Origin of the sequence: Dyadobacter sp. LHD-138, assembly GCF_030929615.1 — a bacterium.
Classification (GTDB): Bacteria; Bacteroidota; Bacteroidia; order Cytophagales; family Spirosomataceae; genus Dyadobacter.
This window is the reverse complement of record NZ_JAVFVU010000019.1, coordinates 1-57671: the sequence shown is the minus strand read 5'-3', so window position 1 is coordinate 57671 and position 57671 is coordinate 1. Positions and strand designations below refer to the sequence as shown.

At 44.4% G+C, this 57671-nt stretch carries 46 protein-coding genes, 1 tRNA gene and 1 riboswitch (1 of these 48 running past the window's edge); of the genes, 27 read left to right on the top strand and 20 right to left on the bottom strand.

Features of this window, described 5'->3' with window-relative positions:
- From RB622_RS15480 to RB622_RS15415, 14 genes are all read left to right on the top strand, one after another.
- Positions 1–348 carry the final stretch of a DUF6712 family protein gene (locus RB622_RS15480; protein WP_308047477.1) on the top strand. The gene continues 642 nt to the left of window position 1, outside the view, so only the last 348 of its 990 coding nucleotides appear in the window; its start codon lies beyond the left edge, outside the window; its stop codon occupies positions 346–348.
- Positions 348–2345 (top strand): DUF5977 domain-containing protein, encoded by a 1998-nt coding sequence (locus RB622_RS15475; RefSeq protein WP_308047476.1) that lies wholly within the window; start codon positions 348–350, stop codon positions 2343–2345. Before RB622_RS15480 ends, RB622_RS15475 begins: the two co-directional genes overlap by 1 nt.
- Complete coding sequence (locus RB622_RS15470) at positions 2345–3166, top strand: hypothetical protein (protein ID WP_308047475.1); 822 nt, start codon at positions 2345–2347, stop codon at positions 3164–3166. Before RB622_RS15475 ends, RB622_RS15470 begins: the two co-directional genes overlap by 1 nt.
- On the top strand, positions 3156–3698 hold the full coding sequence (locus tag RB622_RS15465; protein WP_308047474.1) for a hypothetical protein: 543 nt from the start codon (positions 3156–3158) through the stop codon (positions 3696–3698). Before RB622_RS15470 ends, RB622_RS15465 begins: the two co-directional genes overlap by 11 nt.
- Positions 3691–4308 carry a hypothetical protein gene (locus RB622_RS15460; RefSeq protein ID WP_308047473.1) on the top strand — a complete coding sequence of 206 codons (618 nt, stop codon included), beginning with the start codon at positions 3691–3693 and terminating at the stop codon, positions 4306–4308. Before RB622_RS15465 ends, RB622_RS15460 begins: the two co-directional genes overlap by 8 nt.
- A 62-nt stretch (positions 4309–4370) precedes the next feature.
- Positions 4371–5174 (top strand): hypothetical protein, encoded by an 804-nt coding sequence (locus RB622_RS15455; RefSeq protein ID WP_308047472.1) that lies wholly within the window; start codon positions 4371–4373, stop codon positions 5172–5174.
- Positions 5175–5259: 85 nt separating this feature from the next.
- Entirely contained in the window at positions 5260–9144 is a 3885-nt protein-coding gene (locus RB622_RS15450; RefSeq protein WP_308047471.1) for a phage tail tape measure protein, read from the top strand.
- Positions 9145–9220: 76 nt separating this feature from the next.
- The gene (locus tag RB622_RS15445; RefSeq protein ID WP_308047470.1) at positions 9221–10666 is read left to right on the top strand and encodes a hypothetical protein; all 1446 of its coding nucleotides are present in this window, start codon (positions 9221–9223) and stop codon (positions 10664–10666) included.
- Between the two features lie 70 nt (positions 10667–10736).
- Positions 10737–13298, top strand: a complete 2562-nt coding sequence (locus RB622_RS15440) for a hypothetical protein (protein ID WP_308047469.1) — start codon at positions 10737–10739, stop codon at positions 13296–13298.
- A gap of 135 nt (positions 13299–13433) precedes the next feature.
- Positions 13434–13847 (top strand): hypothetical protein, encoded by a 414-nt coding sequence (locus RB622_RS15435; RefSeq protein WP_308047468.1) that lies wholly within the window; start codon positions 13434–13436, stop codon positions 13845–13847.
- Positions 13844–14311 carry a bacteriophage holin gene (locus RB622_RS15430; RefSeq protein ID WP_308047467.1) on the top strand — a complete coding sequence of 156 codons (468 nt, stop codon included), beginning with the start codon at positions 13844–13846 and terminating at the stop codon, positions 14309–14311. The genes RB622_RS15435 and RB622_RS15430 overlap by 4 nt, the downstream gene beginning before the upstream one ends.
- Positions 14311–14766, top strand: coding sequence for a DUF5675 family protein (locus RB622_RS15425; RefSeq protein ID WP_308047466.1), 456 nt, complete (start codon positions 14311–14313; stop codon positions 14764–14766). Before RB622_RS15430 ends, RB622_RS15425 begins: the two co-directional genes overlap by 1 nt.
- 4 nt (positions 14767–14770) lie before the next feature.
- Complete coding sequence (locus tag RB622_RS15420) at positions 14771–15157, top strand: hypothetical protein (protein ID WP_308047465.1); 387 nt, start codon at positions 14771–14773, stop codon at positions 15155–15157.
- Positions 15158–15231: 74 nt separating this feature from the next.
- Complete coding sequence (locus RB622_RS15415; protein WP_308047464.1) at positions 15232–15447, top strand: hypothetical protein; 216 nt, start codon at positions 15232–15234, stop codon at positions 15445–15447.
- A gap of 42 nt (positions 15448–15489) precedes the next feature.
- Here RB622_RS15415 and RB622_RS15410 read toward each other — a convergent pair whose 3' ends face one another.
- Both RB622_RS15410 and RB622_RS15405 read right to left on the bottom strand, forming a co-directional pair.
- Entirely contained in the window at positions 15490–16785 is a 1296-nt protein-coding gene (locus RB622_RS15410) for a phage integrase SAM-like domain-containing protein (protein WP_308047463.1), read from the bottom strand.
- A 185-nt stretch (positions 16786–16970) separates the two neighbouring features.
- A tRNA-Glu gene (locus RB622_RS15405) sits at positions 16971–17042 on the bottom strand.
- A gap of 260 nt (positions 17043–17302) precedes the next feature.
- On the opposite strand from RB622_RS15405, the gene RB622_RS15400 reads away from it, so the two are divergent.
- Positions 17303–19792 (top strand): M14 family metallopeptidase, encoded by a 2490-nt coding sequence (locus tag RB622_RS15400; protein ID WP_308047462.1) that lies wholly within the window; start codon positions 17303–17305, stop codon positions 19790–19792.
- A gap of 3 nt (positions 19793–19795) precedes the next feature.
- On the opposite strand, the gene aroQ is transcribed toward RB622_RS15400, so the two are convergent.
- Entirely contained in the window at positions 19796–20212 is a 417-nt protein-coding gene (gene aroQ / locus RB622_RS15395) for a type II 3-dehydroquinate dehydratase (RefSeq protein ID WP_308047461.1), read from the bottom strand.
- Between the two features lie 80 nt (positions 20213–20292).
- On the opposite strand from aroQ, the gene xerD reads away from it, so the two are divergent.
- Positions 20293–21189, top strand: a complete 897-nt coding sequence (gene xerD / locus RB622_RS15390) for a site-specific tyrosine recombinase XerD (protein ID WP_308047460.1) — start codon at positions 20293–20295, stop codon at positions 21187–21189.
- Here xerD and RB622_RS15385 read toward each other — a convergent pair whose 3' ends face one another.
- Together RB622_RS15385 and RB622_RS15380 are read right to left on the bottom strand one after the other, a co-directional pair.
- A complete protein-coding gene (locus tag RB622_RS15385) occupies positions 21190–21393 on the bottom strand; it encodes a hypothetical protein (RefSeq protein ID WP_308047459.1) in 204 nt (67 codons plus the stop codon).
- A gap of 5 nt (positions 21394–21398) precedes the next feature.
- Positions 21399–21902: a histidine phosphatase family protein gene (locus RB622_RS15380; protein WP_308047458.1), complete on the bottom strand. Its 504-nt coding sequence runs from the start codon at positions 21900–21902 to the stop codon at positions 21399–21401.
- Between the two features lie 210 nt (positions 21903–22112).
- Between RB622_RS15380 and sppA the strand changes: the two genes are divergently transcribed.
- Positions 22113–23879 carry a signal peptide peptidase SppA gene (gene sppA / locus RB622_RS15375; protein ID WP_308047457.1) on the top strand — a complete coding sequence of 589 codons (1767 nt, stop codon included), beginning with the start codon at positions 22113–22115 and terminating at the stop codon, positions 23877–23879.
- Positions 23880–23964: 85 nt separating this feature from the next.
- Here sppA and RB622_RS15370 read toward each other — a convergent pair whose 3' ends face one another.
- The 8 genes from RB622_RS15370 to metH form a co-directional block, all read right to left on the bottom strand.
- Positions 23965–24882, bottom strand: coding sequence for a YihY/virulence factor BrkB family protein (locus RB622_RS15370; protein ID WP_308047456.1), 918 nt, complete (start codon positions 24880–24882; stop codon positions 23965–23967).
- 142 nt (positions 24883–25024) lie between these two features.
- A complete protein-coding gene (locus tag RB622_RS15365; protein ID WP_308047455.1) occupies positions 25025–26299 on the bottom strand; it encodes an amidohydrolase family protein in 1275 nt (424 codons plus the stop codon).
- 11 nt (positions 26300–26310) lie between these two features.
- On the bottom strand, positions 26311–27453 hold the full coding sequence (locus RB622_RS15360) for a hypothetical protein (RefSeq protein WP_308047454.1): 1143 nt from the start codon (positions 27451–27453) through the stop codon (positions 26311–26313).
- A gap of 124 nt (positions 27454–27577) precedes the next feature.
- Entirely contained in the window at positions 27578–28027 is a 450-nt protein-coding gene (locus RB622_RS15355) for a D-Ala-D-Ala carboxypeptidase family metallohydrolase (protein WP_308047453.1), read from the bottom strand.
- 258 nt (positions 28028–28285) lie between these two features.
- Positions 28286–28684: a hypothetical protein gene (locus tag RB622_RS15350; RefSeq protein WP_308047452.1), complete on the bottom strand. Its 399-nt coding sequence runs from the start codon at positions 28682–28684 to the stop codon at positions 28286–28288.
- Between the two features lie 877 nt (positions 28685–29561).
- Positions 29562–30800, bottom strand: a complete 1239-nt coding sequence (locus RB622_RS15345) for a nucleoside transporter C-terminal domain-containing protein (RefSeq protein WP_308047451.1) — start codon at positions 30798–30800, stop codon at positions 29562–29564.
- 188 nt (positions 30801–30988) lie between these two features.
- Entirely contained in the window at positions 30989–31516 is a 528-nt protein-coding gene (locus tag RB622_RS15340) for a nuclear transport factor 2 family protein (RefSeq protein WP_308047450.1), read from the bottom strand.
- Positions 31517–31732: 216 nt separating this feature from the next.
- Positions 31733–35551, bottom strand: a complete 3819-nt coding sequence (metH, locus tag RB622_RS15335; RefSeq protein WP_308047449.1) for a methionine synthase — start codon at positions 35549–35551, stop codon at positions 31733–31735.
- Between the two features lie 221 nt (positions 35552–35772).
- Between metH and RB622_RS15330 the strand changes: the two genes are divergently transcribed.
- On the top strand, positions 35773–36252 hold the full coding sequence (locus RB622_RS15330; RefSeq protein WP_254411737.1) for an Lrp/AsnC family transcriptional regulator: 480 nt from the start codon (positions 35773–35775) through the stop codon (positions 36250–36252).
- Between the two features lie 194 nt (positions 36253–36446).
- Here RB622_RS15330 and RB622_RS15325 read toward each other — a convergent pair whose 3' ends face one another.
- A complete protein-coding gene (locus tag RB622_RS15325; protein ID WP_308047448.1) occupies positions 36447–37070 on the bottom strand; it encodes a hypothetical protein in 624 nt (207 codons plus the stop codon).
- A 370-nt stretch (positions 37071–37440) separates the two neighbouring features.
- Here RB622_RS15325 and RB622_RS15320 point away from each other — a divergent pair, with 370 nt between their 5' ends.
- The 3 genes from RB622_RS15320 (at position 37441) to RB622_RS15310 (ending at position 40650) form a co-directional block, all read left to right on the top strand.
- Entirely contained in the window at positions 37441–38055 is a 615-nt protein-coding gene (locus RB622_RS15320; protein WP_308047447.1) for a sigma-70 family RNA polymerase sigma factor, read from the top strand.
- Positions 38045–39673, top strand: a complete 1629-nt coding sequence (locus RB622_RS15315; protein WP_308047446.1) for a hypothetical protein — start codon at positions 38045–38047, stop codon at positions 39671–39673. Before RB622_RS15320 ends, RB622_RS15315 begins: the two co-directional genes overlap by 11 nt.
- A 92-nt stretch (positions 39674–39765) precedes the next feature.
- Complete coding sequence (locus RB622_RS15310; RefSeq protein ID WP_308047445.1) at positions 39766–40650, top strand: phosphatase; 885 nt, start codon at positions 39766–39768, stop codon at positions 40648–40650.
- 26 nt (positions 40651–40676) lie between these two features.
- On the opposite strand, the gene RB622_RS15305 is transcribed toward RB622_RS15310, so the two are convergent.
- The 6 genes from RB622_RS15305 to metE form a co-directional block, all read right to left on the bottom strand.
- Positions 40677–41045 (bottom strand): hypothetical protein, encoded by a 369-nt coding sequence (locus tag RB622_RS15305; protein ID WP_308047444.1) that lies wholly within the window; start codon positions 41043–41045, stop codon positions 40677–40679.
- Positions 41046–41156: 111 nt separating this feature from the next.
- A complete protein-coding gene (locus tag RB622_RS15300; RefSeq protein ID WP_308047443.1) occupies positions 41157–41306 on the bottom strand; it encodes a DUF5989 family protein in 150 nt (49 codons plus the stop codon).
- Between the two features lie 25 nt (positions 41307–41331).
- On the bottom strand, positions 41332–42453 hold the full coding sequence (locus RB622_RS15295; protein WP_308047442.1) for an SGNH/GDSL hydrolase family protein: 1122 nt from the start codon (positions 42451–42453) through the stop codon (positions 41332–41334).
- A 36-nt stretch (positions 42454–42489) separates the two neighbouring features.
- Positions 42490–44352, bottom strand: a complete 1863-nt coding sequence (locus tag RB622_RS15290; protein WP_308047441.1) for a carbamoyltransferase — start codon at positions 44350–44352, stop codon at positions 42490–42492.
- A 262-nt stretch (positions 44353–44614) separates the two neighbouring features.
- The gene (locus RB622_RS15285) at positions 44615–45013 is read right to left on the bottom strand and encodes an acyl-CoA thioesterase (RefSeq protein WP_308047440.1); all 399 of its coding nucleotides are present in this window, start codon (positions 45011–45013) and stop codon (positions 44615–44617) included.
- Positions 45014–45084: 71 nt separating this feature from the next.
- Complete coding sequence (metE, locus tag RB622_RS15280; RefSeq protein ID WP_308047439.1) at positions 45085–47406, bottom strand: 5-methyltetrahydropteroyltriglutamate--homocysteine S-methyltransferase; 2322 nt, start codon at positions 47404–47406, stop codon at positions 45085–45087.
- A 359-nt stretch (positions 47407–47765) separates the two neighbouring features.
- Positions 47766–47975: riboswitch (cobalamin riboswitch) on the bottom strand.
- Positions 47976–49065: 1090 nt separating this feature from the next.
- Between metE and fumC the strand changes: the two genes are divergently transcribed.
- The 6 genes from fumC to RB622_RS15250 all read left to right on the top strand — a co-directional run bounded on the left by fumC (position 49066) and on the right by RB622_RS15250 (position 57232).
- Positions 49066–50466 carry a class II fumarate hydratase gene (fumC, locus tag RB622_RS15275; RefSeq protein WP_308047438.1) on the top strand — a complete coding sequence of 467 codons (1401 nt, stop codon included), beginning with the start codon at positions 49066–49068 and terminating at the stop codon, positions 50464–50466.
- Between the two features lie 102 nt (positions 50467–50568).
- Positions 50569–52941 (top strand): glycoside hydrolase family 95 protein, encoded by a 2373-nt coding sequence (locus RB622_RS15270; RefSeq protein WP_308047437.1) that lies wholly within the window; start codon positions 50569–50571, stop codon positions 52939–52941.
- 226 nt (positions 52942–53167) lie between these two features.
- A complete protein-coding gene (locus RB622_RS15265; RefSeq protein ID WP_308047436.1) occupies positions 53168–53683 on the top strand; it encodes a hypothetical protein in 516 nt (171 codons plus the stop codon).
- A gap of 169 nt (positions 53684–53852) precedes the next feature.
- Entirely contained in the window at positions 53853–54794 is a 942-nt protein-coding gene (locus tag RB622_RS15260) for an NAD(P)-dependent oxidoreductase (RefSeq protein ID WP_308047435.1), read from the top strand.
- 63 nt (positions 54795–54857) lie between these two features.
- Positions 54858–56051, top strand: a complete 1194-nt coding sequence (locus tag RB622_RS15255; RefSeq protein ID WP_308047434.1) for a galactokinase — start codon at positions 54858–54860, stop codon at positions 56049–56051.
- Positions 56052–56077: 26 nt separating this feature from the next.
- Positions 56078–57232, top strand: a complete 1155-nt coding sequence (locus tag RB622_RS15250; protein WP_308047433.1) for an aldose epimerase family protein — start codon at positions 56078–56080, stop codon at positions 57230–57232.
- Positions 57233–57671 lie beyond the last annotated feature (439 nt).

Genomic DNA, 57671 nt, shown 5'->3' with positions numbered 1-57671 from the left:
CTGAACGAACAGGTTTTGTTATCGGCCATACGCCGCGCGCTGGCTTTGACTGCCTATTACGTCGCCCTTCCGAATTTACAGTTCGCCATGATCAGCAATGGAAACATCCGCGTACTCAGTGATTTTGACGGGATCTACAATTCCAAGGCCATCGACAATGAAACCATCATGAGCCTGGTCCGATCTGCCGAAACAGAGGCTAAAAAATGGCAAAATGCCCTGCGTGCTTACCTGGTTAATAACATCGCATTGTTCCCCTTGTATGCCGAAAGCCAGGCATCCAAAGCCCAGCCAACCAACAAATTGCCAGATAATAGTCAGTACAGTTCAATTTTCCGGATGAAATAATGGATTACTTAGCAACCATGCAGCACCAAAAGCTGCAAATGACCCGGAACCCCATTGTCGTTTTGGTGGATCCCGTTGTTCTGGCACCAGGTGCAAGCCGGGTAGATCTTCGTTATCAGCTTGAATTACGGATCCAGAAGTCTTTCCAAAACAGCCAATTTATAAACTTGCCCATTCAGGAAGCATCTGAAAAGCCCGTACCTGATGGCTATACAATCAGCCCAGGCGCATATTTTGAAGTGCAAACCCGGATTGACGACCAGCTGAGCGCGACGCCGCCCGTGTACGCGGATAATTTCATTTCAGTGTGTCCTAACCTGACCCGTCAGTATTACTACGTTAGCTCCGCCTACAACGATGAAACCCTGATCCGGACAGAGACATCCACAACCCTGTGGGCGATCCGTGCGCAAATGGCGATGCGTCATTTTTCGATGTACAAAGACGTTTTCTTTACCCAGGTGATTGGTGGGCAGCTCAGTAAGTTTCTAACCTGGCAACCTGACGGCAAGCTGGTAAGGACTGACCAGCCGGAACGCCTGTATTTTCTTACCAACTTCACCCCGTCGCCTAGGTCCTTAAACCTTCGCGCCCGGGTGTATTATGCCGACAATTCAGCGGAAACTTTCACGGCCAAAACTGTGGACAATGTAACGCCTATGACGGTTTACTCTGTACCGGTGGGCTATTCCGAACTTAACCTGCAAGCCAGGACCAAACCCGTAACCTGGTACGAAGTGTGGTTGTCGAACGAAAACGGTGAACAGGTCAGCGAAACGCGTTTTTACCGGATTGACCGCTTTGCATACGAGTCGGTCAAATACATTGTTTTCCAGAATAGTCTGGGCGGTTATGACACCTTGCGCTGTGTAGGATCTGCGAGTGAATCCGTCAGTATTAACCGGCAAATCCTCGAACGTTTCACCGATTACGATTACTTACCAACCGTTTCGGAAGTCCTGATCAATAACGTGACTGGCGAACGTCAGATCACCGTAAATGTTGGCAACTGGTTAAATGCAAACCACCGCGAATACCTGGAAGACCTTGCCCTTTCTGAGGAATTCTATATTGTCGATGGTGACGAATTTATCCCTTTAACCCCCAATTTCGGTGGACTGACCACCCAAAGTAATACGGAATGGCCCATTGAGCGGACTTTAAGTTTCACGTACGCCAACGGTATTGGAGGGTACTCCAAACTGCCGAAAATTGTGCCGGTCACACGTCAAACCGGTTGGAAACAATGGTCTGTAAGTTGCCAGCTGGACGCGAACGGTTTACGGACCGGAAAACAGATCGTAAACGAGCTGGTAAAATATTACCTGGATTCTGGTGAAAATGTGCGCCCGATCACCACGAAAGCCAACATTTCAGGAACGGACGGATATATCCCGCCCTGGGACACGGGCGCATGTGCAGCGTCTACTACTCCCTTCTTTAATACCTTCATTGCAGGGCAATCTAATTTCAAAAAATCCACCTGCGGCAATGGGCAGGTAGGTACAACCTGGGCAATCGCCATCCCAGCCGGATCCTACGGCTCTGAGCTAAGCCAGGCCGACGCTCAGGCCAAAGCCCAAACGGCATGGACCGCCCTGGACACACAGGCCAACGCTGACAGTAGCGGTGGCTGCATCCCGGCCGTGAATTTGAAGCTAGGTTTGATCAACTACACACCAGGTGATGGTAATGGTAACTACGGCGGATCTTATAACCCGATTGGCGCTATAATGATCAATGACGTGGAATTAATTCCGAATACGACCTACACCGGTGCACCGCCTCGTTTCTCGGACACAACCTTGCCAGCGGGTACGCGGAATATTGATGTACGGTGCATGTTTGCCAATGTGCCAACATTGCCCTATCGTGTCAGTATCCCGTCGAAAAACCAGACCAGCCCCGTTTTGAGTGGTCCGCAAACGTACCGTTTCGCGAACATCGTTTCGAACTGGGGCGATCCCGATCTGATCATTAGAATTGACCCGGCCTGATGGATATATTAAAATACAATAAGAAAACTTATTACGCACCGGCCAGCTGGCAGGAATGCGACCCCGAAACGATTGCCAGGCTGATCGTCTTTTCAAGGTTATCACCCCAGGACATCACGGATGAAGTGTTTGAATTGTTGGTACAGATCACTTTCCTGATCTCGGCAAAGCAATGGGCAACCTGGGCCATGACGACCAGGGAATGGCAAATGTTAAAGGAGCAAGTCAAATGGGTATTTACCGCGCCCGAAGACCGGCCGTTCCCCTACTTTGAACACGAAGGAGTTAATTACATTCTTCCGGAAGAAAACTTTGCCGACACCACCGCCCTGGAATTGTCGATGGCCTTCATCGCCTACACCGATTTTGCGGATCCCGACGAGCCAGACCCCACGGCTTTAAACCGGCTTATTGCCACTTTGTGCCGCCCGGCCAGATCGGACTTGAAAGCGTTTTTGTCATCACCGGACTGGACCGGTGATGACCGCGAAACCTTTAACGAAGCCAGAATGATGAAACGCGCCGCCTCCCTGGAATCGATGGATCTGCAAATGAAAATGGTTATCCTGACCTATTTCGAAGTGCAGGCAAAATCTTTTCTGGAACAGTACGAAGGCCTTTTCGGAGGCGACACAGCGCCCCGGTATGGCGACGGCCGCGGCTGGATCATGTTACTTAAAAACATCGCCAAAGAAGGGCATTTCGGAGACTTTGATAGCGTGGGCAAACAATACGCCCACCTGGTGTACGCCGCCGCCCTGGACGACACAATCACCGCGGAAGAAACCCGCGATAACCAAGACAACGGATATGAGTACTAACACCGGCATGGTCGTAATCACCGATTTGATTACCCTTAAAGAATTTTTTGAACAGGTTGTCCGGAACCTTCCCGGCATCGATGTTGCCCGCACGCTTTCTGTCGGCCCCGAAGGGATAGCGGAAATAGCCAAGGTGTTTGATAACGACGTAAAGCCAAATCAGACAGTTTGCACCTTCCAGGTGGCCGAAACGCCACTACGGGATAATGGCGCCGGACTCACTTGCGCGACTTTTGCCTGCACCGTCATGATCATGAAAAAAATGGGAGCGCAGGCAGCATTACCGGATGTTAAACTCGAAGCCAGAAACGAAGCCTGGAAAAAGATGTTAAAAATGGTCGGGCTGATCCGTCAGGCTGCCGAATGGTATGCCACCGAAGTAAACGAGGTCGAAGGCCAGGACTACCAAGTAATCTTTGAAATCTTCCAGGACAAGATCCTGCCCGTCGGCAAGGTCGCCAACGCCAATATGCAAGGCTGGTTAATTGATATTGACGTTACAATCCCTGTAAATGGTTTGATGTATGTCTGAGTTAAATAATGATATTCTAAGGCAATTTGAATCTGTTGTTGTAGAAGCTTGTGAAAAAATCTTTGAGGAAGGTGTCCGTAAAATGCAAGCCGACGCGGAAGATGCAGGCCTGGTGTTAACCGGCGCACTGAAAGACTCCATAATGGCAGAACGACCATTTATTACCGATTCATTGCAAGCGTCATTTAGAATGGGGATGCGCGGCGAAGGACGATTTAAAGATATGCGACAAATCAGCTTTGGAGGATATCCGAATGTAGAAGCCTTGAAGGAGTATATTGAGGAAATTGGCGTCAGGGATTTCATAAACAATGAAACCGTCACTATTAATGGGAAACAAGTAACGTTGTACGTACCTGGTTATCACAGTAACGCAAGGCGCCGTTCTACAATCACAGAGGAAAGAGCAAAAACACGTATCGCTGTTGGTATGAGCCGCGCAATGTCCGAAGCCAAAACAATCAGACGCGCAAAAAATGGCGGTTTCTACAACGTTAATAAAGTAGAGATTTACAATGAAATATCTAGTTACCTCATGACAAAGCTGCCACCGACTATGATGCAGGCAATGAAGGAATATTATGAAAAGCCGATTTATGATCGGAATTAAAAAACCTATTTTGTGAACTATATTGTCAGCGATTAAAAACTATCCTCTAAAACTTGATTTCAATGTATAACGAAACGCGTGTGAAAATTATAGGTGGAATCACCTTGATGTTTGCAACAATTCTCTGCTTTTTATTCTTACTTGGTGAATGGCCATATTTTAAATTTCTTGGCGCCGTAGACGACCAAAAAATTTCTAACTTTTTCACATCCCTTGAAGCAATGTGTTTCATAGCCACCTTATTCTTTGCCTCTTGGCAGTTAGAGGAAGCAAGATTAGCAAGAATTGCCTCCCATAAGCCTAACCTTAGACCTTCCGAGTATGTATTTACGTGGAAAAATCTTACACCAGGAGAAATAGAATTAACATATTTAATGAAAGAAGCCGATAGAGGTTATTATGTTTCAAAGACTATTAGAGAAAATACATTTGAATTAAAAAACAGCGGAACAAATGTAGCTAATGACATCAAATGTGAGTGGAATTATGATACCACTTTGGTTTCTGAGATTATTAAAAAGGAGCACGAGACAGAATTGACGATAGATAATTATAAAGAAAATAAAGAATCCTCATTTGCGATAATTGAACCCGGAGAAACTGTAAACGCCTTATTGTGTCGTTATTATCTTTTGATGTGGTCAGGGGAGAAATCGTTTTTAAATTTCACATTGGGTAATAGACCAGTTTATCCGCCCCTTTCTCTTAACATTTCATTTTCTGATATTACAGGGAATAGGTATTCTGAAAAGTATTTAGCCTCCGTGTCCTATTATATGGACGATAGTCTAACAATGGATTTTAAAAGGGTGATTAAAAAAAGTCTCTATTCCCGGTTCGTGATTTGGTTAGATTCTTGGTTATGAAAAAGTGATTATTTTTCGCAAGTTCCCGTCCTACTTCCTGCAAAAGGTACGCTACAATTTAGTAGCGTACCTTTTTTATTAGCCAATGAATTTAGTTGAAAACTCGGTCTGGAATCTGGACATAAACGGAAAACCGGCCTTAAATGCCCTGGGCGAACTGGAAGCCGAATTAGCGCGAGTCAAAAAATCCCAGGAGGACCTTAAACGGGGAACAAAAGAATGGACGGAGTCCAAACAGGAGGTTAAAGCACTCGAAGCGGAAATAAAGAAAACCCGTGAAGAGATGGGCAACGCCGGGATGACAGTCAAGCAGCTCGAAGGTTATTCCAGACAGCTAAATAAAGAAATCAAGGATCTTACACCCGGAACCGACGAGTACATTGAAAAAACAAAGGAGCTCAAAGACGTAAACGACCGGCTTGCAAACGTCCGGAAAGATGTCAGAGGTGTTTCGGATGAAGTCAAGGAAAGTAAAACCGTTTGGGCAAACCTGGGCGACTGGATAAAGGGAGCTTTTGCGGCCACTATTGTTTTTGAAGCCCTTCAACTTATCCGTGATTTTGTCGTAGGATCTGTCGAGAATTTTAAAAAATTCGAAGCAGCATCCAAGGAACTTTCCGCGAACACAAACATTATCGGCAAGGATCTCAATTACCTGGAAGAACAGGCGAAAACACTCGGTCCCCAAATGGGCAAAACCGGTGATGAAATGCTGGCTGCCTACCAGGCCATGGGTTCAGCTAAATCTGATCTTACGGAAAACGCTGCATCCCTGGCCGCGGTGACAAAAGAGGCGATTATCCTTTCGCAGGCTGGAAAACTGGATTTAGCACCTGCCACGGAATTGATGGCCGGGGCGCTTAACCAGTTCAATGCCCCCGCATCGGATGCGGGCCGTTTTATTAATGCCATCGCGGCCGGTGCACAAGTCGGATCCGCAGAAATTGACGACATGACCGGCGCGCTAAAAGCATCGGGGACCGTTGCAAATGCTGCCAACGTCAGCTTTGAGCAGACGAACGGCGCTTTACAATCTCTTTCCACGATCAACATCAAGGGAGAACAGGCAGGTACTAACTTCCGGAACGTGCTGATCAAAATGATGGGTTCAGCCGATGATTTAAACCCGCAAATCGTTGGTTTGGACACTGCCTTGGAAAATCTTGGAAAGAGAAATTTGTCTACGGCTGAGCTTGCCAAAATGTTTGGTACGGAAAACGTTGTGGCCGCCCAACACCTGGTAACACACCGCGACCAGCTTAAAGAATTCACTACGGCGCTCACCGGCACCGATGCCGCCTATACCATGGCTGCGAAAAACAATGACACACTGGAATTTAAACAAAAGCAAACTGAGGCAACTATTTCACAAGTTGGTGTAGCCCTTTCTGAAAAGCTGTACCCTTTCATCATAAAAGCCTATGACGGATTTGCAACTTTCACGGGTGTACTGGGTGATGTAATCAAAGGCAGCACGCCGCTTTTTGACGCCTTCATGATGCTGTTTACTGTATTTGGAAACTTATACAGTAGTATTTTTAAAGTCATCGGTGCGTTTTTTGGCCTGGACGAAAAGACAAACGGCACCAAGGTAGTAATGCAGGTTTTGGGGCAGGTGTTCGGTGTGGTTACGGCGGTCGCTTCGAGTTTGGTTGCGGTCCTACAATTAGCAATCGACGCCCTCCTTTTCCTGGACGGCAAAATTACTTTTGAAAAACTTAAACAAAATGCCGTCAACAACTTTAACACGATTAAAGCCGGTGTTAAATCAACGTTTGTAGATAGCTTTAAAGAGGTAGAATCACAGGCCGTCACCGCAGCTGCATCACTGACGCAAAAGCAGGGATCCGCACGTCAGGCCGAAGAAAAGAAAACCATCGATGCTATTGTCGCCAATGAAACTGGCACACACGCCAAAGGTATTGCAACCAAAACGGCGGCCAATACAACTTTCATTAATGACGCCAAGGACAAGGCAAAAAAGGCGGCTGACCAGGAGGCGGCTGATAAAACTAAGGCCAATGAAACGGCTACCAAGGCAATCGAAAAAATGAACATCGATGCCATTACGGACGAGCAGACACGTAAAAAAAAGTTGCTGGAATTTGAGCTGACGGAAAAACTTGCCACCAACGCCAAATCTAAGGCCGACGACCTGCTGAAAGTCAACTATGAAATTTCCCTCCGTAACCAGTTCAAAACAGCAATCGAAAAACTGGATAAGGAGTATAGCGATAAGAAAATCGCAGACGAAAAAAAGCGTATCGATGAAATAAACAAGTTGGAAGAAGCTCAGAGAACCGAGCGGATGACCAAAGAATACGCCACCCAAAAAACAACCCTGGAAACGCAGCTTTCAAACGAAAAACTGCATATCAACCAGCGGCAAGCCTTACGCCTGCAACTCATTGAGCTGGAACGCAAGCACGAACTAGACCGCATTGAGGAAGTCGCGGCAAAGGAAAGGCAAAAAGCCAATGAAACCAGCGCCCAGCTGATGAAGCTTGCCGGTGATGATGCCGCCAAGAAAAAGCAGATTGAGGCAGAAACGGCCGCCACACTTCGTAGCATCGATGCCCAACGAATTGCCCAAACCGATGCTGCCAACGCAGCCCATCAAAACGCGCTAAAAACAAATGAAAAGACCAACCTGGAAGAAAGAAAAAACAACCAGCAAGGCTTTTTCAGCGCGATAAAGTCGCTGATGTCTGGTGATTTTTCCGGCTTCATGGATTTTATAAATAAGAAATTGTCCAGCGAAAAGGCCATGAACGATTCGCGCTTGCAAAATTGGACCAGCAAAGGCGCTGAAATTCTTTCGGGTGTGGCCGCCGGGCTGCAAATGATGCAAAAGCTATCCGAAGCCAGGCTACAAAAGGAGCTTTCCAATATCACCAAGGAGAAAGATACGCAACTTAAATCCTGGAAAGACAAATACGACAAAGGCCTGATCAGCAAGGATACCTACGAAAAGGAAATTGACAAAATCAATAAAAACGCCCTTGAAAAAGAGCACGAAGCGAAGGTAAAAGCCTGGAAGCGTGAGCAGAAAATGCAGATCGGCATGGCGCTTATTAATGCCGCGATGGCCGCGTTGAAATCACTTGCCATGATGGGTTTCCCGCTCGGGCTAATTGGTGTAGTGGCATCGGCCGCCCTGGCTGCCGTTCAGATCGGGATCATTAAAAGCCAGCAGCCGCCAAGTATGGCAAAGGGTGGGTATATCCGCAATGCCGGTGTGCCACAGGGGCCACGCCACGGCCAAAGTTACGGCCAGTCTGGTATTGCCCTGACCAACCGGGAAACGGGGGAAGAAGTGGGCGAAATGGAAGGCGACGAACCAATCATGATCCTTTCCCGGAATACCTACAAAAACAACCGGGTGATGATCAACGCGCTTTTAGATTCGAGTTTGCATAAAAACGGTGCGCCGGTACATGCCGAGCGTGGAACCGTTTTCGGTAACGATGGTGGCGATTATCGTAGCCTGTTGGAGCCGCTTCGCAAAGGTGAATCCTACCTGTTTGGATCCAAAAAACGCAAAGCGGAAGCCGACGCAAAAAATGCGGCCAATGCAGCGGCCTGGGAAGCCGAACAACAGCAAAAGGAACTTGACGAAGAGCTGGCCAAAGCACAAGCCAGCGCAGACGGCGGGGCTAATGCTGGCGGTGGGTACGATGAAGGCATGAACCCCTACGGCGATGTCGAAGGCGGTGACGCTGACGGAACTACGGCCGCAACCGGTGCCGAAATCGGGCGCAGCCAGGCCATGATGGCAACGATAGGCAAGAATACAGCCGGAACCAGAGACGCCGTACTGGACCAAAAACCATCACTGGAAAACATTGCCGGAAAAATGGATCAGCTGATCGGCGCCGTGAACCGTGCCGCTGACGGATCCTGGGCAGCTGCCGGCGCGAGCAACCGCGCAGCCGACGCAGCCGCAATGGCAGGACGAAGCAATCTATAACAATGGCTGTCGGCTGTCAGCCATTGGCATTCAAACCGCCGATGGCCGACAACCGACCACCGATAGCATTTAAACAATGAACAAACGCATTGACATTTTAATTGACGGCACCCCGCTGGATCTTTTCCCGGGGACCAGCTTTACACTGGAAAGATTCAACCCCGTTTTTGACTTTGGAACCGTGCAGGGTTCCAAAGTTTACCGGTTTACCGTGCCCTTTTCGCCGACTAATAACCGTATTTTCAAATACGCCGCGGATCCGCAATCAGTCGGGGATCCGCAAAATTATTACACGGAGAAAATCGCAGACGGTGACACAATCGAGCGCGGTTTCACCTATCTGGAAAAAGTTACAGCATCGGGCTATGAAATTAGTTTCAGCTCAAACCTGGGCAACTTCTTTGGCGACTACCAGGACGTGCCCCTGAACCTGATCCCGTTCGGTAGTGAAGCATTGCCCGTGAACCATGCCACCATCCCGGTTGAAAAACTGGAAGGTGGAAAGCTGGTTTACGCACTGCCTACGATTTTGAACAGCCAATTTTATAGCACCAGCACCGTCCCCGGATTCACAGGCAAAGTCAACGAATATGTTTCCGGAACTGGTTATAAAACAGGATCCCCGAAAACACCCATGTTTTCATTGCACTGGGTGCTTCGTAAGCTGGGCGAAATTTGCGGTTTCCGTGTCCAGGGTGAGTTCATGGATGACCCGGCCGCTCAACGCCTTTTGCTTTACAATACGTTTGCCCTGGACGGATCCACCATTTTAGACTACCGCAATCACCTGCCGTCAGATCTTACGGTCCGCACTTTGTTTTTGGCTCTGAAACTGCCCCCGTTTGGCGTTACCAGCTTTTTCGATGTACAGCGCCGGGTGATCACCATGCATTATACCGAAAGCCGGTTAGCAATCCCTACGGTGATGGACGTAACGGAACGGACAATCCCGCTCATTCTTCCGGGTAATATCCTGGACAGGCGTATTGAGCTGGATTGGGAGCTGGACGGTGACGACGGCCTGATGAAAACCGTCCCCCCTGAATTTGAAAAATACACGTCCGAAGTGTACAACGACGAAACGCTTTTCACACTGAAGGGAAAATTCTCAACCCTGAAAATGGACACGGGCACCGGCTTGCCAATCACGGAACAAAACGGAATTACCAGCCTGACCGGCCAGATGGAAAAGAAATTCAAGCCGCGCCTATTGTACTGGCATGGTTTGATCGCAGGCGCCCCGACCGCAAAAAATGAATACGGCACAACCAGGTTGTCGTTTCATGGATCCAACAATTTGCGAGATAAGTTTTGGAAGCGCTACGAGATTTTCAGGGGTAGTACTTTTCCAGCGCCACCCAGCGTGCAGCTCAATTCCTCTGAGCTGGCCAGGCTGGATTTTCACCGGCACGGCGGCAATGAAATGGCGGTCCATATCCGCGGGGTGGATTATTTTGTGCAAAGCATCAAAGCCAATTTGCCGCTATCTAATGTATCACAGTTGGAAGTACTTAAACGTTAATTCCGTCCTACTCTAATACCGGCATGACTGGCAGATTTGATTTTCAAATCTATAATCAAATCTGTTAGTCATGAAAAAAATTGTTTCAATCTGGCTGTTGGTCCTGCTTACGAGCATGGCCAGCGTCGGCCAGAAATTAAACGTTGACATTACCTTACCCGACAGCATCGCCGGGAAACAATGGGTAATCGATCAGATCCGAAAAGCGGTTTCCAGTGAGCAGCCTTCAACCGGTATCAACCCGTGCAAAGCTGGTCCGGAATTAAAGGGTGTTTCCAATGTTTCCGCCATTGGTTTAAACGGAGAATTTCACGGGGTCGAAGTCGCCCGGATCAAGTGGGCAATCCTGGACGCGTTAGGAAAAGAGGTTCGTTACGGGGACGCAAAACCCGACGACAACAAGCCGCGGATCCAGTTTGAGCCCTTGCCGCCTGGCAGCTACACGCTGACGTTCCGCGGATCCTCTTGCAGCTCCAAAATTTTTACGTATCCCTTCACAATCCCAGGTGAAACCGGTCCCGTATTAAAGGACTGCGAAAAACTGCCGACTATTGATAGGATCACGGCCAGCCAGGGCGTCGCATCGGTCATTTTTGATGCTAAAAATTTAAAGACGCTTACTTTAACATTGCTTAACAGTGTAGGCGGATCCGTAAAGTCCGTTACCTACAATCCTGAAAGCAATACTCTTTCGTTTCCGTATGCCGGTCAAAGTCCGGGGCCGTATCAGATAAAGCTTACACCGGTCAGCTGCAAAGCGGCACCAGACATTAAATCTTTCATTATCAAAGACGAAAGTACCGGTGTAATCCCACCACCTGTTGTTGACCCTGGTGGCGTGGATTATAAGCTGATCACAAAGGGAATGCCCGATCACATGAGTATCACCCGCCGCACGGTGGGTGATACTGATTACATTACCGATAATACGGCAAACGACCTTTGGGCTAACTATGAATACCGATACATTGTTGGCGCTGATGTAGTTCTACGCCCAACGCCTTTAAAAGATTATCCCGTTGCGCGAAATAACGGTTTTAGGGTGGTTAAGTTTCTTTCAAAAAAAGGAATAGGCACAATTAATAGATGGCCGGGGCAAGGCGAAGAGATTATTGAGGGTGGATATTATGATAATAATGCAGGGCAAAGTTACCAGTATAATGCGTCTGCGGCTGTAACTACCGGATTTTACGGAGGTTCTCAATCCGGTTTCGTAAATCACATTCCTGCAAGTTTCAAGCCCGAATTACAGATGCCGCAATGGGCGGACATTTCTCCGGAAGCCACATTGCCAAACGGTCGTTTTTTCGTTCTAGGTCGTAGCGATTGGCCTATCGATCAAGTAATGAGGAAAGGGTTAACGCATATTCGTCACCACGAAATACCACGTCCAAACGGTGACGAAACTTTGGCTTTTCAGCTGAGACTCCAAGGTAAGACATACAGCGACGTTCCGCTTTCGACAACAATTTTCGGAGGTACACCTTCGGAACATCCAACGAAAGCAGAAGTACAGCGGATGATCGATCTTCATCAATATCCCGATGCACTGCATATAGGCGAGACAATGGAGCAGTCGCATGCAATTGATCCAAGTAAGACCTGGCTCAAAGATTTTAATGAAGGCTTTGTAAACAATCAGAAAAAGTTATTTGACGATAAGGGGATCAAATCCCTGAATTGCTTCAATTACTTTCAGTTCTGGCCCCCTTCGTATCACTTAGGACAAGTTTCGGCAGATTCATCTAAGGCGATGTTTCGTCTTTCCCCTGACAAATTGCCCTACTCAAATTTCAGTCCTGGTGCGCCTCTTTCAACGACAAATTTAATCGTAGAAGCTGTTTACCTGGGGCCGCCTGATATTCAACAAGCGCAGCCGATCGACTTGGCATTTAAGTTGATGCTGTTTGACCACATGGGTTACACTGGCGGGGTTTTTCTGGCCGGGGAACATGAGTGGCGACCGAATATCTTCTTTGAAAATCTTTATCCCGAAGGTAAATATTACAGCCAGGGCAAAATACCACTCGATCCCAATACGGTCATTACTGCTGCTTTTTTTTCGCAGGTTTTTGGCAAAGTTTTCGTTCAGTGGGGCGGCACAGGTAAGGTTAATGCCGGTAGAATATTTAACGATCTAACGCCCGAACCAACATACTGGTTTCAAAATGGATCGAATGAAATGAAGGGCAGTTCTTGGAATCCAGACCCGAACGCGGGAAGATATTCTCAATGGATTACTAGCCCGGATTTTCCTTACTCACGTCGCAACGGTGTTGGTTACTATGGATTTAATGCAGGAACAGACCTTTGTCGTTTCGGACTACAAGTTTTTTTAGATACCTGGTTTAAGATTCCAGAGGACGGGTCGAAGAACTTTCTTTCCTACCGGATCGATAACGGCGAATGGATCAACGCAGAAAATCAGTTTGCCGATGATATCATTAACGCATCCGTTCAGAAACGCGGCTTTGTTCATTCAATCCATAAAGCCGGACAAATAGCATGGTTCTACATCAATCCGTATGCGGACAATCTTTGGCATGACTTAGAGGTTCGTTTCCCTAACGGACGAATAGCACGAAACAGGGTGGCCGGAAACGGGATCCATGCAAAACTTGACAGCTTATGAAAATCACCAGTCGACTTATCTGGGGTATAAACCTGGGCTTAGTTATCGCTATTGCCGTTATTCTTTTAACAAAAGAGCTACAAAAAGAACCCGTGCCCAGCACAACAGAAGACCTACAAGACAAAATAATTTATCATGCTGAGCAAGAAAAACTTCATACCGATTCTGCTGAAATCCATCACCAGGAATGGGAAAAAGCGTGGAAAATTTATATTGATACTGTCAATATTAAGTCTGCTCACTGGGACACTATTCGCGCAAGGTACAGAAGAGATCTTCGAGAAACGTTACGAAGAAGCGCTCCTGGATTCAGCGATTCGGTACGAGGCCCTCAAACCGGTAACCTTTCACCTGCAACTGGAAAATAAGCACCTGATTCAAGCAAATCTTGAATTACGGATACTGGTTGATCTCAGAGACAAGCAGCGGGAACTGATTCAAAAAAAATACAACGCCCAGCTGGCGGACTTGCGAAAAGGAGCTACACGCAGATTCTTGATTGGTACCGCGGTCGGAGCGCTGGGCACTTTAATCATTCTTAAATTATGAAAACACTTAATTCGATGTTTACAAACATCTCAGATAAGCACTTCTTAGCCGTATCGGCTGCCTTCGCAGGCATCAAAACAGTTTTCGACACGTACATTTTTTCAGACTGGCAGTTTGTTTTATTCCTGATCACGCTGGTTGTGGTGGACACGGTACTGGGTACCTACAAGGCTTATGTTAAAAAGACCTTGGAGTCACGCGCCTATGCCAGGCTGTTCGAAAAAATAATGCTGTACGGGGCAATCCTGATCACTTCCCACGTGCTGATCAGCTTTCCGATTTCAGGGACCGCAACCGGCCTTTTTGACTGGGTGGACGATGTCCTTTATTGCGCAATGATGGTCCGCGAAGCAATCAGCATTTTTGAGAACGTCGGCGAAATAAAGCCGAACCTACTTCCTGCCTGGGTTCTTGCCAGGTTAAAAAAGTTTGACGAGTCCGGGCAATTTAAAGATTTAATGTGATGGAAATATTTGTTACAAGGCGCTGGCGTGGCGTCAACAGTACAGTAAGTTCCGTTACGGTAGACGGCCAGGCGCATCATTTTATTTTAGAGGACCGCGACCGCGGGCTAAAATCTGACATGCCCCTGGCTGATATCAAACGCGAAAAGGTCTACGGCAAAACGGCAATCCCAACCGGCCGTTACCAGGTTGCCGTCACCTATTCCAACCGGTTCAAAAGACTTTTACCGATCCTGGTCAACGTGCCAGGTTTCGCCGGGATCCGGATACATCCGGGAAACCGCCACATTGACACCGAAGGGTGTTTGTTGCCAGGGAAAGGGTACGCCAAGGAAGAACAGGAATACATCGTAACCACCAGCCGGACGGCTTGCGATGTTCTGTTTTTGAAGATCAACGAGGCCCTGAAAAAAGGGGAAGAAGTTTGGTGTACGATTGTCAGGACTTACCCGTAATTGTATGAAAAGGTTCATTCAATTATACGGAAGCACCGTACTTATAGCCCTGATTGCATCATTATTTGTCTTTATGATTATTGATATGATATCAGGCAAAACCCTAAATTCTAACGGGATAGTAGTTCAAAAACGTTACAGAGAGGCGAGAACCTACGTTACGCTAAGTGTAACATCCGATGGAAAAGGACATACGCGGACTTACCCAGTAGTGCATCACGACCCGCCCGAATGGCATTTTTTGGTGAAGATTAAAGCTGGTGAAATTGTAACGATCGACACCAGGCCCGATTTGTACTACCGGACAAAGGAAGGTGATTTGATCCCTTTTGCAACCAGGTACGGCGGAATGACGGGAATCCCGTATTTCCGGACGGCGCTTTCTTATTAGAAAAACGGCTGGCATTATTGTCAGCCGTTTTTTGTATAATTACTAAAAAAGTCAGCAGTTAATACGATCGAGGAATGGGAATGAATATGTCCGAAGACGAAAAGGCCTTTATCCTGGATAAAGCAATGAAGGACCTGAAAGACTTCAATCCGGAAACCTACGAGGGAAAGGGTTTTTGGATGCTAAGTGGATATGATGACATTTTGTATGAAGTCTCCTTTAAACCCGAAAAACTGGACAACGGCCGATATCAGTGGAAAATAAACACCATTCGCAAATGGGAGGGATAAAATTTACGGGGTAAAAGGCGGCCAACAGACCGCCTTTTTATTTTACGAAGCTTTGATCAAATCTTCAAAAGCTTCCAAATTGAAAGGAATTACAACTTTGTTTTTGTTCAGGTCGTGCAGGATCCGGGCCGGGTGAACGATAGAATAGTTACTTAATTGACGTTCGTTGGTGTGACCAACCATAAACATAATTAACCTGGCAGGAACCATCATTTCATTTTCCATCATACTTATAAAGGTATCTCTAAAAACGCTCGTAGACAGCTTAAAAGGTGCCTTTGTCAATTCACCTAAAATTTTCAAAGCTTTGTTAAAATCGCTGAGATCCAGCCGTGGCAGTTTCCGGATACTGCCATATTTTTTAATAATCGCGTGAGCCTGGGGAAGCAGTGGAATGATTGAATAAATATTTGTCTTATCACGCGGTTTTTTAATAAAGTACTCCCCTGCCGGTAGCCTATAAAGGTGTTCGTCTCCCAGGCTTGAATAATCCGTATGGCTCAGGCCTGTGTACATTAAGAATATAGAAACGTCAATTTCCCTTTCTAAGGATTTGACCGTACATTCTTCGACGCGCTGCCTCGCGTCGGCCTCCATGTATTGAGGCGGCTTGCTACGGTCATACTCCAAGCCCATAGCACCGATGGGGTTGGATTTTAAGTATTCCTTATTAATGGCATATTCCAAAACCTGGTTAACAAGTGTTAAATGTTTATTAATGGTATTGGTTCCCCATCGCTCGGATCCGTCATCATTTTTTTGGTCTATCATCCACAACTGAAATTCTTCGAAATGGCTATATCTAAACTCACTTACTTTCAGATTACCATAGTTTTTGGCCAATAAAAATTCATGGATATTGTTTCTTCTGGTCCGATAGTTGGTCATGGTGTTTTTCGACCTTTTGGACGTAAGCACGTCCCGTAGTTCGTCAAGTGTTGCTAGAAACTGTTTCCCTGGTGCTACTTTTCTTTTTGCCGTAATAATTAGCTTAATAGCTTCCGGGGTAATTTCCTGTTCTGTGGATTCTAAAATGTTCTTTGCGGTTTGGGCTGCTTTCCGGATCCGGGCAATGCCTTCATTTATTTGTTCTGACAACAAATAACTACTACTTGCCGGGTGCTCGCTGGTGGACGGCTTAATCTTACTTTTTTTAGGGGTGGGTTTAACCTGCCAGTATTTAGCAGGGATTTGCAATCTGATTGAAAACGCAGTTCCCCGCAAACCATCACAATCTATCTGCGCGTAGATGGAACAAAGCTCGTCAGGTTTGGCAGTTTCTTTTCCGCGCAGGAAAAAGTGAACATCAACAATCATGTCATTCTTTAAAAAAATCATCAAGAGGTAAGTTTAATACGAACCATCTTAACGGTGTGAGCAAGAAAATGTAACTGTGAGCGGAGTTGTGAGACAGGAGCTAAATACTTGAAGCAAAACAAAAAAGCCTGCTTTTCAGCAGGCTTCCAAAATAACTTAAACAGTTGGATCAGAGAAAGAAATGAACTCTAAACTTACACGATTTGTGACCCATAGGGGAATCGAACCCCTGTTTCAACCGTGAAAGGGTCGTGTCCTAACCGCTAGACGAATGGGCCGACTGGTCTCCTACTTCGTGTGCGATTTCAGCACTTTCTTTCTTTTTTCCGACTCCGTTTCCTTTATCGTGGTGCAAATATGCACGGTTGATTTTTCATATCCAAATGCTAGATAAAAATAATTTAAAAATAATTTTTACTACACTTATTATCAGAGACTTAATTTAAAAACTTTTTTTTAAGTTATTTGAGACTGCCATTAAATTGCCATTACTTTTTAAATTTGGGAAAGGCATACCTCTAAATTCATTCCCCTTATCATGATCAGATATATTTGTGGTCTTCTACTCTCTTTTGTGTTCCTGAATACAAATGCGCAAAACAAAACACCCGATGATTTTCTGGGGTATCCTTTGGGTAGTAAATTTTCTTTCCACCATCGGATTCTGGATTACTACAAAACCATCGCCGCCCAAAACCCGGATCGCGTGAAGCTGATACAATATGGAAGTACTTATGAAGGGAGACCTTTAATGGTCGCGATTGTGGCTTCGCCGGAAAACCTTGCCAACCTCGATAACCTCCGGAACAACCACCTGAAAAATATAAAACTGCTTCCCGGGAATACGGGTAAAAAAACACCGGCTATTGCCTGGCTGGGTTATAATATTCACGGAAACGAGGCTGTTTCGTCGGAAACGGCGATGAAAGTGCTTTATGAACTGCTCAACAAAAACAATCCGTCTACACAGGCGGCCCTGAAAAACACAATTATCATTCTTGACCCATGCAGCAATCCCGATGGCCGCGAACGCTACGTTTCGTGGTATAACCGTGTACAGAATGTTGAGCCGGACATCACTCCTTTTGCTCTGGAACACGACGAGCCATGGCCAGGCGGCCGGTTTAACCATTATCTCTTCGATCTGAACCGCGACTGGGCTTGGCAAACACAGAAGGAAACGCAGGAACGGGTAGCGTTCTACAATCAGTGGATGCCGCATTTGCATGCCGATTTCCACGAAATGGGAGCGGCGCGCAGTTATTATTTCCCGCCAGCCGCCAAGCCTTACCATCAGGATATCACGAAATGGCAGCGGGAATTCAATGAGCTCCTGGGTGCCAACTGCCGCAAATATTTTGACCAGCGAAACTGGACCTACTTTTCGAAAAAGGACTATGACCTGTTTTATCCAAGTTACGGCGATACCTGGCCGACCTATAACGGCGCCATCGGTATCACTTTCGAGCAGGGCGGCGGCGGACGGGGTGGATTGGCATTGTCCAGACCGGATCAAAATGATACGCTGACGCTGAAAAGCAGAATTGACCATCATTATGTCACAAGTATTGCTACACTGGAAACCATTTCGTCCCAAAAAGAGAAGATCGTCAGCGAGTTCATCAGTTTTTATGACAATGCCATTCAAAAACCGATTGGAACTTATAAAACCTATCTGATCAAGTCGCAGGGGAATGAGGAGCGAACCCGGTCATTTGCCGAATGGCTCAACAAACAAGGATTTGAATATGGTGTCGTGGGCAAAAATATATCGGTTAAAGGCACAGAACTGACAAGCCATGCGGAGCAAACCATTAAAACGGATAACAGCGATCTTTTGATCAGTGCTTATCAGCCAAAATCCAATCTGCTCAAAATCCTTTTCGAATCGCAGCCGACTTTGGAGGATTCGGTCACTTACGACATCACAAGCTGGGGTCTCTCCTACCTTTATGGCTTGCATGCTTATGGTTTGAAGGAAAAGCTGACTCCGGCGACCTATCAATCTAAAAAAATTGAGAATAACATCCCTGCAACAAAACCTTACGCTTATCTCGCACACTGGAAAAGTGTCAACGATGTGATTTTTCTTTCAGAGCTATTAAAAAGAAAAATCCTTGTGCGCACGTCGAATTTGCCCTTTGAAACCAATAAAACAGCGTTTGAGGCAGGCACACTAATCATTGCAAAAAAAGGCAACGGCGGATCAAATTTTGACAGTCTCGTAACCTCACTGGCCACGAAATACCATGTTAAACTGACCCCGACTACCACAGGTTCGGTGTCATCCGGCGTCGATTTTGGTTCAGATCAGGTTGTTTCATTGAAATCTTCGAAAATCGTGACCTTATATGGCGAAGGTATTTCAACAACCTCTCTGGGCGCGGTCTGGCATTATTTCGAGCAGCAAATTAGATACCCCTTAACGCTAATCTCTGCCTCAAAAATCGCGCAATTACCCCTGGACCAGGTGGACGTTTTGATATTACCCGACGGAAATTATTCGACAATCCTGAACGATAAAATGCTGAATACTTTGCAAGAATGGATCAAAAAAGGCGGCAAGCTCATTGCGATGGAAGATGCCAACGAGGCATTTTTGAACAAACCCGGTTTTGAAATAGCCAAAAAGAATTCGGCACCTAAAAATAATTCGGATCCGTTTAAGAAATTCGGGGATAAGGAAAGGGAGGAAAGCAGCTATTCGTCGCCCGGCAGCATGTATCAGGTTTCACTCGATGCCACACACCCTCTCGCTTTCGGATGCAGCAAAGAATATTTCAGCATTGTCAGAAATGCCTATAACATTGATTATCTGACGGATGGATGGAACGTGGGCTATCTTTCCGAAACCGGATACAAAGCAGGATTTGTCGGCAACAAGGCTACTGAAAAGCTAAAAAACACATTAATTATGGGCGTTCAGGAAATCGGCCAGGGACAAATCATCTACCTTATGGATGACCCGCTTTTCCGGGGAATGCTTTATAATGGCAAAATACTTTTCAGTAACGCTGTGTTCCGCTAAATTTTAAAGGAAATATCTTACGGCAAGTTCATAACCTTTTAGCCCCAGTCCGCAGATCATGCCTTTGCAGCGGTTGGTCAAGAAACTATGGTGGCGGAAAGATTCGCGCGCGTGGATGTTCGAAATATGGACTTCCACAGCTGGCGTGGTCACAGCCGATAACGCATCGGCCAGCGCGATGGAAGTATGGGAGTAACCACCGGCATTGACTATAATTCCGTCAAAAGTAAAACCTGTTTCGTGGATTTTATCGATTAAATCGCCCTCGTGGTTGGACTGGTAATAATGTAACTGTGTGTTGGGAAATTCCGCTTTCAAAGTTTTGAAATAGTCTTCAAACGTTTGACTGCCATAAACAGTTGGTTCGCGCGTGCCTAAAAGATTAAGATTAGGACCATTGAGAATTAATATTTTTTTCATACAAGGATCGGGCCTTACATTTACATGATAAAACAATTTGTGAACTAACATTCACCCATCAGGAATTCACCAGTCTGACTATGTGGCAAAGCTACATCAAACATTTTAAAAATTATCTCCGCCTGGAAAGGTCATTTTCCGACAATTCGGTCCAGGCTTACGTCCGGGACACGGAAAAACTTGCTGAATATCTTGAATTGGCAGCAATAAACCTCTCTCCCGTTGACATAAAAGAGGAACATTTACTCGCATTTTTAAAATATTTGTCCGATCTGGGTTTGTCGGCACACACACAAGCGAGGATGCTTTCCGGCATTAAAGCGTTTTATAAATACCTTTTACTTGAAAATGAAATTACGGAAGATCCCACGGAATTGATTGAAGCGCCGCGTTTGCCACGCAAACTTCCCGACGTACTTTCTTATGAAGAAATCGAGCAAATGCTTCAATCCATCGATCATTCCACACCGGAGGGAACCCGTAACAGGGCAATCATCGAAGTTTTGTATAGCTCCGGACTCCGGGTTTCAGAGTTAGTCGGCTTGCAGCTTACTTTCTGTTATTTTGACATTGGATTTATCCGCATCCTGGGAAAAGGCGACAAGGTAAGGCTCGTCCCCATTGGAAAAGAGGCCATTAAATACACACAGCTCTATCTGGACCATGTTCGCAGCGAGATCGAGGTAAAAAAAGACAGCGAAGACATTCTCTTCTTAAACAGGCGTGGCGGCCAGCTTTCACGGGTTATGGTGTTCCTGATCATCAAAGATGTAGCCGAAAAAGCTGGAATTTCCAAGAATGTAAGTCCGCATACGTTCCGGCATTCCTTTGCCACGCACCTGATTGAAGGCGGCGCTAGTTTGCGCGCCGTTCAGGAAATGCTGGGCCACGAATCCATCACAACCACAGAAATTTACACCCATCTGGACCGTGATTATTTACGGCAGATCATCACAGAATTTCATCCCAGATCTTAATTATTTAACTTCGTTCAACAGGGAGTCCAGCCCCAATGTATCTGCTTTTGGCAGGTCTCCCGGCAAAGCCCGGTCAAGCTGTTTTGGTTTGTTCCACGGGGCTGTTGTCCTGCTCGCCATGTCATAGGAAATGTAGACAAAAAGCGAAACGAAAAGTATAAATACGATTATAAAGATCCGACGGTTTCGGTTTGGCTTTTCCATTAGTATTAAGATTCCCGAAGTTCTCTTGGGGACATGTATAAAACAAATTTTCCGGTTTTGGCAGAGATTTCAGCCCATTCCAGATTTTCAAATTCAATGATCACAAGGCTGCATTTTGACATCGAGTCAAGATCCTTACCAGAAAGATATTCAGCGAAATAAGTGATGTCCGGATTATGCCCGAACAAAGCCACGACCTGGCTTTCACTTGGTATCGCATTCACCACGCTCAGATAGCCACGCGGGCCTCCATCGTATAAAAAGTCCTCCAAAACAATTGATCCCGCCTGAAATTGCAGCTGATCGGCCATAATCACGGCAGTCTGGTGGGCACGCGCAGCAGCGCTGGAAACAAAACGGTCCGGATTTATATTTTTACTCACAAGCCACCGTCCCATTGCAGAAGCGTCGGTTTTCCCTTTTCCAAGTAATTCCCGTTCAAAATCCCGAACCATGAGTTTCTGGTCTTCGGCTGCGGCATGGCGCACAAGTATCAATGTTTTTTTCATTACCGTATTTTATACAAAAATAAAGAATCCGATAGAGCTTCTCTGAGGACTTGCGGTAAATAAATAGAAAAAAAAATTGACATAGAAATTTTACCACTCATTTCGCTAAAATTACCTTCGAACATTATTTCATACACGATCTGGCATAATAAATAGTTAATTTTGTTAACACCATATCTCTGAATTTTAAACTCATTGCTATATATCCGTATGTTACAGTTCCTTAAGTATGTCTTCGCAACGCTGGTCGGCATTTTTATTTTCATTTTCCTGTCCTTTGTGATCCTCGCAGGTATCGGATCCGCTTTTTCATCCGATGAAAAAGTGGTTGTTGAAGACAAATCAATCCTGAAACTCGATCTGAATAAACCGATCCAGGAAGTGGGTGTTGAAAATCCGCTATCGGATCTGGGCGGTCCTTTTACCGGCAATGAAAATGTAACAGGGTTGAAAGACATTGTTGAGGCGTTGAAAAGTGCCCAGCATGACAGCAAAATAAAAGGTATCTATTTAAAAACAGAAGGCCCACAAGCGGGTTGGGCAACACTGGAAGAGATCAGAAACCAGCTTCTTGAATTCAAAAAGTCTAAGAAATTTGTTGTTACCTATGGCGAATCGTATTCTGAAAAAGGATATTATTTGGCATCTGTGGCTGATAAAATTTACCTGAATCCAGCCGGTGGTATCGAGTGGAACGGGATGTCGGCCGAATACAGCTTTTTCAAAGGAACGTTTGATAAACTTGAAATAAAACCGGAAGTTTTCCGTGTCGGCGAGTTCAAAAGTGCTATTGAAATGTTTTCCCGTCAGGATATGAGCGAGGCTAGCAAAAAACAATCTTCTGAACTGATCGGAGCTATTTATGGCAACTTCCTGACCAATATTTCCAATTCCCGCAACATCCCTACTGACGCGCTGAAACGTTTTGCAGATTCTTTAACGATTGATAATCCACAGGCTGCACTTTCAAACAAACTCGTGACAAACCTTGGTTATTGGGACGAATTCGAAGGAAGTATCAAAAAAAGCCTGAGCATCAAGGAAGACGACAATATTTCTTACGTTGGTGTTGACAAGTATCTCCAATCGGATGTAACGCCGGAAGAAGGCGATTTTAATAACCGTATCGGCGTTTTGGTAGCCGAAGGTGAAATTAATTCCGGCAAAGGAAGTGATGAGTCAATCGGCTCGGATGATTTTGTGAAGGAACTGAAAAAAGTGCGTGACAATGACAAAATCAAAGCCATTGTCATCCGTATCAATTCTCCGGGCGGAAGCGCGCTGGCATCTGATGTGATGTGGCGTGAAATCCAGCTTACGGCGAAGAAAAAACCGGTGATCGCTTCGATGTCTGACGTAGCTGCCTCGGGAGGATATTATATGGCGATGGGTTGCGATACGATTGTTGCACAACCTAACACCATCACGGGTTCCATTGGGATTTTTGGTCTTATTTTCAATGTGAAAGATTTCATGAACAATAAGTTGGGCGTGACCTTTGATGCGGTAAAAACCAGTCCGCACGCTGACTGGCCAACCACGACACGCGACATGACCGATTTTGAAAAATCCATGATCCAGAAAAGTGTTAATGAAGGTTATGACTCTTTCACGAAAAAAGCGGCAGCCGGCAGAAAAATGCCCGTTGAAAAATTAAGAAGTCTTGCTCAGGGACGTGTTTGGTCGGGTGTTGAGGCCAAAGCCAACGGACTGGTTGACGTACTCGGAGGCGTTGACGATGCCATCAAAATAGCCGCAAAAGCCGCTAAATTAAAAGAAGGTGACTATCGCGTTCGTTATTACCCTGAAAAGAAACGACCAATTGAAGATTTAATCGAAAGATTTATTGGCGGATCCGAAGAAAAAGCGATGAACAAAAATCTTGGAGAGCTTTCTTCTTATGTTAAAATGTACAAAAAACTAATGAATATGGGCGGCATGCAAACCAGAATGCCGTTTGAATTAGTGATCCGGTAACGAATAAGAAATCATTATAAACAAAAATTCCTGATCGCTAGCCGGTCAGGGATTTTTGTTTATGATTGTAGCAACCAGGTATTGGTTAAATCACTTTGCCCGTTTCTTTATCAATTTCCTTTCTGATCACCAGAACTGCCTGCGCATTCGGGGCAATTGCGATACCATCCAGTTTGGCATAAACCTTTGTAAATTCGGCCCCAAAATAGAGGATAATGGAGGAATAATATACCCAGGTAAGCAGGATGACGATCGATGCAGAAGTGCCATACGTAGCGCCCAAATCCGCTTTTCCGATGTAAAAACTGATCACAAATTTACCAATCAGAAACAGCGTTGCGGTAAATCCTGCGCCTACCAGACATTCCTTCCAACGTAAATAACCATCGGGAAGAACTTTGAAAATAACGGTAAAAAGTGCCGTGATAATAGCCAGAACAATGGCCAGGTTCACGATATAAAACAGGATAACAGAAGCTTCGGAAAAATACTTCGCGAGCTGCGAGCTGAGAATATCCACCATCGCATTGACACCCAGCGAAACCAGCAGCAGGAACCCCAGCGTAAGAATGATCGAAAACGACAGCAGCCTGTTTTTCAGATATTGCAGCCAGCCTTTCTTTGGTTTTGCCTTTATCGACCATATGTAATTGATTGAATCCTGAATTTCGGCAAAAACCCCGGTGGCTCCCAGCAACAAAGTGCCGAGACCTATCACCGCAGCAACATCGGATTTGTTAGAAACCTGCGCGTTTTTTAAAATTTCCTGTAACTGAGCGGCGGCATTATCTCCTACCAATCCGCGGATCTGGTCAAACAATTCACCCTGAATGGCATCACGCCCAAAAAACAGACTGCATACCGAAATGATCACAAGCAACATCGGCGCCAGCGAAAACACGGTGTAATACGACAAGGCCGCACTAAGTTTCAGGCCATTATCATTCATGAATTCAGTAAAACTTTCCGCTAATAGTTCGAAGATGAATTTAATTTGTTTCATGTAGGGCTCCCGTTTGCGTGATTATTTTGCGTGTGGTTTGGGAGCAAATATAATCATGCCAGGGTCCTGTTCATGTTTTTCAAAAAACGATATTCATGTAAACATTGAATCAGGCAGCGGAAAGTTACTGCCTGGACTTGAATCAGGGGTAATATGCGCTCGCCAAAAAAGCCTGTACATTCTGCGATGCCATGATTTCCCAGGCATTACTTGTTCCTACCTGCCGGGCCAGTGCGGTCTTTTTAAAAGTCGCATAATCATCCTTTTCCGGCAGAACCCGCTCTGTCATAAAAAAATCAGTACCAAACATCATCTTTGATTTTAATTTGGGGCCACTCAAATCATTCAGAAATGCATTATGAGTCTTCGGGTTGCCAACCGCATAAGCAATATCCGTGTAAACATTAGGATACTTCGTGATAAGATCCTTAATCTGGGCACACCAGTTCTGTTGAACCATCCCAACAATGGGACCCGCCGCATTCCCATTAAATTCATTTAAAACATGATCCTCTCCACCAAAATGAGCCAGGCAGATCTTTAACGGTTTTTCCTTTTTTGAGAAGTAATCCACGAGCGTCCGGTAACTGGCAGGTTCCAAAAAATACGAACAGGTATTTAGGTTCCGCAAATTATCCGTTTGACCTAAGATCCATTTAAAAAAATTCCATGATTGATCGGGTACCGGCGGCGGGGTACCTGGTCCAAAATTCACGGAATATTGCTGACCGCTGTAAACATCCAATGGGTTAAGGCTGCTGTTAACATGGTTGGTATCATTCGAGTAGATCCCTCCAAGGTAACTACAATGGCTCAAAACAGGCACGCCTTTTTCTGCAGCCCACTCAAAGGTTTCTTTTAGTTTTTCATCAAAGGCATAAAAACCCAGGCTTGGATAGATTTTTAAACCCACAAAAGGATATACCGAGCGCTCGGCATTAACATGAATTTTATTTTCAAAATACCGTTCGACCGTCTCTTTCAATTCCCTACCCGTACTTTTCCATCGCGGATCAATGCCTAAAAAGACGAGCAGATTGTCTGGATTTTCCTTTTTCACTTCAAGGATGCCTTCTAATTGACCTTCATATCCCGTATCGGATGGGCCCGCTCCGCATTTTTCCATGTACATGGTCAGGGCCACAATTTTCAAATGCGGATCGTCATATTGCTTTCTTAAAGTTTCGAAAATTTCCCGTTGATTCCGGCTTTTTCCAACTTGTAAAAAACTGGCATACCTTTTACCCAGGTTACCACCGAATTTTGACAAGAGAAAACCAAAAGCGGTTGATCCTACATCCGTGTTTGTTAACTTATCAATGAGATTCGCGGCGACATCCGGAAGAAACAGACTAAGAAAGTTCTTCGGAGCATTCCGGATATTAAAAACGTGGCTATGAACATTAAAGAATTGCATGGCTTCAATTTTTAGATTTTGGAGGTCGCTTTTTTCAATAAATCAAACCAAAATGGTGCGCCGAAACTGGCCGCAAACCCTGAGATCAGGATCCCTAATATCTTCAGCAAGTAGTCTCCCCAATCCATTTCAGCTCTTCTTACAATCAAATTATACTTCCATCCCACGGGTAATTTTGAGGAAACAATAAGACTGTCCATCGATTTTATTAATCGGATCGTTGAAACATCGAGGCTGTCCTCTCCAGCCATTGCTTTTGAATTTTCTATAGAGTTTTCAGACCGCTTTGTTTTTACAAGACTATCCAGTTTTGTACTGTCGGCACTGTTCCGTATAATACCCGTAGTGACGCCTGCAGACTCCGGAACGGTTTGCGGTACACGCCTTTCGCCCGCCAGATCGGTGGCGCTATCCTGGTCAGGCAGGAATATTTCCGGATGATCTTCGTAATACTGGATTATGGCTGCCTTCGCCACCGGGTTCTCTTCGTAAAAAGAAAAGAGCTGAAGACTATCCACATTAATAATGATCCCGATCAGTACGCCAAGGTAGAATAATCTTTCCCGGGTTTTCTTTTTGTACCATAACGTGAGACGCCCGGTCAGTTCTCCAAACCAGTTTTCCAGGTACTCGGTTAAATGGCCGTAAAGTTCTGCTTCGTTGAATGCTTCACCGTCTTTTCCAGGGAGCGTTTTTAATTCGGCGCTATGCATGGCCTGCCTAAAAAGTGATACCAGATCACTGGGATTTAATATCTGCGTACCAAACTTGAAATCACTGAGAACCTTAGACTTGTAGGAAACTACCCACTTTTCATTTTTTAATTCTTCAACCCGATTTTGTACCAACTGAGAACTCCCCACCACCTCTATTAAGGTTTCAGCAAATAATCTTGGAGAAATATCATTGGTAGGTTTCTTCGGATCGCGGCTCAGCAGATCAATTGTTCCATGCGAATAAAGTTTTTCGGCCCAGTTAATTCCATTAGCATTATCCATCAATTGTAAGTAGAGATAATTCTTCATAAACCGGCCACGCTCCGCCTTGATCTGCACCAGGGCCTCGTGAACATAACTGCAAAACAAGGCATACAGCGCCCAGCTAATAACTATGGCGATTGCAGTGGATACGATGGGGATGTCAAGGAGGTTCATGATACGAATTGTTTTTTAGTAAAAGGCCAAAATACCAGTTGAGCTAAAGTATGAACTTGTTAAAGAACCGCTACCACTAGTCAATGATGTATTATTACCAAAGCAAGAGTGAATGCAAGGAGACTTACCCGGGTAAATATTTGGTGTGACCATTCCCAAGCTTTACCGCTCTGAGCGACTGCCTTCTGTTTCTTGGCCCGAATGAAACATGCACCCATGAATCGAATTCCTGTATGAGCTGGTCATAGGGAAAGTTCCCGGCCTTGATAAATTGGTATAATTCCTCTACCGTCATACTAAGTACCTGAATATCGGCAGCTTCTCCATCTATATGCTGACTGTTTCGCGCTCCGCCGATTTTAGTGTTTACTCGTAGACATCGATATCCGCTTGACACCCGAATTGGCTTAGCAAGAGCCACGCGAATCGGTTCCAATACATGCTGACAAAGCGCCGTTAAGCTTTGTTTCACGTTGTTGGGAGGAGTAAATTGTTCGCTATACCTAAACCTGATCGCGGTTTGGCTCGTAAGCATCTCTTCCATCGTGAAATGCGGAGTGATTTGTGTAGCCATGGTTGGTTATTTTATAACTGTTTTTTTGATCTGGTGGAAAAACATGAAATGCACTGGTAAAATTTGTATTGGTCCAACACCTGACATGGTCCTGCTCGTTCCATTCAAGAAATCAAGTGCGTTCTACTATGGGAAACGTGGAGCAGATATAACGGTGAGTTGCGTCATTGAAGTTATGTTTTTTATTTGGATAACGGATGGTCCTTTTGTTAAATCTGATACTAACATACGCTTTTTCTTTAATGAAATTTCACAAGACTACCGACTCATCTCCCCACCCATTAGTTTTACAATTTCCAGTTCACGTTTGCTCAGGATTATTTCAGGCTTAATGGCCGTGGTGCTATCTGAGCTGAAAAGGGAAAATTTCTTGTCCATCACTGAAGTGAGAGCAGCAAGCTGGGTCCCATTTCTTTTCCACTGCGTGATGTCATTGCAGACGCCCAGTAAATGCGTGACATCCACCTTACTATCCTGCTGTAAAACAGCATTTTGAACTAAAACCCTTACGACCTTTCCGTCCGGTTTCAAGATCCGGTAATCATAGCTAAATTTGTAATGAGGCCTACTTGATGACGGAATATCCTGAAGAACCTTCCAGATAAATGCCGGATTCTCAAAACTGTCTGTTTCCGGTTCATCCGCATAACTTTGCACATATGCATTACTTCCCGGTATTCTTTATTGACATGAAGCTTTCAGATTTGCGTATCCATATATAAAAAGGGTTGACAAGGAAGGCTGGTTTCCTAAATAGCCAAGCAAACATATACGAACGATTATGTTTATACGATCAACTGTACAAATCTATATCGTAACAAACAGCTCCATCTTCCCAGGCAAGAAAATCCTCGTCCCTGGAAATAGCATTGTTATGTAAAAGCATGAAGAATATTTTTCCGAAAATTTAAATCACCCTTAAATCACGAAGATTTGGCGTAACAATTGTCAGGGCGAAGAAATCGATACCGAGGTGGATTTCCTGGATTGAACTGAAGAGCTTTCATAGGTTTGAGTAGTTAAGATTGAAGGGGATGCTTTCATGATGTATTATCCTTTTGAGACAAATACTACAATAAAGATATATTTAATTGTACAAATTTATATCAAATTACTTCGTCACTTATTAAACGGCAAAACAATGCAAAATTAAAGTTCAAGCCCCAAAAGCACTTAAAAATACCCAGTTCCTAAACAGGAAATTCAGTGTATTTGAAACCGCAAAATACAGTATCAAACGGGTACTTCTCTCTTTCATAAATCTGTTAATCCCCTCCCTTTTAACCCGTCAATAAAATATGCTCTGGAATTATTCCTGGTACGAGCAATGCGTTTATCAACAGGATTCTCGATTTTAAATACCTTCGAAAGACGAAACCGGGTAGGCCAAAACTGTAAATCATAGCTTCGACCAGCAACTAAATTTTTATCGTTTATAAACCAAAGAAGTCAACTTTTGAAAAGGGGCACGCTCAGTGTTGACGCTTTTATCTTTAAACTTATTTTTTCCCTAAAACTTAACCTCTTTAATCTTTTACAGCAACAACCCCGCCAACGTTGCAGACATATACGAAGCCAGCGTACCACAAATCAGTGCTTTGAATCCAAGCCTTGCCAGATCCGCGCGGCGTGAAGGGGCAAGTTCACCGATCCCTCCTACCTGAATGGCAATGGAACTGAAATTTGCAAAACCGCAAAGCGCAAAACTTGTAATTACGATTGTTTTATGATCCAGCGTGTCTTTCATTTTTACCATATCCAGGTAAGCTACAAACTCGTTGATCACCATTTTGGTCCCCATCAAGGAACCAGCCGCCTGAATATCTTTCGAAGGAACACCCATGGCCCATGCGAAAACTGAAAATATTTTACCCAACACAAAATTGAAGCTCAATTCAGGGAAGGAGAATACACCTCCGATCAATCCCAGCAAGTAGTCCAGTAAGGCCACCAGTGCTATAAACCCGATCAACATCGCAATCACGTTGAAACCTACCTTCAAGCCTTCACCGGCACCGGCTGCAATGGCATCCAATAAATTAGCATGCGACTTTTGAATTTCAAGTTTTACAGCGCCTTTGGTATTGGATTCCTCGGTCTCCGGAAATACAATTTTAGAAATCACTAAAGCACCCGGTGCGGCCATCAAACTGGCTGCGATCAGATAAGGCGCTGGCACCCCCAGTGAAATATAAACAGCCATAACCCCGCCGGCAATGCAGGCAAAACTACCGGTCATGGAGGCCATCAGCTCCGAATTGGTCATGTTTTTCAGATAAGGCTTGATCATGATCTGTGCCTCAACCTGTCCTACAAATGTACTCGCTACGTTCGAAACCGCCTCGGCACCACTTACGCCCATCAGCCAGTATACGCCCTTCGCCATGGTCGATACCACACGCTGCATAATACCCAGGTGATAGAGCATATTAACCAATACCGCCACAAAAATAATGGTAGGGATTACTTTGAAAAAGAAGACAAAATCATTTCCCGGGCCAAATGCTTTCGCCATCAATTCCGGACGCACCAGCGTACCAAAAACGAAATCTGCACCTTTATCGGAAAATGAAAGTAATTTTTGAACCTTGGCACCCAGCCACTGGAAGATAGCCTGGCCTATGTCTGTACGGAGGATAAATAATGCCAGCCCAAACTGAATACCCAGCCCAACGCCAACCGTACGATAATTAATTGCTTTACGATTGTTTGACATTGCATAAGCAATACCCAAAATCAATACAATACCAAACAGACCAGTAAATCTTTCCATGAAAATAATTTGTTACCATCAAACCAGGGTGCAAAATAACAAACAAATCTATTGGAAGTTACAGGCATTACGAAATAAAATACTGACAAGATTTAGATCATAATTAAATAATAATTTTTTCGCCAAATATCTAATCGCTATTATACGTCTACCGTTCAGGTTTAAGTTTTGAAAAGAATATAAATCCGTTATTTCCCCGCAAGAAGGTTAGTCGACTGGCGCGCAGTCAGTTTCCAGGTCTTGCCATCTTTCATCCAGACATCTGTATAACGTCCGCTCGGATTAGAGCCAGATTTACGCACACCATCTTCTGTTTCATGCCCCATCACAACGGCAACATTCTCAGAAATCGCTATTTTTTCAATAACACGGCTGAAAGGAGCCTGATTGACAGCACCTTTTCTGAAAGTATCTTTTAATTCGGATAGTGTAAGAACCTTGCTGTCGGTCGTATTGATTACCAAATCCTCTGACCATAACTGAAACAGCGTCGTTGTATCTGATTTCAGGAGTGCATTTCGTTCCACGCTTTCCAGATTCCGGATCTCTTCCTCGTAATTCCTTTCCCGCACTTTATCATCAGCGGGCGAGTCCGTGACCTGTTCAATGAATACCCGGGAATCCGGGTTCAGGATCTTTGTCTGCGTTTTCGATCTTAATTTAAATGACGTAGCAATTAAAATTAAAAAAATGAATATGATGAAGTTTCTTTTCATGGCTGTGTGCTTTTAAAGGTCGCCGCTAAATCTATTTAAACCCAAATTTCATGCCAGTATCCTGACACCGGTATCCGGTTACAAATATTTCACAAAATTTTATAAAAAAATAGCGTATAAATACCTGATTTTTACTATACGTTATAAATAACGGCTTACACAATAAAAAAGGAGAGCTGGTTTCCCAACTCTCCCCATAAAACTGAACCTTACTTATTAATACCCCAAAACCGGTGCGAGCCATTTCTCGATTTCTTCGAGCGGCATATTTTTTCTTTTTGCATAATCCACAACCTGATCTTTAAAGATCTTCCCAACCGGGAAATACCGGCTGTCGGGATGAGAGAAATACCACCCGCTGACACTGCTTGCCGGATACATGGCGTAACTTTCGGTCAGTGAAATACCGAGTTGCTCAGCCTGTAACAAGTCAAAAAGCATGCGTTTTTCAGTATGGTCCGGACAAGCAGGATAACCCGGTGCCGGACGAATACCACTATATGCCTCTTTAATCAGTTCTTCGTTGGTAAAGTTTTCCTCAGGTGTCTGCCCCCAGATCTCCTTACGCACCCGTTCGTGCATGAGCTCTGTCAACGCTTCTACCAAACGGTCGCCCAAAGCTTTTACCATGATGCTGTTATAATCGTCGTGGTCGGCCTCAAATTTTTCAATCAGCGCCTCAATACCAATACCAGCCGTCACTGCAAAACCACCAATGTAATCCATATGACCGCTTTCCAACGGCGCTACAAAGTCTGAAAGGCAATAATTTGGCAAATTTTTAGCCTTTTCACTTTGCTGACGCAGGTGATGAAGCACGGTCATGGTATCCGCAACAAGCTCACCGCCATTTAGTTGTTCGGCCGTAACCTGACTGATCTTATACTCGGTATGCTGCTGTGAACCATGGCCTTCATTACCTTCTGCCGTTTCTTCGAAATGGTGTAAAACAATGTCGTCTTCAATAGCATTGGCCGGCCAGAAACCAAGTACAGCTTTTGCCTTCAAACTCTTATCGCGAATAATTTCACCCAAAAGTACAGCAGCATCTTCATACAGACGTGTTGCTTCCTGTCCAACAACCTTATCTTCAAATATCTTCGGATACTTCCCATGCAGCTGCCAGGTTTGGAAAAACGGTGTCCAGTCGATGTATTTTGCGATATCCGCTAAATCGTAATCATCATATACCCTTGTTCCGAGGAACTGCGGCTTTTTTGCTTTAAAATTCGTCCAGTCAATTTTTGCCTTATTTTCACGGGCTTTGTCGATAGGCACATGCGCCTTATCTCCGCTCCTTTTCGCATGATCTTCACGCAATTTCGCATACTCACCCTTGATGTCCGACAAAACCTGTGCCTGGCTCACATCACTCTGAATTAACTTGCCGGCAACAGGAACCGACCGGGACGCATCCAGCACGTGAATAACTGCACCGGAATAGTTAGGGTCAATTTTAACCGCCGTGTGGATACGTGACGTGGTTGCCCCTCCAATCAAAAGCGGCATTTTAAAATGTCTGCGTTCCATTTCCTTGGCAACACCAACCATTTCATCCAGCGATGGCGTGATCAAGCCTGACAAACCGATAATATCGACATTGTGCTCAATCGCAGCTGCCAGGATTTTATCCGTTGGCACCATCACACCAAGATCGATAATCTCGTAATTGTTACATCCTAATACAACGCCAACAATATTCTTGCCAATATCATGCACATCACCTTTCACGGTGGCAAGCAAAATTTTACCTGCAAAAGATGAACCTTCCTGCTTTTCAGCCTCAATGTAAGGTTGTAAAAATGCCACCGCTTTTTTCATTACCCGGGCAGATTTCACAACCTGCGGAAGGAACATTTTCCCTTCTCCGAATAAGTCTCCCACGATGCTCATCCCGTCCATCAACGGACCTTCAATAATTTCCAAAGGCCTGTTAAACATTGGAAGACATTCTGCAACATCTTCTTCGATATAGTCCGCATTGCCTTTCACCAAAGCATGGCTGATCCTTTCCCGCACCGGAAAGGTACGCCAGGTGAGATCCGGCCCGCTTGCAACCTTTCCTTTGTCTTTAACCGTTTCGGCAAACGTTACCAGTTTTTCGGTAGCCTCTGCGTTTCTGTTCAAAAGTACGTCTTCAACCAGTATCAGTGTTTCTTTTGGAATTTCATCATAAATTCCGATCTGTCCGGCATTCACGATACCCATATCCATACCCGCCTTGATCGCGTGGTATAAAAACGCCGTGTGAATGGCTTCACGAACCAGCTCATTTCCCCGGAAACTGAACGATACGTTTGATACCCCACCAGACACCTTTGCATACGGCAGATTTTCCTTGATCCATTTTATTGATTCAATAAAATCGACTGCATAATTATTGTGTTCCTCCATCCCTGTCGCAACGGTCAGGATGTTTGGGTCAAAAATGATATCCTGGGGCGGAAACCCAACTTCTTCTACCAATATTCTGTAAGCCCGTCCGCAAATTTCCTTTCTTCTTTCCAGGTTATCCGCCTGTCCTGTTTCATCAAAAGCCATGACAACCGCCGCAGCCCCATAACGCAGCACGGCTCTTGCCGATTCTTTAAATTTCTCTTCACCCTCTTTCAGAGAAATAGAATTCACAATGGCTTTACCCTGCACACATTTCAAACCGGCCTCAATCACCTCCCATTTAGAGGAATCGATCATCAGCGGCACGCGGGAAATATCCGGTTCAGCGGCAATCAGGTTGACAAACGTCGTCATCGCTTCTACGCCGTCAATCATCCCCTCATCCATGTTGATATCAATGACCTGCGCACCATTTTCAACCTGGTCACGGGCAATAGACAAGGCTTCGTCATACTTACCGGTACGGATCAATCGTGCAAACATCTTGGAACCGGATACGTTACAGCGCTCACCAATATTTACAAAGTTGGTCAGCTTGGTAATATCCATCGGTTCAAGACCCGATAACTTCAATATCTTTTCATACTCCGGCACGACACGTGGTTTGTATCTTCCGGCAAGGTCCGCGATCACCCGAATGTGTCCCGGCGTCGTTCCGCAGCAGCCTCCGATGATATTGATCAGGTTGTCCCTCAAAAACCCGTCAATAACTTCCCCCATCTGTTCCGGGGATTCATCGTATTCTCCCATTTCATTCGGCAAACCCGCATTCGGGTGGGCAGAAGTATAAAACGGAGAATTATTGGCAAGGATCTGCACGTAAGGACGCATCAGATCTGCCCCCAAAGCACAGTTCAAACCAACCGATAGCAACGGCAAATGTGATATGGAAGTCAAAAATGCCTCTGTCGTCTGGCCGGAAAGCGTTCTGCCGGAAGCATCCGTGATGGTTCCTGAAACCATGATCGGCAGGAAATCATCTGCACCGGTTTTCCAGCTTGGCAGTACTTCTACCAATCCGTTTTTAGCGTCTGTAAAAAATTTATCAATGGCGAAAAGTGCCGCCTTTGCATTTAATGTATCAAAAACAGTTTCAACCAAAAGAAGGTCACATCCTCCGTCCGTCAAACCTTTTACCTGCTCGTAATAAGCTTCAACGAGCTGATCAAATGTTATCGCGCGATAACCCGGATTGTTTACGTCAGGCGACAAGGACGCCGTACGGTTTGTCGGCCCGATTGAACCTGCAACGAAACGTGGTTTCTCAGGCTCGCGTTCTGTAAATTCATCGGCCACTTCGCGTGCAAGTCTGGCAGATTCGAAATTCAGTTCGTAAACCAGTTCTTCCATACCATAATCCGCCATCGCGATGGTGGTTCCGGAGAAGGTGTTGGTTTCAGCAATATCCGCGCCAGCTTCAAAATAGGCCGCGTGAATTTCCTTGATCACATCCGGCCGTGTCAGCGAAAGCAAATCGTTATTACCCTTTACATCATGCGGCCAGTCTTTAAACCGTTCACCGCTGTAATCGTAATCTTCTAATTTATAGCGTTGTATCATCGTACCCATTGCACCATCGAGTACAAGGATCCGTTCTTTTAATATTTCCCGAATGTCAAACTTTTGCGTTGTTATCATTATATGTTTATCGTATTACGAAAAATAATCCCGCCATTTTTATGTTCAATACCAATTTTACCAACCGTCCTCTGAGACTTGTTGACAATACAAATTTACATTACCAGATGTTTTATTCAATAATTTGAAAAAAAATAGACGCTTAGTCTGTTTTTTGATCTTTACGTAAATTATTTATCTATATTCGAACATTATAATCGAATTGTAAAGATAATCTATCTATGTATAATCTGGATGAGACGGATTGCAAAATACTACACTACCTGCAACAGGATGCTACGCTGAAAACACGTGAATTGTCGGAAAAATTAAATCTGTCGTACACCCCCGTTTATGAACGGATCAGGCGACTTGAAAAAGAAGGAATAATCAAGAAGTATGTGGCACTCGTAGACCGGGAGAAAGTCGGCAAGAAGCTGATGGTTTTTTGCAACATTGCCCTGAAAGAGCACTCACTGACGATGGGAGAAAAGTTCGTGAAGGCTGTTTTGGCCATGCCCGAAGTCATGGAATGTTTTAATATCTCCGGTGATTATGATTTTCTGCTCAAAATAGTGGTAAACGATATGTCTCAGTATCAGCATTTTCTCATGCAAAAACTTGGCTCTCTCGAAAATATCGGCAGCTCGCACAGTCTGTTTGTGATGGGAGAAATAAAAAATACGTCGGAGATAGAAATGTTGGATTCGAAGACAAAATAAGCTAGCGGTTGGCGGTCGGCAGTCGGCTGGGTGGCTCGGCGAACAGACTAATTCGAAAAATGATATTTTTAGTTATCGGCGGAGCCAATAGCTGATCGCTGATCGCCGACTGTAAAATCTCATGAATTGGTAAAAAATAAATACGGAGCCGAAAAATCCAGCCCCGTATTCCAACTCACCCCTAACAAAATCTTTTAATGCCTTTTCGGACCTTTTCCTTTCAATGGTTTTTCCAGTTCTTTATTAAAACTGCCGTCAGCATTGAATAAGAGTACTTTGACCTTATTGTCAAGTACTATCCCTACGAAGTATTGTCCATCTGCATTTCTGCCTGCTTTTTTCACTTCGGCACCTGCATAATGGGCTGTGATATAGGTCGTTACCGCTGCCGGTAAGTCGACAAGTGCCACTTCTGTCAGTTTTGCTTTCTGCGCGTGGCGTTTTAGTTCTTCTTTAAAAGTACCGTCTGCGTTAAATATCAATCCCTTTGGCGTTCCATCCGCAAGCAGGATTGAAACGACAATTTTACCGCCTTCATCTTTTGCCGCAAATTTTATTTGTGACGACGGATAAGTTGTTGATATATACGTTGTAATGGATGCTGCCAGATCAGCAACTGCTACTTCTGTTAATTTTCCCTTGCAGGTATGCGTCGTAACCGAATCGGACTCTACCGAGAAACGCGCCGCCGTTGTGGCAACAGTTTCCAAACTCACGTCATCTGTATCAGCCGTTGGACTCATATCAGTGCTATCCTTTTGACAGGAGGCAAACCACAAACCCACCGATGCGATGAGCATTACAACCACCTTTTTCATAATCCGATTCGTTTTGAGTGTGAAACAGAGAAAGCTATGCTGCTTTTAACGGTCATTACGCCTCATGAAGGACGGTTGTTGCAAACTCAATAAATTTATTTGAAACTTTTTTACTGCCCAGAATCCCGACAAAATTCCTTCTGATGAAACCTTTTCAGCATTGGGATAGCATGTAAAAAAAAAGAATCATTCCATATTGAATATCAGACAGATAACGCTAAAATACGCAGGCCTGAAAATTGATCAAACGATCAAAAACATTAACTTCGTAAAAGATTTTTGGGAACCTGAAATTCTTTTGCAACAAATTGACAGACCTGGGCGTATCACTTAGTACAGATTCATATCCTAACAATTTGACATCCAAACTTTGCTATTTGGTAAGAAATCTTCCTTTAATGAAAACGATTTCGGAACGGTCGTTTCTGCATGCATAGCTGGTAACAACCAGGCTCAAAGGTATCTGTACAAACAATTTTTCGGATACTCAAAAAGCATTTGTCTGCGCTATACCTCGACGACAGAAGAGGCCGAGGAAGTATTGAATGAAGGTTTCCTCAAAGTGTTTAACAACATGGGAAAATACGATTTGGCGCATCCGTTTAAGGCGTGGCTTCGTACGATCATGGTGAATACGGCGATCAGTTATTACCGTAAACACAAAAAACACCACGAGGATATGATATCGCTTGAAGATGCACCATGTCCGCGTTTTGATGAAGATGTAGTGAGCCAGATAACAGCGGAAGAAATTTTACAGCTAGTACAGGGGATTAAGCCCATCTACAAAAACGTGTTCCTTTTATACGTTGTGGATGGTTACACTCACCGCGAGATAGCCAATCTATTGCAAATAAATGAGGCAACGGTGCGCTCGCATTATGTGCGGGCCAGAGCCAGGCTGCAGCATTTGATAAAACAGCATTACCCCCATCTTTTTCCAAGTGATTGGGGAATAAAGTCATTCAAGAGCAATGAAAACTGATAAATTTGAAAAAACTATACGCCGGAAGCTAGAAAGCATTACGCCCGATTTTCATGAAGATGACTGGACGAAAATGCAGAACTACATGCATGCCCATACGCCTCCGACGTTTTGGCAGCAGTATAGTTCATGGCTTGGTTATGCGGCGGCCGCCACCGTGACAACCGTCATGGCGTTTATGTATGTGAACCAGCTTTCCCAAAACAATCACCTGCAAAGTGATGTGAAACAACTCCAAAACCAGATCGAGCTTATAAAAAACAACCCGGCGGTTGTTCAGAAAACGGATACAGTCTATGTCGTTCAGCAACAAACCGTTGACCATACCACAAACGAATACACGCAGGAAAATCAAAGAGAAGAAAGGTTTGCACCGCAACAGGATAACCGGGATGCCGCGGAATCGCTGGCGCATACAGAGGATAAGGAAACAGGTTTAGGAACAAACGCAGGACAACCGTCAACCGATTTTGTTAAACCGGAAATGAATGAAAAACGGAACCTGCTTTCCCGGACTGAAAAAACAGGTCAGAATATTGTAAAAGAAGAAGTTATAGCAATTCCTGAAAATATTAGACAAAACAAAACAGGTAATGAAATTGCTGCTTCAACTGGTGTCGAGGTAAATTCCGGCAACAACGCAGGCGTCACCAATAAAGCCGGTAGCCGCGGAACGGGTGGCGACATCCATTCAGGGAGAGGTACTACTTATGGTGATCTCAACAATGTCCCGGCTAATAGCCGTGTAGTTTTCACAAAAACACTGGATGAAAAATTTGATCAGATTGCCACACAGACGCCAGTTCAGCAGAACAATTACCAGACGGTTTCCCGCAGGATGCAGTATGCGCTCGCACATCGTATTGCGCCAAAACAGATAAAAAATGTGTTGCTGGCAGCCAATCCGCCGACTATTAAACAGCCTGAATCTCAAAAGAACGTCACTTCAACCAAAAAAGCAGAAACAACAATACCGAAACTGAACCTGAAAGTCCCTTACCGTTTTGGCTTTGCACAGCAATGGGAAGGAAAAAATCAGTCAAAAACAGTCCTTGCCGAGGTGGTTGTGTCGAAACATTTCTCTTTTTCAGCAGGTTTGAGCTGGTTAAAAATAAAAGCGAAAGACTTTCACTCGGAAAAAAATTACCGGGAAAAAACACGGAAGAATTTCCGTGACGACTTCAATCCCCAGGTGATGCCTTTCGAAGGTATTGAAAATATCAATATCAAACCTTCCGTGGTCCAAATTCCACTGACGGTTGCTTACAGAAACGATCTTAAAAATAACTTCACTTTTTTTGTGGGTGCCGGAACAAACTTAACAGTGAAACAAAAGCAGGATATCACATTCGACAGTTACAGAGATATTTATATTCAGTCAGGTCCAAAACCATACATCGTGCGGGCTACCCGTAGTGAACAGATAACGGAAAAAATGAATTTAAACCTTGTTAATTCGTTGAATTTTTCGGCGGGCATAGAGAAAAGCTGGCATCCGGTGGTGTTGCAGGCAGAAGGTTATCTTTATACCTATTTTTTACCGCTTTCTCCACTGACTTCGCGCAGCGGTCCAGGCTTTAAAATTAAGTTTCTGTACCAGATCGGAAAGAAAATGTAAAAACCAGTCACTACGAATATGAACAGATTAATGAAAAGATGTTCGTGAAAAGATCTATTTTTGGTTTTTATTAACCTTATGACAGTTCTCTTTTGAAATTTGCGGCAATAGATATTGGATCCAATGGTGCCCGTATGCAAATATCTTCGGTTTTGCATGACGAAGGAATCACACGGCTTAAAAAAGTTGAGTACGTACGTTTCCCGCTCCGGCTCGGACATGATGTTTTTACAGAGGGAAGAATTTCTCCGCTGAGTGAAGACCGTATGATCAAACTGATGCTTTCTTATCAGTTGCTTATGGAACTTCACGAGGTCGAAGATTACATGGCCTGTGCTACTTCCGCCATGCGGGAAGCCGAAAATGGCTATGAAGTCCGGGCCAATATCGAACAAAGAACAGGCATCCATATCCAGATTATTGACGGCCAGCGCGAGGCTGAGCTTGTTAATAACGTCGTTGTTAAATCGCTGAGCGAGGGACAATATCTGCACATTGATGTAGGCGGCGGCAGTACGGAGCTGAACCTTTATCAGGACCGAAAAAAAATAATTGCCAAGTCCTTTAAGCTCGGGTCGGTTCGTTTACTCGAAGGAAAAGAATCAAAAACGGCTTTTCAGAAAATGCAGGAATGGATCACGAGGTACGTTGATCATTCACAACCGATTGAAGCCGTTGGAACTGGCGGAAACATCAATAAATTGTTCGATCTTTCATCCAAGTTATCAGAAAGCTCAACAAGCCTCGACGAAATTCTGCGTATGCGAAATTATATCGCACAATTTACCCTGGCCGAAAGAATCAACAAATTACAATTGAACCCCGACCGTGCGGATGTTATCGTGCCAGCCGGTGATATTTATACTTCTGCCATGAAATGGGCAGGAGCACAAGTTATTCACGTACCTGACGTGGGATTAAAAGACGGTATGCTCCAATTGCTTTACGACAGGGCTTCCAGAAAAAAGAGAGCCTAACATATGAGCCTTTTTTGAAAAAACTACTACCAGACCTGTTCAAGATCTTTCGAAGTGTATTTATGATTCCGGTCAATAAATACACTTTTTTTGTTTTCGCGTTTAAGCGACAATGGATTCTTCTTGCCAATTTTTGACATAATCGCTACGGGAACCAGGACGATAAAAAATACAATCGACAGCAAAATACGGCCGTTGATCGCACCCAGTACTTCCGCTATTTTATACCAGATTTTTACAATAAGATTGCCTCCAACCGGGATGGCGATGCTAATAACGCCCACCGCCGCAGCTCCAATCAAAAAATACGGATAACGGGATTTGAAAACAAAATACAACACCACCAGACCGGTTACGATCACCAGCTGTGCTTTGGTTTTTTCTGACTCACTCATTTGTTTAAATATAGGATATGAAAAACCCGGACTAACATATCAGACAAGACATGAAGCCTGTTAGCAATTGATTAAGCCATCAGCGGAAAACACCCTGACGGTTTAATTCTTTTAAAACAAAGTATAAATGAACGGTGCAACTGCCGAACCACCGCCGATAACGATCAATATACCAATTAATAACAACACAATAATGACAGGAGCAAGCCACCATTTCTTGCGTTCCCTCATAAAGGCGAATAAGTCTGTTAAAAAATCCATCTCTCTTATGTTTTGTATAAAGTTGTCAATTTTTTTTGATACTATCAAAAAGTCGGTCTGCAATCAACCCATTAAGCACGGCACTTGCATGACCATCATTTTTACCTACAACACGATCTTTATCAGGAAGTTTGGCAATATCTTCGTTTAAAGTCACCACGGTAACGCCATGTGCACGGAGATAATCTTCAACCGGTTTTGTATAGGATGCACTTTTATCCAGTTGAAACAGGAACGGAATAAAAACAGCATACATTTTTGCACCTGTGCTATCTTTATACGCTACCATTTTCGATAAGTCACGCAGGTGAGCGTTTAAAACCGTAGTATCTGTATAAGCTGTCTGTACAAATTTCTCAAACGTGCTGAATGCGGTATGTGGAAGCTGCCAGTAAATAAAGTTTGGTAAATAAAACCTTTTCACCAATGTTGCCATCGGCCCTTTCAGATCCCCGTAAGGCGCAGCGGCAGAAACAGAAAGTCCCTTTTCTCTCCCTGCTTTTTCAATATCGTTCGGAAAATACTGAAGCACAATCACATCGGGTTTGACAGGAAATGTTTCCAGGCGTTTGACTTCATCACGCGTATCTGCGCCTGAAACGCCAAGATTATATACTGTATATTGAGATTTCCCCAGTTTCTCTTCAAGTTTGTCGGAGAAACGATCGGAAACATTTTCCAAACCATGCCCGGCCGCGAAAGAATCGCCTACAACCAAAACCTGCTTTGCACCCGTTTGTCTGGTTATTTCCTTATCACGATACCCCAGTTTATTGACCGGCGCCCAATACTTTTCCCACCATATCTGCGAAGCTTTTGAGAGAACCCCTTCATGGCTTTGCGGAATATACATGAAAATATTTTCCAGGAAAATCAGCGTGATAATCAGTGGAACAGCGATTGTTGCAACATTAGCCATGAGGCCCCTGGCCTTGGTTTTGACAAGCCCGTAATAAAAGATTCTCAGGATTTCAATCACAATCAAAAGCCAGAAAAATGTCTTTGTCAAACGGATATATACGTTGTCGCTTTGCGGAGCGCCCGGGTATTGAAAAGTAACGTGAAAGCGATCCGGATAAAAAATAAAAACGAACAATACGCCCAGAAAAAGTATACGGATCAGACTGGTTAGAATTTTAGATGCCATGAAGTGTGCGGTTAATTGATTGGACAAACAGTTGGTTTAGTCTAAAACAAATTCTTCCTGCCAGTTATCTTTTTCCATCCATTCCGGTTGATTTTTCTTGTCAAAAATGTAATTTCCGACTACGAGGTAATCCATTTCTGTCCTCATAAAACAACGGTATGCATCATTTGGCGTACAAACAATAGGCTCTCCGCGCACGTTGAAACTCGTATTAACGACAACGGCATAGCCAGTCAGTTTCTTAAAAGCATTGATTAATTCATAGTAACGCGGATTGGTATCCTCGTGAACGGTCTGAATCCTGGCTGAATAATCAATATGTGTAACAGAAGGCAAATCAGAACGTTCGAAATACAATTTCTCACGCAAATCCATCGCATTGTAATCGGCAGGAACAGGAATCCTTCTGTTTTCAGCTACCGGGTGAACGAGTAACATGTATGGCGAAGCCCCGTCATAATCGAAATAATCCGCACAATCCTCAGCAAGAACCGAGGGGGCAAAAGGGCGAAAAGACTCACGGTATTTAATTTTCAAATTCAGTTTTTTCTGCATTTCTGCATTTCTAGGATCCCCCAGGATACTCCTTCCACCTAAAGCACGAGGCCCGAATTCCATACGCCCTTGAACCCAACCCACCACATTACCCTCAGAAAGTAATTTTGCAGCGTCGTCAGCGAGCTCTTTAAAGTTTTCGTAATGGGTAGAAACTGCTTTGTATTTTTTCGCAGCCAGTTCTACTTCCAGGTCTGAGAATGTCGGGCCTAGATAAGAGCCACGCATGGCATCAGCCTTCCAGGTAATCTTACGTTCCTGTCCAAAGAAAATGTGGTATGCAGCCTGAGCCGCTCCTAGCGCCCCGCCTGCGTCACCCGCGGCCGGTTGTATAAATATCTCCTTGAAGATATTGGCCTTTTGCAGCTTCCCGTTTGAAACACAATTCAACGCCACACCGCCTGCCATACATAAGTAATCTGCTCCCGTCAAACGCCTGGCTTCTTTGGCCATACGGATTACCGCCTCTTCGGTAATGTTCTGAATCGCCAGGCCTAAATTACAATGAATTGCTTCAAGAGTATCTTCGGGCCTGCGGGTCTTAAAGCCAAAAAGTGCTTCCCATTTATGCTCGTTAACCATCCTCAGGCCCGTTGCATAATCAAAATATTCCTGATCAAGCCAAACCGACCCATCTTCCTTTAGTTCAATTAACTCCTCAAGAATAATCTTCTCATATTTCGCAACATCCGGTGACGTCGGATCGCCATAGGGAGCCAGTCCCATTAATTTATATTCACCTGAATTGACTCTGAAACCAAGAAAATAGGTAAACGCGGAATATAGCAGTCCCAGAGAATGCGGAAACCTCAATTCCTTAAGGTTGGTAATATCTTTTCCTTCTCCCAGGCAGATAGAAGCCGTTGCCCACTCACCTACTCCGTCGATCGTTAAAATGGCTGATCGTTCAAACGGCGAAGGATAATAGGCACTCGCTGCGTGAGACAAATGGTGCTCCGGGAAAAGCATTTTCACCGGTTTTTTTTTATCATACCCGAGTTTAACAAGCTCTTCGTTGATCAGGCGTTTGAGAAACATCTTTTCCTTAATCCACACGGGCATAGCCGTTAAGAAGGATTTTATACCTTTTGGGGCAAAGGCATAATACGTTTCCAGCAACCTTTCAAATTTTAAAAGGGGCTTGTCATAAAATACAATAGCATCCAGCTCATTCAATGAGATACCTCCGTACTCCAGACAGAAACTGATTGCGTGGGAAGGGAAGCCCGGGTCGTGCTTTTTTCTTGTAAAACGTTCCTCTTGTGCGGCCGCAATTATTTCGGCATTATCAATAAGTGCCGCCGCTGAGTCGTGGTAGAAAGCCGAAATCCCGAGAATTTTCATCGAAAACTGGTTAAAAAAATTAAATTATAGTGTGAATTTGGACCACAATGATACATATAAATATATACAAATAGGAACAAGTCTCACAAAATAATATAGCTACCGGCAATACCAACTATTTAACGGTCGTATTAATTCTATAACATCATTTTATCCTATTTTTACCGATTACAGAAATTGCCTTTTGTAAATCCCCCACCCCTTATGTCAAAAAGGTATATCAGTATCTATTTGACTGTAACCAAATTAAACAATTTACAAACTAAATCTGCTCCTTACTCAAAACTTTTGTCGGTTTGTTTTGTTCATCCAAAGCCACAAACGTAAAACGCCCGGATACCGCTTTTTCTCTACCCTGTTCATACATCTGCTCTACAAAAATTTCTACTTGTACTTTCATACTTGTATTTCCAACTTCTACAACTTTACCTACTAGCTCAATAATCGTACCAGCAGGAATGGGATGTGTAAAGTCAATGCGGTCCGAGGAAACGGTTACACAACGTAAACGTGTAAAACGTGTGGCTGCGATAAATGCAACTTCGTCCATCATGGATAAAGCCGTTCCACCAAAAAGCGTGTCGTAATGATTTGTGTTATTTGGAAAAACTGTTTTAAAAACCCGGGTTTCCGATAATTTAATTCTGTCCTGTAAATCCATGATCTGTTGAAAAAAAATCTCCCGGCATCCATGATAACCGGGAGATTCTATATTATATTGATATAGTTTTATTACTGCGCTATTGTTACCGATTCGCGCAGCAAGTTAGCCGCAGTAATCATATTTCGCAAGGCAGCTTCAGTTTCAGACCATTGCCTGGTCTTTAAACCGCAGTCCGGGTTCACCCAAAGATTACGGGCAGGAATTACCTTTAATGCTTTTTCCAGCAAAACCGTAATTTCCTCGACGCTGGGTACACGTGGGGAGTGAATATCATAAACACCAGGTCCGATTTCATTTGGGTAATTGAAATCAGCAAACGCATCCAGTAATTCCATTTGCGAGCGGGAAGTTTCAATCGTGATTACATCCGCATCCATGGCAGCAATCGAATCTATGATGTCATTAAATTCCGAATAACACATATGCGTATGGATCTGCGTCTGATCGGCCACGCCGGCGGCACTGAGACGGAATGCATCAACAGCCCATTTCAGATACGTTCTCCAATCCGATTTGCGTAACGGCAATCCTTCACGGATCGCGGGTTCATCAATCTGGATTATTTTTATTCCTGCTTTTTCCAGATCAATTACCTCATCACGGATCGCAAGTCCTATCTGGAAAGTGGTGTCTTTTCTTGGCTGGTCATCACGCACGAATGACCATTGTAAAATCGTAACAGGGCCGGTTAACATACCTTTCACCAGTTTTCCTGAATTCGCCTGAGCAAAAGCCGACCAGCGAATTGTCATCGGGACGGGGCGTTCCACGTCTCCGAAAATAATCGGCGGCTTCACACAACGGCTGCCATAACTCTGAACCCAGCCATTTTCCGTGAAAACAAATCCGGAAAGTCTCTCTCCGAAATACTCCACCATGTCATTCCGTTCAAATTCACCATGTACGAGTACGTCAATACCCAACTCTTCCTGCCAACGGATCGAGCTGATTACTTCTTCCTCAATGCTGCTTTCATATTCTTCGAAAGACAAGCTGCCTTTTTTCAATCGCGCGCGCAGCTGACGTACATCGGCTGTCTGCGGAAAAGAGCCGATGGTTGTGGAAGGGAAAAGCGGCAATTTAAGTTTTTCAAGCTGAATGATTTGGCGGGAAGCAAACGGACTTACACGTTCAAAATCATTTTCCTTAATTGCAGCGACGCGTTCCTTCACTTCACTTTTATGAATTAAGGTAGAAGTCCGGCGGCTTTCAATTGCTTTTTGATTGGTAATAAATGCATCGGCAGCCTGATAATCCGTTCCCACAAGTTTTGCCAGTGTAGAAACTTCGTCCAATTTCTGTTTGGCAAAGGCCATCCAGTTTTTAATTTCCGGCGTCAGAACCGCTTCATTGTGTTCAAGATCCAGGTCGTGCGGACTGTGTAACAGGGAAGAGGAAGGCGCGACCAAAACGCGGTCTGTTCCTAAAACTGCCGTTGCTTTTTGAATAAAATCAAGCGATTTCTGGTAGTCGTTTTTCCAGATATTTCTTCCGTCAACAACACCAACTGAAAGCAGTTTGGACGAGTTAACGAATGCCTGATTTTCCAGAATTCCCGGTAAGCTTGCCGCGCCGCGTGTTACATCGATATGCAGCGCAGCAACGGGAAGGGTGGCAGCGAGTAAAAGATTGGCATCAAGTGCGCCAAAATAAGTTGCCAGCAAGATTTTTAAATCCGGAACGGCTTGGTGCATTTTACGATACGCAAATTGCAGTGTCTCTTGTTCCTCGTCGCCCAAATCCAAAACCAGGCAGGGCTCATCAAGCTGTACCCATTCGGCACCGCGCGCCGCAAGTTCCTGTAAAATTTCAATGTATACAGGAAGCAATTTTTCAATTAAACTGATCCGGTTGAACCCTTCCTCTTTTTCTTTTCCTAAAACCAAAAATGTAACCGGCCCAACCAGAACAGGTTTGGTAAAAATCCCTTTTTGTTTTGCATCTTCAAATTCAAGGATTATTTTATCCGAATAACGGTTAAATTCCTGTTTTTCAACAAATTCAGGTACGATGTAATGATAATTGGTATCAAACCACTTGGTCATCTCCATCGCCTTTATATCAAGTCCGTCACGCTGCACACCGCGTGCCATAGCGAAATACAGATCCAGTTCACGGTTTGATTTCCCGTCGATTAATTGCTGATAACGTTCAGGAATGGCACCCACCAAAAGAGCCGTATCCAAAACCTGATCATACAATGAGAAGTCATTGGATGGGATCAGATCAATACCTGCGTCTTTTTGCAGCTGCCAGTTGCGGTGACGGATTTCCCGCCCCACTTTCTGCAATTCGTCTTTGGTGATTTTGCCAGCCCAGAATTGCTCGCTGGCTTTTTTCAGTTCTCTTTGGCTTCCTACACGCGGATAACCCAAATTGTGTGACAACATAATACATGTGTTAAAGAGTTAATAAAAACTCTTTGGAATGCCCTACCCGTCCTGATTTAATTGAAAGTTGAGAGCGGCCGCCGCGCGGTTAAAAGCGGTCCGTCGCACGGTTTCTTTTGCCTAAGTGGCCGTTGGCTTTCGGAATCTCTGGTCATTATTAACCTCCTGACCGGAAATTATTCAACTATCTACTTGCCGCTGCGGCGGCCGCTAAATCAGTACGTTTTGGTATCAGGTTCATCAAAATGTTACGTACAAAAGTGACTGAACATATCTTCGAAAAATGAATTTTGAAGATAATAACCTGACAACAATACAATTGTAAAATCAATGCGTGACAAGACCCCATTCGTGAGGGAATGGCCATTGAGGGTAAAGGCAAGTCTCCTGGCTTGTGCCATTTTCACCGCCCTTCTCATCATAAACTATGACAATGGGTCGCGAGGGTAAAAACGTTCCTGATTAGCTCAGGACGGCACTTACAGTAGCACGACTGCCCGTGAATTTCACACGGTTCCTTTTTAATTTCTGCTTGTATGGCTGAGGGTACCAAAAGCGAAAACCATTACCCCGATTGACGGGCGTTCACAAAGAACGAGGGCAAAGTTATAGAAAAAAGAAGCCCGAAAAATCGACGTTCCGCATTTAAGTGAAGTGGTTACTTATAGAAAAAGGTAGTAGATAAATTATCTTTTTGGTGGGGTAAAATGGTTCGAAGAAAGTTATTTTTGAAACCGACCGCGAAATAAATCCAGATTTATTGAACCGTTTTTTGGCCAACCGACCAATTGGGTTGGATAGAATAATCGTAAATGTAAATCCAGCTTTTGCACCATAGGTACATCTCGCTGGGAGAAAACACGATTCGAGAAATCACCAGGCGTTCCGATGGAACGCTCCCCGCCGGGTACCATCACCAATGCTACCAACGAGATCTGCCGATGGCAGATAAAAAGCACGCTCCTAATTATCTTCAAGAAATCTGGCTCTGCTAAAACACAAATTATTCAAAGCCATTGTACCATAGGTACATCTCGTCGGTACAAAACACGATTCGAGAAATCACCAGGCGTTCCGATGGAACGCTCCACACCGGGTACCGTCACCAATGCTACCCACGAGATCTGCCGATGGCAGATAAAAAGCACGCTCCTAATTATCTTCAAGAAATCTGGCTCTGCTAAAACACAAATTATTCAAAGCCATTGTACCATAGGTACATCTCGCTGGTAGAAAACATGATTCGAGAAATCACCAGGCGTTCCGATAGAACGCTCCACGCCGGGTACCATCACCAATGCTACCAACGAGATCTGCCGATGGTAGATAAAAAGCACGCTCCTAATTATCTTCAAGAAATCTGGCTCTGCTAAAACATAAATTATTCAAAGCCATTGTACCATAGGTACATCTCGTCGGTAGAAAAGAACGGAATGATTAACCATCCAAGCGTTCCATTGGAACGCCTCGTGCTGCATACCGTCTACAAACCAGACCCGCCGAAAACATAAGTATTCACACTACTTCTTTACAACTCACAACAATTGGTTATAATTCATAAACATTTATCCACCAAAAAATACTAAAAAATCGGCATCCAACCCTAACTTTACCGTTCAAATCTGATTCATTCATTTTACATTATTATTACCTCATAAAATGGAATACCGCATAGAAAAAGATACCATGGGCGAAGTGCAGGTTCCTGCTCATGTATATTGGGGCGCTCAAACGCAACGCTCTATCAAGAATTTCCCGATTGCTCAGGATATCAACAAAATGCCTAAGGAAATTATCAGCGCTTTTGCTTACCTGAAAAAAGCGGCGGCGATCACAAATGCTGAGGCCGGTGTTCTTGCACAGGAAAAAAGCGATCTGATCGGACAGGTTTGCGATGAAATATTGGCTGGCGGACTGGAAGATCAATTTCCGTTGGTGGTTTGGCAGACAGGTTCGGGTACGCAGTCGAACATGAACTGTAACGAAGTAATCGCTTACCGCGGACACGTTTTGCAAGGCGGTGACCTGGCTGACAAAACCAAAGTTTTACATCCTAATGACGATGTAAACAAGTCGCAATCTTCCAATGACACCTATCCGACTGCCATGCATATTGCGGCTTATAAGATATTGGTTGACGTCACCATTCCCGGCATCACGAAATTACGCGATACTTTAAGAGCAAAAGCAGAGGCTTTCAAACATGTTGTTAAAATTGGCCGTACCCACTTCATGGATGCAACGCCTTTAACACTTGGACAGGAATTTTCAGGCTATGCATCGCAGCTGGATCATGGTCTGCGCGCAATTTCTCATACGCTTGCCCACCTTTCAGAACTTGCTTTGGGTGGCACTGCAGTTGGGACGGGAATCAACACGCCGACCGGTTACTCGGAAAATGTTGCACAGCATATCGCTTCGCTAACAGGTTTGCCTTTTATCACGGCTGAAAATAAATTTGAAGCACTGGCCGCGCATGATGCGATCGTTGAAGCACACGGCGCATTGAAAACAGTGGCGGTGAGTCTGATGAAAATTGGCAATGATATCCGCATGTTGTCTTCCGGCCCGCGCTCCGGAATTGGCGAAATTCATATTCCCGACAATGAACCCGGCAGCTCTATCATGCCTGGAAAAGTAAATCCGACACAATGTGAAGCGATGACCATGGTAGCCGCGCAGGTGATGGGAAATGACGTGGCGATCAGCATCGGAGGTTCGAACGGACATTTTGAACTGAATGTTTTCAAACCTTTGATGGCTTACAACTTCCTTCATTCTGCCCGTTTGATCGGTGATGTTTGCGTTTCTTTCAATGATAATTGTGCTGTGGGTATCGAGCCATTGCACGAAAACATTAAGAAACACGTGAACAACTCATTGATGCTCGTAACCGCTTTGAACACTAAAATAGGTTACTACAAAGCAGCAGAAATTGCCCAGACGGCCCATAAAAACGGTTCAACTTTAAAAGAAACCGCCGTTGCGCTGGGTTATCTGACGCCTGAAGAGTTTGATGCGTGGGTTAAACCAGAAGAAATGGTTGGTGAAATCAAATAATTTCAGGCTTCTCTGATGGAATTTTGAATAATATCATAGCCCTGCGCTTTTGCGTGGGGCTTTTTATTTACTTTGTACTACAAATTCCTAAAATACTTCTTTATGTTATTTAACTTTTCAAGGCTTTTTCTGATTGTCATTCTATTTTTCCAGACTTCGAAAATTGCTTATTCGCAGAAGACAAATAATCAAAATGGTTTAAAACTTTGGTATGATCAGCCGGCAACCGACTGGATGACACAGGCTTTGCCGATTGGCAATGGTTATCTTGGCATTATGTTTTTCGGAGATCCCAACGAAGAGCGCCTGCAATTTTCGGAAGGAAGTTTGTGGGCAGGCGGGAAAGGCGCTAACGAAGAATACAATTTCGGACTTCGGAAAGATGCTTATAAAACGCTGCCAAAAGTTCGTGCGCTACTTGCGGAGGGAAAATTAAAAGAGGCGGATAAGCTGGCCGGCGCAGAAATGACTGGCATTATTCATGAGAAAAAAGGCAACACGCCTTCCAGTGATTTTGGTGCGCAACAAACCATGGGTGATCTCTATGTCAGTGTTTCGAACAAGGGGGCAATTAAAAATTATCGCCGGGAACTGGATATTGCCACGGCAACAGGAAAAGTGAGTTATGAAGCCGGTACTGAAAAATTTGAAAGAACCTTCTTCGGAAATTATCCTTCAAGGGTGATGGTTTACACGTTCAAATCAACATCGGCCGAGACTTATTCAATCCGTTTCAAGACGCCGCATCATACGGAATATGAAAAATTTGAAAATAACCAATACGTTTTCGGTGGCAGTCTGAAAGACAACAAACAAGAATTTGAAACGACTTACCGGATTGATACCGATGGCAAAGTAAATTATGAGAACGGAATTGTCACGGTCAAAAACGCGAAGAAAGTTTCGCTGATCCACACCGCCTCCACCGACTACACTTATCAATTCCCTACCTATAAAGGAAATTTATACAAAAAAATAAATCAGCAGGTGATGGCTGCTGTGGCGGGCAAAAATGACATTTCACTGCAAATTGAGCAACAAAAGGATTATAAAAATCTATTCGATCGGGTTTCACTAAATCTTGGAACAGCGTCTGAGAATTCAGTTCCAACGGACAAAAGACAAATCGCTTACTTCAAGGGAAATACAGATCCCGGTTTTGAAGTATTGTATTTTCAGTACGGAAGATATCTGATGATTTCTTCGACGCGCCCGGGAACAATGCCCATGAGTTTGCAGGGAAAATGGAATGACAGCACTGACCCACCCTGGGCCAACGATTACCACACCAACATCAACATCCAAATGTTGTACTGGCCGGCAGAAACAACCAACCTTTCGGAGTGTTATCTTCCTTTGTCTGATTTCACCAAATCGATAGTTGAGCCTGGAAAACTGGCTGCAAAAGAATTTTTCAACACGCGTGGCTGGACGGTCAATACCATGCTGAATGCTTATGGTTATACTGCTCCCGGATGGAGTTTCCCCTGGGGATTTTTTCCCGGTGGCGCCGGTTGGTTAAGTCAGCATTTATGGGAACATTATGCCTTTACAAACGATGTTGTCTATTTAAAAAACACTGCTTATCCAATTTTGAAGGAAGCTTCTTTGTTCTGGATTGATTATCTGACAAAGGGAAAAAGTGGATACCTGGTTTCTTCTCCCTCTTATTCCCCTGAACATGGCGGGATTTCCACCGGTGCGTCTATGGATCACCAAATTGCATGGGACGTCCTTTCCAATACCATTCTGGCGAGCAAAGTTTTAAAAACGGACGCCGAATTTGCTTCGCAGGCACAAAAAATAAAAGATCAGATCCAACCTCCGCAAATTGGCCGCTGGGGACAATTGCAGGAATGGAACGAGGATGTGGATGATTCTACCAATAAACACCGTCATGTTTCCCACCTTTTTGCGCTACACCCTGGCCACCAGATTTCATTGACAGAAACACCTGCGTTTGCCAAAGCAGCCAAGGTGACGCTGAACGCAAGAGGAGATGAAGGAACGGGCTGGTCGCTGGCATGGAAAGTTAATTTCTGGGCAAGATTGCAGGATGGAAACCGTGCTTATTCTTTATTCAAAAGCATCCTGCGTCCGGTCGGTGATAAAACAGAAAACATGATGAATGGTGGTGGCTCGTATTCCAATCTTCTTTGCGCGCATCCGCCATTTCAATTGGATGGAAATATGGGCTCGACGGCAGGCGTTGCCGAAATGCTTTTGCAATCGCAGGCTGGTGTGATCGAGTTATTACCTGCTTTGCCGGACACATGGCCAACCGGAGCAGTGAAAGGGCTAAAGGCACGCGGAAATGTTACCGTGGACCAGCAGTGGAAAGCAGGGAAATTAGTTTCCGTTACGTTAACCGCTGGAGATTCCGGAAAACAAACGTTAAAATCAGGGGCGAAAACATTGGAGGTTAACTTGGTCAAGGGCCAGGCTAAAACCATTTCTGCCAGTTTGTTTAGGTGATTAGCCATTGGGTCGAGTTGGTTGTGTCACCCCTTCGGGGTTGAAATGAGAGCGCCCCCTACTGTTTCCTATAATACTGTCATCCCTTTGAAATTAGAAAGCCAGCGAAATCCCGAAGGGATGACAGTATTATAGAACATGGAATAATCTCTGTTCCGCCCTTTTCAACCCCGAAGGGGTGACAGAACCCACACCAAAATTCTGGATACTAATAAACCGAATAACGATGAACATCCGGGACGAACTTTTAAAACAACAAATTCACTTCAAAAAACACGCCCTGGCCATTACTGAATTTGCGGTTTCTTCTGATGAAAATTTCAAAGAACTGATAAACTGTTTTCTTTCAAAAGATATCCGTCTCGCACAAAGGGCCGCGTGGAGCGTCAACTGGGCTGCACAGAAAAAACCAGAAATCATTCAGCCCTACATCGGTGTATTGGTTGACCAGTTGAAGAAAACGGACGGCCATAATGCCGTAATCAGAAACAGCCTGCGCGTACTCGAAGATCTGACCATACCGGAAGAATTTCATGGCGAGGTAATGGATGCCTGTTTTACTTTCCTTCAAAAACGAGATACAGCCATTGCAATTAAGGCATTTGCCCTCACTGTTCTTTTTAAGCTCTCAAAAATTTACCCCGAAATAAAAAACGAACTGCGTTTCATTATCGAAGAAAATATGGATTACGAAACAGCGGCTTACAAATCAAGGGGAAAGAAAATCTTGGCTAAATTATAAGATTTACCGTGAAAAGGATTAACCGGTTAGTTTGCCGGTTGGCTTTGATAACGTAGCTTTAAGGGTTGATTTATAAAATCATTGTCAGGAGGTTATAAATTTCTGTAAAAGATAATTCGAAAAAAAACAGGTAAAACCGGGAGATTCTCCCTCTTTAAACATAGAAACGATGTTCATATACTGTCATGCTAACCTTGATGAAGTACTTCGGAGCCGATTATCGGAAGTACTTTCTCCAAAATATACTTTACATTTTCAATCAGATACGACATCAAAAACTGAGGCCAGGAGTTTCTTTAACAAGGCCGATTACCTATTGGGAAACCCTCCATTGGACTGGTTTTCAGAGCCGCAGAACAACCTGAAATTCTGGCAGCTCGATTCGGCAGGTTTCGACCAATATGCATCCGTGCCGCTAAATGAACAAACGAAAGTGGCCAATATGGGCGACTGGTTTGCCCGTCCCTGCGCTGAATCGATTATTGGAGGGATTTTGGCTTTGTATCGCGGACTGGATAAGCTGACATTATTAAAAGAAAAAACGGAATGGATCGGCACCCCGTTACGCGCAAACCTGCGGTTACTTTCAGGACAGCAAGTTGTGATTTTGGGTGCGGGAACAATTGGCAAGACTGTCCATAATTTTTTGCAGGGATTCGGCTGCACGTTGCATATGATGGCCCGAACCTCTCCCGATGCGGATATTCATTCGAAAGAGGAGTTATTTGACATTTTGCCAAATATTGATCTGGTAATCAACACCTTGCCCGGATCGGCCAATCAGTTTGTTGACCAGACCTTTTTCCAGACTATGAAAAAAGGCAGTGTGTACGCAAGTGTCGGGCGTGGCAGTACAACCGATGAGCTGGCATTGATAGCGGCGCTTCATTCGCAGCACCTGGACGGAGCCGTTCTGGATGTAACCGAGGTGGAGCCTATTCCAAACAACAATCCGTTATGGAAAATGGAAAATGTCATTTTAAGTCAGCATACCGGCGGAGGTCATGCCAACGAACACGTTGGAAAAGTCGATCTGTTTTTGAACAACATGATGACGATCGAAAACGGCGGCAGTCCGATCAATGAAGTAAATCTTGCCAAAGGATATTAATTAGGAATTGAAACGATTATCCTTTACATCAATCTTAACGGATAATCTACAACTAAAATATAGATGATAAGTACAGAATCCAGTACCGCAGACAGAATACGGACTAAATATCTTGAACATTTCGGTGGCGATACCAATGCTCAGGACTTCCGGCTTTTCCGCTCACCGGGGCGCATTAATTTAATTGGCGAACATACGGATTATAACAATGGGTTCGTATTGCCGGCCAGCGCAGACAAGGCTGTCTATTTTGCTATTGCTCCCCGTGCCGATAATCAGGTTGTTTTATACGCCGTTGATTTAAATGAAACGTACACCTTTTCCGTTGAAGACATTTCCAAACCTGATCAGAAATGGGCTCATTTTCAACTGGGTGTTATCGAACAGATTTATAAAAATGGCTTAAATATCGGTGGATTTCAGGCTGCTTTTGGTGGTGATGTACCACAGGGCGCCGGGATGTCATCGTCAGCCGCTCTGGAATGCTGCCTGTTGTTTGCGCTTAACGAAGTTTTCAGTCTCGGACTTGACCGGTTTTCCATTGTAAAACTGGCCCAGAAAGCCGAGAATGAATATGTTGGCGTTCAGTGCGGGATTATGGATCAGTTTGCTTCCGCGTTTGGCAAAAACGAAGCCGTGATCCGTTTGGACTGCCGTTCACTGGAATACGAATATTTCCCATTCCCGATGGATGAATACCTGATCGTCCTTTGTAATACGATGGTGGAGCATTCTCTGGCAAGTTCCGAATACAATACCCGCAGACTGGAATGTGAAAAGGGAGTTTCCATTCTTCAAAAATATTACCCGGAAATCAAAAGTCTGCGTGATGCAACACCTGCACAAGTTGACGAACACAAGGGTGAACTGGGCAATGTCGTTTACCGTCGCTGTAAATTTATGACGGAAGAAATCGAACGTGTGCAGGTTGCCTGTGATTTTCTGACAGCAGGCGATCTTATCCGTTTTGGCGAAAAAATGTACGAAACACACCAGGGCCTTCAACACGAGTATGAAGTAAGCTGCGAAGAGCTTGACTTTCTGGTGGAACAAACTTTGGACGACGATTCTGTGATCGGAGCCAGGATGATGGGGGGCGGTTTTGGTGGCTGTACGATTAATCTCGTCAAAAAAGATGCTGTCGATCGTTTCGAAGAAAAAATGAAAAAAGTTTATCAGGAAAAATTCGGGATCGATATGCCATGCTATCGTGTGAGGATCACTGACGGAACTGAGGAAATCATACAGAAAGCTTAAACCATCATATTTCCGGAAATACCTTTATGAAAAAACGATCATTTATACTCGCTGCACTGATCGGGATAGGCCTGATGAGTTGCTCAAAAACCAAAAACGAAAACGAAAGTAAAACAATGACCAGTACGATTTCGAAAGATGTATTCGGAGATCTTCCGGACGGCAAAAAGGCAGACCTTTACACGCTGACAAACGCCAATGGAATGACGGTTAAGATCACCAACTACGGTGGAATTATCACAGAATTAACCGCAAAAGACAAAGATGGAAAATGGGAAGATGTAGTGCTCGGCTTTGATTCCCTGGCTCCTTATCTGGGCGAACACCCCTTCTTTGGCGCGCTGGTTGGCCGTTTTGGAAACCGTATTGCAAATGGAAAGTTTACTTTGGATGGCAAAACGTATAATTTACCGATCAACAACGGACCAAATTCGTTGCATGGCGGTATTAGCGGTTTTAATAAAAAACTCTGGAACGCAACGGAGATTAAAAACGATTCGATCGTTGGTCTGGAGCTGACTTATTTGAGCAAAGACGGGGAAGAAGGCTATCCGGGAAATCTGAACGTAAAGGTTATCTACACGCTTTCAAATGAGAATGGACTTCGTATTGATTATGAAGCGACAACGGATAAAAACACTGTTGTTAATTTAACAAATCATTCGTACTTCAACCTTACTGGGCTGAAACGTGATATTCTGAACCATGAAGTTTCAATAAAGTCGGACAGCCTGGTGCCTGTTAATGCGATGCTCATTCCGACTGGAAAGCTTTTGAATGTAAAAGGAACGCCATTCGATTTCAACGAGCCTACACTTGTTGGAAAGAGAATTGACGACAACACCGATGTGCAAATCAAAAACGGTGGCGGGTATGATCATTGCTGGGTTATCAACCGCGCGGCTGACAAAAGTTTATTGCTTTTCGCAACCGTAAAAGATCCTGAAAGCGGCCGTTTCATGGAAGTTTACACTACTGAACCTGCTGTGCAGTTTTATACCGGCAACTTCCTGGATGGAAAATTAACGGGGAAGGGCGCGACTTATTCAAAACGCTTTGGCCTTTGTCTTGAAACTGAACATTATCCTGATGCCCCAAACCAGCCTCAATTCCCGACAACGGAGTTAAAACCGGGTGAAACTTATAAAACTTCTACGGAGTATAAGTTTTCAGTGAAGTAAGCAATCAAAAATAATATCAGGAACAGCCGACGGAGTGAATCTGCCGGCTGTTTTTTTATCAATTATCTTGAAAGTAAAGGCTATGGCTAAAGCCCGAAAGTTTCGAGCGAGCCTCCCCCAAGGCTGAAGCCTTGGGTTATAATCCATTCGCCCGTCAGAGCCAAATCAATAAAGAAGAAAATTGGGGATCGCCAACCGAGTCAACGCAAGGTTTCAATCCTCGAACACGCTAACCCTCCACAAAGAAATCAACCCAAGGACTCAGCCCTGGAAACCTGGCAATCATATTAACCCAAAGTCCCCCAAGCATAGTAAACCACCGCAAAGGTGCTAACCCAAGGATTCAGCCCTGAAAACCCGGCAACCATATTAACCCAAATCTCCCCCACCGAGCATAGTAAACCGCCGCAAAGGTGGCTAACCCAAGGATTCAGCCCTG

What these genes read in the sequence shown, in the direction of transcription:
- RB622_RS15360 (WP_308047454.1), bottom strand. Translation starts at nt 27,453, where the DNA reads ATGAACCTCCTTGACATCCCCATCGTATCCACTGCAATCGCCATAGTT.
- RB622_RS15450 (WP_308047471.1), top strand. Translation starts at nt 5,260, where the DNA reads ATGAATTTAGTTGAAAACTCGGTCTGGAATCTGGACATAAACGGAAAA.
- RB622_RS15295 (WP_308047442.1), bottom strand. Translation starts at nt 42,453, where the DNA reads ATGGCATCTAAAATTCTAACCAGTCTGATCCGTATACTTTTTCTGGGC.
- RB622_RS15325 (WP_308047448.1), bottom strand. Translation starts at nt 37,070, where the DNA reads ATGAAAAAGGTGGTTGTAATGCTCATCGCATCGGTGGGTTTGTGGTTT.
- RB622_RS15455 (WP_308047472.1), top strand. Translation starts at nt 4,371, where the DNA reads ATGTATAACGAAACGCGTGTGAAAATTATAGGTGGAATCACCTTGATG.
- fumC (WP_308047438.1), top strand. Translation starts at nt 49,066, where the DNA reads ATGGAATACCGCATAGAAAAAGATACCATGGGCGAAGTGCAGGTTCCT.
- RB622_RS15440 (WP_308047469.1), top strand. Translation starts at nt 10,737, where the DNA reads ATGAAAAAAATTGTTTCAATCTGGCTGTTGGTCCTGCTTACGAGCATG.
- RB622_RS15475 (WP_308047476.1), top strand. Translation starts at nt 348, where the DNA reads ATGGATTACTTAGCAACCATGCAGCACCAAAAGCTGCAAATGACCCGG.
- RB622_RS15300 (WP_308047443.1), bottom strand. Translation starts at nt 41,306, where the DNA reads ATGGATTTTTTAACAGACTTATTCGCCTTTATGAGGGAACGCAAGAAA.
- RB622_RS15270 (WP_308047437.1), top strand. Translation starts at nt 50,569, where the DNA reads ATGTTATTTAACTTTTCAAGGCTTTTTCTGATTGTCATTCTATTTTTC.
- RB622_RS15260 (WP_308047435.1), top strand. Translation starts at nt 53,853, where the DNA reads ATGTTCATATACTGTCATGCTAACCTTGATGAAGTACTTCGGAGCCGA.
- RB622_RS15355 (WP_308047453.1), bottom strand. Translation starts at nt 28,027, where the DNA reads ATGGCTACACAAATCACTCCGCATTTCACGATGGAAGAGATGCTTACG.
- RB622_RS15290 (WP_308047441.1), bottom strand. Translation starts at nt 44,352, where the DNA reads ATGAAAATTCTCGGGATTTCGGCTTTCTACCACGACTCAGCGGCGGCA.
- metH (WP_308047449.1), bottom strand. Translation starts at nt 35,551, where the DNA reads ATGATAACAACGCAAAAGTTTGACATTCGGGAAATATTAAAAGAACGG.
- RB622_RS15400 (WP_308047462.1), top strand. Translation starts at nt 17,303, where the DNA reads ATGATCAGATATATTTGTGGTCTTCTACTCTCTTTTGTGTTCCTGAAT.
- RB622_RS15380 (WP_308047458.1), bottom strand. Translation starts at nt 21,902, where the DNA reads ATGAAAAAAACATTGATACTTGTGCGCCATGCCGCAGCCGAAGACCAG.
- RB622_RS15445 (WP_308047470.1), top strand. Translation starts at nt 9,221, where the DNA reads ATGAACAAACGCATTGACATTTTAATTGACGGCACCCCGCTGGATCTT.
- aroQ (WP_308047461.1), bottom strand. Translation starts at nt 20,212, where the DNA reads ATGAAAAAAATATTAATTCTCAATGGTCCTAATCTTAATCTTTTAGGC.
- RB622_RS15420 (WP_308047465.1), top strand. Translation starts at nt 14,771, where the DNA reads ATGAAAAGGTTCATTCAATTATACGGAAGCACCGTACTTATAGCCCTG.
- RB622_RS15315 (WP_308047446.1), top strand. Translation starts at nt 38,045, where the DNA reads ATGAAAACTGATAAATTTGAAAAAACTATACGCCGGAAGCTAGAAAGC.
- RB622_RS15465 (WP_308047474.1), top strand. Translation starts at nt 3,156, where the DNA reads ATGAGTACTAACACCGGCATGGTCGTAATCACCGATTTGATTACCCTT.
- RB622_RS15430 (WP_308047467.1), top strand. Translation starts at nt 13,844, where the DNA reads ATGAAAACACTTAATTCGATGTTTACAAACATCTCAGATAAGCACTTC.
- xerD (WP_308047460.1), top strand. Translation starts at nt 20,293, where the DNA reads ATGTGGCAAAGCTACATCAAACATTTTAAAAATTATCTCCGCCTGGAA.
- RB622_RS15305 (WP_308047444.1), bottom strand. Translation starts at nt 41,045, where the DNA reads ATGAGTGAGTCAGAAAAAACCAAAGCACAGCTGGTGATCGTAACCGGT.
- RB622_RS15265 (WP_308047436.1), top strand. Translation starts at nt 53,168, where the DNA reads ATGAACATCCGGGACGAACTTTTAAAACAACAAATTCACTTCAAAAAA.
- RB622_RS15460 (WP_308047473.1), top strand. Translation starts at nt 3,691, where the DNA reads ATGTCTGAGTTAAATAATGATATTCTAAGGCAATTTGAATCTGTTGTT.
- RB622_RS15345 (WP_308047451.1), bottom strand. Translation starts at nt 30,800, where the DNA reads ATGGAAAGATTTACTGGTCTGTTTGGTATTGTATTGATTTTGGGTATT.
- RB622_RS15425 (WP_308047466.1), top strand. Translation starts at nt 14,311, where the DNA reads ATGGAAATATTTGTTACAAGGCGCTGGCGTGGCGTCAACAGTACAGTA.
- RB622_RS15385 (WP_308047459.1), bottom strand. Translation starts at nt 21,393, where the DNA reads ATGGAAAAGCCAAACCGAAACCGTCGGATCTTTATAATCGTATTTATA.
- RB622_RS15340 (WP_308047450.1), bottom strand. Translation starts at nt 31,516, where the DNA reads ATGAAAAGAAACTTCATCATATTCATTTTTTTAATTTTAATTGCTACG.
- RB622_RS15370 (WP_308047456.1), bottom strand. Translation starts at nt 24,882, where the DNA reads ATGAAACAAATTAAATTCATCTTCGAACTATTAGCGGAAAGTTTTACT.
- RB622_RS15415 (WP_308047464.1), top strand. Translation starts at nt 15,232, where the DNA reads ATGGGAATGAATATGTCCGAAGACGAAAAGGCCTTTATCCTGGATAAA.
- sppA (WP_308047457.1), top strand. Translation starts at nt 22,113, where the DNA reads ATGTTACAGTTCCTTAAGTATGTCTTCGCAACGCTGGTCGGCATTTTT.
- RB622_RS15470 (WP_308047475.1), top strand. Translation starts at nt 2,345, where the DNA reads ATGGATATATTAAAATACAATAAGAAAACTTATTACGCACCGGCCAGC.
- RB622_RS15365 (WP_308047455.1), bottom strand. Translation starts at nt 26,299, where the DNA reads ATGCAATTCTTTAATGTTCATAGCCACGTTTTTAATATCCGGAATGCT.
- RB622_RS15255 (WP_308047434.1), top strand. Translation starts at nt 54,858, where the DNA reads ATGATAAGTACAGAATCCAGTACCGCAGACAGAATACGGACTAAATAT.
- RB622_RS15250 (WP_308047433.1), top strand. Translation starts at nt 56,078, where the DNA reads ATGAAAAAACGATCATTTATACTCGCTGCACTGATCGGGATAGGCCTG.
- RB622_RS15410 (WP_308047463.1), bottom strand. Translation starts at nt 16,785, where the DNA reads ATGATTTTTTTAAAGAATGACATGATTGTTGATGTTCACTTTTTCCTG.
- metE (WP_308047439.1), bottom strand. Translation starts at nt 47,406, where the DNA reads ATGTTGTCACACAATTTGGGTTATCCGCGTGTAGGAAGCCAAAGAGAA.
- RB622_RS15330 (WP_254411737.1), top strand. Translation starts at nt 35,773, where the DNA reads ATGTATAATCTGGATGAGACGGATTGCAAAATACTACACTACCTGCAA.
- RB622_RS15435 (WP_308047468.1), top strand. Translation starts at nt 13,434, where the DNA reads ATGCTGAGCAAGAAAAACTTCATACCGATTCTGCTGAAATCCATCACC.
- RB622_RS15285 (WP_308047440.1), bottom strand. Translation starts at nt 45,013, where the DNA reads ATGGATTTACAGGACAGAATTAAATTATCGGAAACCCGGGTTTTTAAA.